The organism is Streptomyces sp. sk2.1, assembly GCF_008120935.1.
GTDB lineage: Bacteria > Actinomycetota > Actinomycetes > Streptomycetales > Streptomycetaceae > Streptomyces.
On the sequence record NZ_RDBO01000077.1, the window covers coordinates 1,017,318 to 1,063,116 of the forward strand.

Consider the following 45,799-nt stretch of genomic DNA (forward strand, 5'->3'; position numbering starts at 1 on the left):
GGCCCCGCCCCTGTTCGGTCCCGCCCTTCGCTCCGGTGAACTTGGGACTGAATGGTGACATCCAGGGGGTCATTTCCACATGTCCGGTGTGATTATCTTTCGCTGAGCGTGCATATGCAGCGCGCGGGGGAGGGAGCCGCAGGGCTCCCGGGGCCATGGCGGGGCCAGGCCGTGTGAGGGGAGACGACCACATTGAACGGGCAGCCGATATCGGGGACATCGGCCGGGGCGAACGGCAGGCGGGGCAGGCGAGGAGCCACCGGACCGCTGGCTCTGGTGCTGGGTGCGATGCTGATGATGGTGACGGCGTGCGGCGGGGGAGACGACGCCGGCAAGGGTGGCAAGGGCGGGGGGAAGGCGGAGGACACCTCGGCCTCGCAGGCCGTGGTGAGCGTCGCGCCCAAGGACGGCGCCGACTCCGTCGCGACCAGCGGGGTGCTGAAGGTCTCGGCCGAGCAGGGGAAGCTGACCACGGTCAAGGTCTCCGACCCCAAGGGCGCCGAGGTCGAGGGCAAGATCGCGGCCGACGGCGCGAGCTGGACGCCCGACCAGCACCTGGCCGCGGCGACCAAGTACAAGGTCCACGCCGTCGCCGAGGACTCCAAGGGCCGTGAGTCGGCGAAGGACACCAGCTTCACCACGCTGGTCCCGCAGAACACCTTCATCGGGCAGTACACCCCGGAGGACGGCTCCACGGTCGGCGTCGGGATGCCCGTCTCGATCCACTTCACCCGGGGCATCACCGACCCCGAGGCCGTCGAGAAGGCCATCAAGGTGACGTCCGAGCCGGCCGTGGACATCGAGGGCCACTGGTTCGGCAACGACCGCCTCGACTTCCGCCCCGAGAACTACTGGGCCTCGGGCACCAAGGTGACCGTGAAGCTCAACCTCGACGGCGTCGAGGGCCGGCCCGGCGTGTACGGCAAGCAGGCCAAGACGATCTCCTTCACCATCGGCCGCAAGCAGGTCAGCACCGTCGACGCGAGCACGCACCGGATGAAGGTCGTCCGCGACGACAGCGAGATCAAGGACATCCCGATCTCCGCGGGCGCCCCGGCCACCACCACGTACAACGGCCAGATGGTCATCAGCGAGAAGCTCAAGGTGACCCGGATGAACGGTGACACCGTCGGCTTCGGCGGCGAGTACGACATCAAGGACGTGCCGCACGCGATGCGCCTGTCCACCTCGGGCACCTTCCTGCACGGCAACTACTGGGGCAGCCCCGGCATCTTCGGCTCGACCAACACCAGCCACGGCTGCGTCGGCCTGCAGGACGTGCGCGGCGCCTGGAGCAAGAAGACCCCGGCCGCCTGGTTCTTCGACAACTCGCTCATCGGCGACGTCGTGATCGTGAAGAACTCGAAGGACAAGACGATCCAGCCGGACAACGGTCTCAACGGCTGGAACATGAGCTGGGCGGAGTGGACCGAGTAGTCCCCCTCCCGTACGCGAGGCCGAGCGGGCCCGGTGCCGTGATCCACGCCACCGGGCCCGCTCGGCCGTTCCCGGTCCGTCTAATCTGCCTCCCATGACAGCGAATCTCGAAGTACTCGACGGCGTCGGCACGATCCGCCTGGACCGTCCGCCCATGAACGCCCTGGACGTGGCCACCCAGGACCGGCTGCGCGAACTCGCAGAGGAGGCGACCCGGCGCGACGACGTGCGCGCCGTGGTCATCTACGGCGGCGAGAAGGTGTTCGCGGCCGGCGCGGACATCAAGGAGATGCAGGCGATGGACCACACGGCGATGGTCGTGCGGTCCAAGGCGCTCCAGGACTCCTTCACCGCCGTGGCCCGCATCCCCAAGCCCGTCGTCGCCGCCGTCACCGGTTACGCCCTGGGCGGCGGCTGCGAGCTGGCCCTCTGCGCCGACTTCCGGATCGCCGCCGACAACGCCAAGCTGGGCCAGCCGGAGATCCTGCTCGGCCTCATCCCCGGCGCGGGCGGCACCCAGCGCCTGGCCCGGCTGATCGGCCCCTCCAGGGCCAAGGACCTGATCTTCACCGGCCGCCACGTCAAGGCCGAGGAAGCGCTGACGATCGGTCTGGTGGACCGCGTGGTGCCCGCCGCCGAGGTGTACGAGCAGGCGTACGCCTGGGCCGCCAAGCTGGCGAAGGGCCCGGCGCTCGCGCTGCGCGCCGCCAAGGAGTCCGTCGACGCCGGGCTGGAGACGGACATCGACACCGGGCTCACGATCGAGCGGAACTGGTTCGCCGGACTGTTCGCCACCGAGGACCGCGAGCGCGGAATGCGCAGCTTCGTGGAAGAGGGCCCGGGCAAGGCCAAGTTCCTCTGACCGAACGCCAGTTGGGTACAGAACGGCGCGGGTTCATCCGTGCGGGCGGATCGGCCGGGTTCCGGGAACACCTCGGGGCCCGGCTTTCCGCGAGGCCCGGCAACCCCGTCCGGACCCGGTATCCGCGCAGGTCAGCATGGGTGCAGCCGGGTGTTTCGTGTCCCTGGCATATGACTTCCGGCCGTTGCGGAACGTTGCAACCGGGGGCACGGATTCCTCCGGAACGGCCCCGGGGCGTCCGCGTTGAGGTCATGATGGTGTCCATGGCGGGCCTGGAGGGTGTGGAACAGCCGCGACCGCACAGCGGTTCGACGGCGGCACGGTGGATGCCGACGATCGAGGACGAACAGGCGTTCAAGGCGCTGGAGTTGTTCGGGAATCCGACGGAGGGCGAGGTCCGGCTCCCCTCGCGCCCGGAGTCCGCGGCCACCGCGCGTCGGCTCACCTCGTGCGTGGTGCTGCGCCAGTGGGCGCTCTCCCCCCAGATCGCCGAGTACGCCGTACTGCTCGTCTCGGAGCTCGTGGGCAACGCCGTGCGGCACACCGGTGCCCGGGTCTTCGGGCTGCGGATGCTGCGCCGTCGCGGCTGGATCAGGGTCGAGGTGCGCGACCCCTCGCGCGGGCTGCCCTGTCTGATGCCGGTGCAGGAGATGGACGTCAGCGGGCGGGGCCTCTTCCTCGTCGACAAGCTCTCCGACCGCTGGGGCGTGGACCTGCTGCCGCGCGGCAAGACCACCTGGTTCGAGATGCGGATCTCCGACCGCTGACCTCCCCCGTCCCGGTACCGGCCGGCTGCGCAGAAGCCCCCGGTCCGCCGTGGTGGGGCGCTTCGGGGGCTTCTGTGTGGGGGCCGTGAAATGGGGGGTGTGTTCACGGCCGCTTGTGACGACCTGGCTCGGGTCGGTGAGGTCGTGTCACCGACTATGGCAGACGGGCGACCTCTCCGCCAAAAGTGCAAAAAGTACATATGCTCACTTAATGGGGCATTTTCCAGCTGAATCACAGGTGTGATGAGTCACTTGCCTGTGAAAGCGTGAATAGCTATGGGATCTGACGAATGATTCATTCGCTGCATCCATATGCCTTTATTGTTATGTTTGTCGCATTTGGTGCCTAGTGTGTCTGTACATGAACGCCTCCGACATCCCGGTGCACCGCCGCGGCGCCCTGCGCGCGGGAGCGGGGACCGTCCTCGCCGGCGCCCTCGCCACCGGATGCTCGGGCCGCGGCGGCGCCGGCACCCCCGCCGGAACCGTCCCCGGCGACACCCCGGCCCGAGCCGTCACCGACGGGACGAGCCCGAAGAACCCGCGCACCGCCGGCCGGACCGCCTCCCCGGGCCCCGCGCCGGGACCGCGCCGCTTCCCCGGCCGGCCGGCGCAGATCGACCACGGCCCCCGCGACCGCGCCCGCGTAGCCCTCACCTTCCACGGCCAGGGCGACCCCGCCATCGCCCGCACCCTGCTCGCCCAGGCCGAACGGGCCCGCGCCAGGATCACCGTCCTCGCCGTCGGCAGCTGGCTCGACGAACACCCCGACATGGCCCGCCGCATCCTCGACGGCGGCCACGAACTCGGCAACCACACCCAGCACCACGCCGACATCTCCTCGATGGGCGAGGCCGAGGCGTACGCGGAGATCGACGGCTGCGCCCGGCGGCTGCGCCGGCTCACCGGCTCCATCGGCACCTGGTTCCGGCCCTCGCGCGCCCGGGACGCCACCCCGCTCGTCCGGCGGCTGGCCGCACGGGCGGGCTACCCGCACGTGCTCTCGTACGACGTGGACTCCCTCGACTTCACCTCTCCCGGCGCCGCGGCCGTGACCCGCAAGGTGGCCGGGGAGATCCGCAACGGATCGGTGGTGAGCCTGCACTTCGGCTACGCGGACACGGTCGCCGCGCTGCCCCTCCTCCTCACCGAAATCGACCGCCGCCGACTGCGCGCGGTGACGACCACGGAGCTGTTGACCTGATGCTTCCCTCCACCAAGCACACCACGGCCCTGCTCGGGGGCGTCCTGCTGGCCGTACTCTCCGGCTGCGGCGCACCGGCCGGAAAGTCGAACGTCCAGGCCGTCGGCAGCGAGGCCGCCGCCCTGCCCACCGCGTCGAGGATCGCCGTCCCGCCCGTACCGCCGGGGCTCCCCGGGATGCCCCCGGTGCTCGACGCCGAGGACGTCTACGCGGCCGACCGGGCGGGCCGGCTCTCGCCCGTCGTCAAGGACTTCCCGTCCCGGGTGTACGTCCCCAACACCAACTCCGACACCGTGTCCGTGATCGACCCGGCGACGTACAAGGTGATCAAGACGATCAAGGTCGGCCGCCAGCCGCAGCACGTCGTCCCGTCCTGGGACCTGAAGACCCTCTGGGTCAACAACGACATCGGCGACAGCCTCACCGCCATCGACCCGGCCACCGGGAAGGTCGGGCCCACGGTGCCCGTCTCCGACCCGTACAACCTCTACTTCACCCCGGACGGCAAGTACGCCGTGGTGATGGCCTCGATGGACCGCGAACTGGTCTTCCGCGACGCCCACACCATGAAGACCGTCAAGACCGTCCCGGTCGACTGCGCGGGCGTCAACCACGCCGACTTCTCCACCGACGGCCGGTACTTCATCGTCTCCTGCGAGTTCTCCGGCGAACTCCTCAAGGTCGACACCGCGGCGATGAAGATCGTCAAACAGCAGAGGCTGCCGCTGAAGGGCGCGATGCCGCAGGACGTGAAGCTGTCGCCCGACGGCGGGACCTTCTACATCGCGGACATGATCGCCGACGGGATCTGGGTGCTGGACGGGAAGAACTTCACCACTCCGAAGCTGCTGCACACCGGCAAGGGCACCCACGGGCTCTACGTCAGCCGCGACTCCAAGGAGATGTACATCTCCAACCGCGGCGAGGGCACCATCTCCGTCTTCGACTTCGCACGGCGCGAGCTGGCGAAGAAGTGGCGTCTGCCCGGCGGCGGCAGCCCCGACATGGGCGGGGTCTCGGCGGACGGCAAGGTCCTCTGGCTGAGCGGACGCTACGACGCGGAGGTGTACGCGATCGACACCGCAACCGGCAAGCAGCTCGCCCGCATCCCGGTCGGCAGCGGCCCGCACGGGCTGGCGGTCTACCCGCAGCCCGGCCGCTACTCCCTCGGCCACACCGGCGTCTTCCGCTGACGGCCGGACCTCGTCGCCGCCACCGCGGCCCGGCCCGCCGCGCCACCCGCCGCACGGCCCCCGGCCCGGCCCGGACCACCGCGTCCGGGCCGGGCCGAGGGGCCGGATACCGGGCCGGACGCGACCGCCGGGCGCCGCGCCCGTTAATCTGACCTCCGTCAGTCAGGCAATCGGTCGGGCAATGACCAGGCATTACGAAGGGGCGGAACTGTGGCGGACATCGAGTCGGCGCGCACGGCATTCCAGCGGTTCGATCTGAACAACGACGGGCTGATCTCGGCCGCCGAGTACAAGAGCGTGATGGCTCAGCTCGGCGACCCCTACGTCACCGAGACGGTGGCCCAGGCCGTCATCAACTCGCACGACGCCAACGGCGACGGGCTGCTCACGTTCGACGAGTTCTGGGCGGCGCAGAACAGGGGCTGACGGCCCGGAGGACCCCCGGCCCACGGGCCCGGAAGGACCACGGGCCGGGGGCCGCCCGCGCCGTCCGTCAGGACCCCTGCCGGTACGGTGCCCAGCCGTGCAGCTCCTCGTCGCGCGGGGCGTGCACCACGGCGGGCGCGCCGGGGCCGAAACCCATCACCGGGCGGGTGGCGTCCCAGCCCGGCCAGCCGGGATCGCCGCAGGCCGCGAACCGCACCCACGCCGCGTGCATCGCGTCGGCCAGCTCCTGCGGGGCGTCCGCCCCGGCCAGGGCGATCGCGTCGGGCCGGTCCAGGGTGTCGAAGACGAAGCCGATCTCCAGCGCGTGGCAGGCGCCGAGCCGCAGCACGGGCGACGGCCAGCCGAACTCGTAGACGTGGGTGCTTCCCGGGGCGTCGGTCCGGGCGTCGGCCAGCCGGTTCAGCGGGACCCGCAGCAGCAGGTCGGTGGCCAGCGCGCCCAGCAGCTCGCCCGGGGCGGCATCGGGCCGGTTCGCACGGTAGGCCCGCTCCGTGGCGCGCGGCACCTTGAACTTCAGCAGGGCCATCCGCAGCCCGATCCGGGACAGCCGCTCCGTGAGACCGCTCGGCACGAACCAGAGCCGGTACTCCTCGCTGTTCGAGCCCATCAGCAGATCGACGTCGTCCGCGGCGCCGTCCAGCAGCGCCTCCATCGGGTCGTGGGGCAGCAGATCGCCGTCCACCACGATCTGGAACGAGTTCCCGCCGGTCAGCGGGGAACCGCCGGCCGTCACCGCGGTCTGGGCGTCGAGCAGCCCGGCCGGGTCCACCCCGGCCAGCGCCGCGGCCGTCGCCGGGACCCCGAGCCGCTTCGCGACCAGCTCCGTCGTGCGGCGGGCGGCGTCCGGCCGCAGCGCGGTCGGCGCACCGCTCTGCAGCACCGCGCGCCGGAACAGGCCCCTCGCCCGCGGGGCGGCCAGCAGGGCGGCGATGCTGACGGCCCCCGCCGACTCGCCGCACACCGTGACGAGGTCCGGATCGCCGCCGAACGCCGCGATGTTGTCCCGCACCCAGGCCAGCGCCGCGAGCTGGTCGAGCAGCCCCCGGTTGGCGGGCGCGTCCGGGAACACCCCGAACCCCTCGACGCCCAGCCGGTAGTTGACCGACACGAGGACCACGCCGTCACGGGCGAACGCGGCCCCGTCGTACAGCGGCACGGCCGACGAGCCGTGCAGCAGCGAGCCGCCGTGGATCCAGACGAGGACGGGCAGCCCGGTGCGGTCCGGGGCCGGGTCCGGGGTCCAGACGTTGAGGTTGAGGCAGTCGTCGCCCGGTACGTCGGGATCGGGCAGCAGCCGGTCCAGCGGCGGGGAGTACGGCCGTTTGGGCGCGGTCGGCCCGAACGCCACCGCCTCCCGCACGCCCTCCCAGGGCTCGGGCGGCTCCGGCGCCCGGAAGCGGCGGGCGCCGACCGGCGCGGCGGCGTACGGGATGCCGCGGAAGACGTGGACGCCCTGCTCCAGCGTCCCGCGCACGGTTCCGTGGACCGTTTCCACCTGCGGCGACGTTCCGGGAGCGGGATCAGGGGCGGGACCGGGAGCGGGAGGGGGTGCGGCGGTCATGGATGGCTTCGGCCCTTCTGCGGTGCGTGGACGGTGCGGTGCGGGGACGGACGGTGTGGTGCGGGCGGGGGAGCGCGGGCGGGTGCCGGTCCGGCGGGTTCCGTCCGGCGGATCAGGAGGAGGAGGCGGCGGCCGTCAGCGCCCTCTTGAGCACCTTCCCGGTCGGACCGAGCGGCAACGCCTCGGCGAACCGGACGATCCGCGGGTACTTGTGCCGCCCGAGCCGCTCCCGGGACCAGGCGATCAGGTCCTGCTCCGTCACCCCGTCCGCGTCCGGGCGCACCACGACGACCGCGCAGACCTCCTCGCCGCGGGTCTCGTCCGGCACACCGATCACGGCGACCTCCAGGACCGCGGGATGGCGCACGAGCACCTCCTCGACCTCGCGCGGGTAGATGTTGAAGCCGCCCCGGATGATCAGGTCCTTCTTCCGGTCGACGATGCTCAGGAAGCCGTCCTCGTCCCGCACCCCCAGGTCCCCGGTGCGGAACCAGCCGTCGACCACCGCGGCGGCCGTCGCCACCGGGTCGTCGAGGTACCCCGCGAAGACGTTGTGGCCGCGCACCACCACCTCGCCGACCTCCCCGTCCGGCAGCAGCACCACGGCGTCCTCCGCCGCCGCGTCCGCGACACCGACCTCCACACCCCGGATCGGATGCCCCACCGTGCCGGGACGCCGACCGGTCCGGGGCTGGTTGAAGGTGGCGACGGGGGAGGTCTCGGTCAGCCCGTAGCCCTCCAGGACCTGGGTCGCGAAGACCTCCTCGAAGCGTTCGAGTACGGCCACGGGGAGCGCGGCGCCGCCCGAGACGGCCGCGCGCAGGACGGGCCGGGGCGCCGCGCCGGCCTGCCCGGCGGCGGCCTCGACGAGTGCGTGGTACATCGTCGGCACGCCCATGAAGACACTCACGCCCTCGGCGGTCAGCAGCTCCAGGGCGCCCGCGCCGGTGAAGCGCGGCATGAGCACGAGCGCGGCCCCCGCCCGCAGCGTCGCGTTCATCGCGCAGGTCTGCCCGTAGCTGTGGAACAGCGGCAGGCAGCCCAGGACCACGTCGTCGGGGGCCAGTTCCAGCAGGTCGTCGGCGACCACCGACGCGTTCGTCACGATGTTGCGGTGGGTGAGCAGGGCCCCCTTCGGCCGCCCGGTGGTGCCGCTCGTGTAGAGGATCACGGCGACGTCCCGCGGCGCCGCGGGCTCCGGTTCGGACAGCGGGGCACCGCCTTCCGGGACGCCGCGCACGGCCCGCACCCCCGCGGCCCGCGCCCCTTCCTCGGCGACCGGCCACAGCGCGCCGCCGCCGATCAGCAGGACGCAGCCGCTGTGCCGCAGCACGTACGCCACCTCCTCGGCCACCAGCAGCCCGTGCACCGGTACGACCGTGGCCCCGGCGGCGAGCGCCCCGTAGTACGCGTACAGGAAGTCCGCCGTGTTGGGCAGCAGCACCGCCACCCGGTCCCCGGGCCGCACCCCGGCCGCCCGCAGCGCGCCCGCGCGCTCCAGCACCCCGGCCCACAGCTCCCGGTAGGTGACGCGGGTGCCGGAATCGACCACGGCGACGCGGTCGGGGTGCCGGTGGACCGATTCGCCGAGTACGGCGGCGACGCTGAGGGACATGAGGAGCTCCAGGTGGCGGGAACGCGGTGGCTGCACGGCTGCTGATGCCAGAATCGGCCGCCGCCCCGCCCGGCACAATGTGCAGGTGCCCACCGTGTGTCCGGTCCACCTGGGCAGTGGCCCCCCGGGGATGCACATGGCAAGGCAACCGCCTAACAGCCATCCGACAGGGACGGCGCTAGCCTTCCCGCATGCTGGACGAGACCGGGGCCCAAAACCCCCGCACCGACGGCCGGGGCGGCGCCGACGACGAGCTGCGCCGCGCCCTGGCCGCCGCGCTGCTGCCGGGGATCGACGACCTGACCCGGCGGGTCGTCGCCGACATCCACGCGCACAGCGGCACGTACGCGTCGGGCACGCCCGTCAGCCGGGACGACCTGTGGGAGATCTGCCGCGACAACCTGCGACGGGCCCTGGAGGACTTCGGCGGACTGCCTCCCGGCCGGGAGGACTTCGAGCACGCGGCGCGCGAGACGGGGCGGCGGCGCGCGGAGCAGGACGTGCCGCTGGACACCGTGCTGCAGGCATACCGGCGCGGGGGCCGGGTGATGTGGCAGGTGATGGCCGAGCACCTGCGGGCGGCGCGCGCCGGGCGGCCGGGGGACGCCGACGGGGCCGGGGGCGTCGTGGCCGCCGCSGCGGCGGCCGGGCGGGACACCGAGCTCGACGTGGCGGGCGCTCTGTGGGAGACCATCGACCGCTACTCCCTGGCGATGGCGGAGGCGTACCGGCTGACCCGGCTGGAGATGCAGGGCCGTCAGGACACCCGCCGCGCCGCCCTCTTCGAGGCCCTGCTCGACGGGCGGGGGGACGACCCGGCGGTCGCCTCGGCGGCCTCCGCCGCGCTCGGGGTGCCGGTCCGGGACCGGTACGTCGTCGTCGCGGCGGCCCAGGACCCGGCGGCGGCGCCCAACCCGGGGGCCGCCCTGGAGAGCCACGGCATCTGGTCCTTCTGGCGGCCGAGATCGGGCCGGTACGAGGGGATCGTGCGGCTGGCCGCGGAGGAGTACGACGTACTGCTCGACCTGCTGCGCGAGCACACCGGTGCCACCGCGGGAGTGTCGCCGGAGTTCGCCCGGCTCGCCCGCGCGGGCCGGGCCCTGCGCCTGGCCGAACAGGCCCTGCGCACCCTCCCCGCCGGGAGCGGCGAGGCGGCGGCGTTCGACGACCGGCTGGCGGAGATCCTCCTCGTCGACCGCCCGGAGATCGCCGGGCGCATCGTCGCCACGTACCTGGGCGCCGTCCTGGACACGGCGGCCGAACGCGACACGCTGCTCGGCACGCTCCGGGTCTGGCTCGACAGCGGCTGCTCGGCGGCGCGGGCCGCCGAGCGGCTCTACTGCCACCGCAACACCGTCCTCAACCGCATCGGCCGGATCGCCGAACTCACCGGCCGTTCCGCGGAGTCGGGGGAGGCCCGGCTGGGCTGGGCGCTGGCCCTCAGGGCGCTGCCGCCGAGGACGTGATCCGAGGACGTGATCCGAGGACGTGATCCGAGGACGTGATCCGGGGGGGGCGTGATCCGGGGCGCCGGTCCGTCGACGGCGCCCCGGGCCACGCCCCCGGGCCGGGCAGGCCCCGGGCAGCCGGTCGGGCGGTCGTCAGGCGGCGAAGAAGCCCGACAGGGAGTCCCGGTCGTCGACCTCCGTCAGATCGGGACGGGTGTAGCGCTCCGCGCGGGCGTGGTAGTCGAAGTCGCCCCGGACCAGGCCCCGGTAGTCCCGCGCGCACCGCTCCAGCGCGATCCGGGTGGGGCCCTCGATGCCGGCCGCCGCGATCTGCTCGGTCAGCTCCCGCTCGGCGCGCCTCACCCGTTCCGCTATTGCCGCGAGCTGCGTCCCGGCCTCGTCGACGGCCTCCTGGAGGGTCAGCCCCCGCTCGCGCCGGATGAGGGCCACCGCGTTGTGCTCGTAGCCGAGCACCGCCTCCTTCTCGAAGGAGCAGATGTCGTTGCACAGCCCCGAGTGGTCGGTCACGGCGTTGCGCAGGGCGATGTAGGCGGGAAGGCTCCGGGCCGATTCCGGGAGGTCGATCCCGGCGGCGATCTCGTGCAGGTCGAGGAAGGGCTGCATGGCCACCGAGTCCCGGCGGTGCTTCACGAACTCGTCCCGGCTCGGCACCTGTCCGGCGGTCCGCTGCACGGCCTCGGCGTAGTAGGTCCACAGCCAGGCGACCGTGTCCCGCCGGAACTGCCGGATCCAGCGCGCCGAACGGTCCCGGTACGTCCTGGTCCTGAGCCCGACGAGGGCGCGCTCCATGGCCCCGTGCGGCGGTCCGCCGTCCAGTACGGAGACCAGCCGGTCGATCGCCGCCCCGCACAGGCGCGGATCGCGTCCGGCGGGCCCGTCGTCGAACTCGTCGTCGACGAGGAAGGCCCAGAAGAGCCACTGGCAGAAGAGGTCGAGGTGCTGCTGCGAGACCTTGGGGAAGATGAGGGAGATCCAGAGCTCGGGCCTGGTCCGGATCATCTTCTTCCGGGCCGCGGGGGAGAGCACGAGACCGTTCGATTCGGCCCATTCCCACACGGCCTCCCTGGTCTCCTCAATACCTGGGTTGCATCCGGTGCTCTGGAACGGCATATGAAACGTCGGCAGCGCGATCTGGCTCATTGGTGCCCCTCGTGGAAACGGTACGGATGAAGGGTGCGGGCTGATATCCGGCCGAATTCGGAGCCTGCGCCGGATAAGTGCCGCGGGGCCGGGTCGCCCGCCCCCGGCGACCGCGGCCGAAGACGCACCGTGCGAGACGCGGCAGTCATCCCTGCTCACTCTCCTCCGCCGGATTCCTGGGCATCGGGGCCGGGCCCGCGGGGCCCGTGGTGGCAATCGCCCTCGGTGCAGGACGGCGGCATCACCATGCGTGACTCCCAGTCAACCCCGTGTGGACGACAGAGGGAAGTCGTTTGTGACCGAAATTGTTTGATCGTCGGAATCCACTGAACGGCTTTGAGCGCTTCCTGTCTTCCCGGGGCGGGTGTCCACCGGTCGGACCGGGGCCTTCATATTTGGCTCAAATAGGTATGTCGAAGGGCCCGCAGAACGGGACAAACCCGTACCGAAGGCCCTTCGTGCGCAGTCCGGTGATCCGCCCGGACCGGCGGTTCGCCCGGCCGGCCTGCCGGGTTCCTCAGGCGCCCTTCAGATGCCGCATCAGGCGCTCGAAGTCCTGCCAGCCCGACAGGTCCGACGGGTCGCCGGGCAGCGGGTAGTACAGCGCGGGGCGGGACTTCGGGCCGAGCTGGACCGGGGGCTCGGACAGCGGGGTGCGCCGGGCGCGGTCACCGGGCATCTCGCGGACCTCCTCCGCGCCGAGCACGAACGCCACCGGGACGCCCGGCCCCTCGAACCGCGGCGGAACGGCCAGGTCGCGGCGGGCCCTGCGGATCTGCACCAGCATCGACTGCAGGTGGTGGCGGGTCGCCAGCACCTCGGCCGCCCGGGGCAGGGCCTCCAACGGCGGCTCCTCGCCGGGCCCGTAGCCGAACGCCAGTGTGACCTCCTCCTCCACCCCGCCCTTCGTGCGGCTGACGCGGATCGTGGCCAGGCCCGGCCGGTCCGGGCCGCCGACCACCACGAACCAGGTCGGCTCGGGCGACCGTTCGAAGGCGACGTCGGTCAGCCGCCGCAGCGACCAGGGCAGGGAGGCGGGCTCCGCGGTGCCCCAGCCGGCCGGGTCCGTGCCGGTCAGCTCCTGCCACACCGCCTCCAGGGCCCCGCCCAGCACCAGCCGGTCGTCCGCCGGGTGGACCGTGCGGAACGTGAGGGCCAGCTGGCGCTCACCGGTGTCCGCGACCTCCCCGTAGGAGGCGGCCACCGGCGTGCGCAGGTCGTCGGGGCCGGCGTCGGGCGACTCGACCGGCGCGAACATGCCGTGCTGCCAGCGCAGTACGGCACCGGACAGGCCGTCGTAGTAGCCGTCCTTCTCGTCCTGCACCACCCACCGCGACGGCCAGCCGCTCAGGCTGTTGCGCACGGCGGGGGAGAGCATGGTGCCCGGCGACGTGACGATCTGGATGCCCAGCTCGGCGTTGGCCGCCGCCCGGAACGCGTCCGCCAGCCAGGCCGTCATGGCGATCACCGGCCGGTCCTGGATGATGACGGCCACCTTGTCGGTGAGGACGTCGACGGCGGGCTGCGCGGCGGCGGGCGTGGGCACCGCGCGCACGCCCTCGCTCTTCACCACCGCCAGGGAGCGCGTGGCCTCCGGAGGCCAGGCGGCGCCCCCTGCCATGGCGGCTACCCGGGCCGCGAAGGTCCCCGCGAGCAGCTCGGCCTCCTGGACGCCGGTGGTGGCACGGGCCTCCGTCCACCAGTACGGGACCGGGGGCGCGGTCGTCCCGAGCAGCCGCTCGGCCTCGCCCGCGACCTGCACCAGCATCGGCGCCTCGACGGAGACGAGCGGCCGGCCCTCCTCGTCGCAGAGCTGCACGACGGCGTCCTCGCCCGTCGTCCCCACCAGCTTGTCGGGGCCGCCCGAGAGCAGACCGGCGAGCACGGTCAACGGGTCGGGCATGCGCGGCGTGAGAGCGATGACGTCCTTGGTCATGTGGTCGGCCGTTCCTTCTTCTTCCGGGGTGCGAAGGCGCGCTGGGGGCGGCGGCCCGTCGGTACGGGGCCGCCACCCGGTGCGTCACTCCGCGGTGTACACGGTCTGGATGAGGCGGTTGGGCTGGCCCCTGCGGATGAACACGCCGCGTCCCGGCGGCTGCTGGGTCGCGTACACGCCGGGGAACAGCTGCCCCTCGCTGCGGTCGCCCGCCATCAGGAGCGCCGAGGCCCCCGACTCGCGCAGCCCCAGCATCAGCGGGTCGTACATGCCGCGCGAGGCACCCGCGACCCGGCGGGTCAGGACGAAGTGCAGCCCGATGTCCACGGCGGACGGGATGTACGGCAGGAACGGGTCGAGCGGTGCCTGGCCCGCGGTGGTCAGCACGTCGTAGTCGTCGACGAGGATCACGATCCGCGGACCGCTGCCCCAGCTGCCGGGCTCCAGGTCCTCGGTGTCCGCCCGGTCGTCCGGCAGCCGCTTCTCCAGCTCGGTGGCGATCCCGGCGGCCAGCCCCGCGCACATCTTGGGGTTGTACGCGTAGCCGCCGCGGAACTCCTCGGGGATCGCGCCGCGCAGCCCGCGCCGCGGGTCCATGACGGCGAAGACCAGCTCCTCCTCGCCGTAGCGCTCGATGAGGCCGCGGGCGACGGTCTTCAGCAGGTTGGTCTTGCCGCACTCGCTGTCGCCCAGGACCAGCAGGTGCTGGTCGTGGTGGAACAGGTCGAGCAGGGCGGGCGCGAGCGCCGTCTGGTCCAGGCCGATCGGCACCCGCTTGGGCTCGGCGACCGGCCCCGGCAGCAGGTGCGGCTCCAGGACGTGCGGCAGGATCCGCACCGGCTGGGCGACCTCGCCGCTCCAGGTGGCCCGGATCGTGCGGGCGGTGTGCTCCAGTACGGAACCCAGGTCCGAGGCGTCCGCCAGACCGTCCGTACGGGGCAGCGCCACCTGCGCGAAGAGCTTGTTGTCGGTGAGGATGCGGCCCGGCTCGTCGGGCGACAGGGTCTGGGCGAGCTTGCGGTCGACGCTCGACTCGCTGGGGTCGTTCAGCCGCAGCTCGACCCGGGTGCCGAAGTTCGACTGGGTGGCGATGCGCACGTCGTTCCAGCGGAGCATGCCCGCGACCACGTGGATGCCGTAGCCGCCACCGCGCTTGAGGATGTCGACGACGGCGTCGTCCAGCTCGTCGAAGTCGTCGCGCAGCGCGCCGAAGCCGTCGATGATCAGCACGATCTCGGCCGAGGCCAGCTGCGGCAGCCGGCCCGCCGTGTGCAGGGAACGCAACTGTTCCACGGAGTCGATGTTGTGCTCGCGGAAGAGCTCCTCGCGGACCGCGAGCATGCCCCGCACCTCCTCGACGGTGCGGCCCGCGCGCTCCCGGTCCGCACGCCCGGCGACCCCGCCGACGTGCGGCAGCCCGGAGATCGCCTGGAGCCCGCCGCCGACCAGGTCGAGGCCGTAGACGCCGACCTCCTGCGGGGTGTGGGTGAGCGAGAGCGAGAGCGCGAGGGTACGCAGCAGCGTGGTCTTGCCGGACTGCGGACCACCGATGATCGCGACGTGACCGCCCGCCACCGTCAGGTCCAGGTACCACTGGCCCTGCCACTGCTTCGTCGGGTCGTCGAGCAGACCGAGCGGCACCTGCAACGGGCCCTTGCGCCGGGCCAGTTGCATCCCGCGCGGACCCACGTCCAGCGGCCCCGCGACCTTGTCCAGGGCGATGGCGGCGGGCAGCGGCGGCAGCCAGATGCGGCGCACCGGACCGGCCGCCTCCCGCAGCTGGTCGACGACGACGCCCATCTCGGTCGGCCCGGTCTCCCGGCGCCGCACCTTCGGCTCCTCGGCCGCGGTCTCCGGCTCGGCCAGCGTGTTGAACGCCTCGTACTCCAGGGCCAGCGGACCGGAGTCCTGCTCCTCGTCCCGCTGCACGGGGCCCCGGTAGGCGCCCGAGACGTAGCTCGCCTTGAAGCGCTCGTAGTGGCTGGTGTCCACCTTGAGGTAACCGAAGCCGGGCAGCGGCGGCAGGTGGAAGGCGTCCGTGGTGTCCAGGACCGTGCGGGACTCGTCGGCGGAGAAGGTGCGCAGCCCGAGCCGGTACGAGAGGTAGGTGTCCAGGCCCTTCAGCTTGCCGCCCTCGATGCGCTGGCTGGACAGCAGCAGGTGCACACCGATGGAGCGGCCGATGCGGCCGATGGAGAGGAACAGGTCGATGAAGTCCGGCTTCGCGGTGAGCAGTTCACCGAACTCGTCGATCACCACGAACAGGTGCGGCAGCGGGTCCAGGTCGGGCCGCCGGTCCGCGCGCAGCGCCGCGTAGTCACCGATGTCGGCGACGTTGCCCGCGTCCTTGAGCACCTGCTGGCGGCGCTTGACCTCACCGGCGAGCGAGGCGTGCACCCGCTCGACGAGGCCCGCCTGGTTCTCCAGGTTGGTGATGACACCGGCCACGTGCGGCAGCTCCGCGAACGGGGCGAAGGTCGCACCGCCCTTGTAGTCGACGAGGACCAGGGCGAGGTCCTCCGGCGGGTGCGTGGCCACCAGGGCCAGGACCAGGGTGCGCAGCAGCTCCGACTTGCCGGAACCGGTGGCGCCGACGCACAGCCCGTGCGGGCCCATGCCCAGTTCGGAGGACTCCTTCAGGTCCAGGAGCACCGGCTGGTGGGAGTCGCTGATGCCGATCGGCACGCGCAGGAAGGCGCGTTCGCCGCGCGGCGCCCACAGGCGCGACAGGTCGAGCCGCGCCACGTCGTCGATGCCGAGCAGGTCGGCGAAGTCGACGGGGCCGGACAGCGGGGCGTCCACCAGCGATTCGGCGGACAGCCGCATCGGCGCCAGCATCCTGGCCAGACCCTCCGCGAACGGGATGCCGACCTCGTCCACGATGCCGTGGGCGCTGATCGGCTCCCGCTCGCGCAGGTCCTCGATGACCACCCCGTCGCCGTCGACGGTGATCCGGACGCTGACGTGCCCCGGCTCCTGGATGCGCTGTTCGAGCAGGTGCAGCACGCTGACGCCCATCTCGCGCAGCCCGACCGCGTCGTCCGGCCGCGGCAGCTCGACCGCGTCCTCGCCGTGCCCGTCGGTCACGACGAGCAGCCGGGACGTCATGGACAGCGCGTCCTTGCCGGACAGACCGCGCCGCACCTCGGCCGCGTACGAGGCGCGGCGGCGCAGCTCCGGACCGATCTGGCGGGCGAGCTGGGGCGGGGACGGGGCGATCCGGCGGGCGGCGACCGGGCCGTCGAACTGCTCGGGGTCGAGCAGGTGCGGCATCCACTTGGCCCACTCCCAGTCCGCCAGCCGGTCACCGGGCACGGCGAGCGCCATCGCGACGTCGTCGGGGGCGTGGGTGGCGGCGGTCTGGACGAGCAGGGCGCGCGCGACGCGCAGGCAGTCCTCGCGCGGACCGATGACGCTGATGTTGCCGACCCGGTCGAGCGGGACGGTGAGCGGGAGTTCGGTGCCGGTGCGGAAGCGGTCCATCAGCGCCGACGCCTCGTTGAGCATGAAGGTGTCGGGCGGCGAGAGCACCGAGGAGCCCTGCTGGGCGACCTTCAGGTCACGCACCGGCATCTCGCCCGTGCCGACGCGCACCCGCAGGAAGTCGCCGTCGAGCCGGCGGCGCTCCCAGAGCCGGGCCGGGTCGCGCACTATGTCGTACAGGGCGTGCGGCGGCGGGTTGAGCACATCGGCCCGCTCCGCCCGCTCGCGCTCCTCGACCGACAACTCCTCGCGCAGGTCCTCCAGATAGGCGAGGTAGGCCTCGCGCTGGGTGCGGCGGGTGCGCTGGGCCTTGCCGCGCTGCGAGAAGACGAGCACCAGGGAGCCGATGACGGTGACGAGGAGGATGATCGCCCCGAGCCCGGCGAACTGGCTGTTGCGCACGACCGTCATCATCACGACGGAGGACATCACCCCGGCCACGGGCAACAACGACATCGCGATGTTGCCCGACTTGCCCTCGGGAAGGTTCGGCGGCGCCTCGATGGTGCGCGCCTCGGAGGCGGCCGGCGGCCGGGTGGTCCTGGCCGGGCGGTGGATCAGTCGGGTACTCATCGTCGTCCGTCACTCGGGGTCGGGCTCGGCATCGGGGGAGCGGTGGTGTTGCCGATCGGTGATCAGTGCTGCTGCTGGGAGAGCCGGAACACGTCCGCGGCGAGCCGGGTGGCGGCCTCCCTGGTCGCGTGCGCCAGGAGTTCGGTGCGGATCTCGCCGCCGGCCGCCAGGTGCCGGTCGTACGGCAGGACCTGGACGCTCGCCCCGGTGGCCTCCAGCTTCTTCGCCGCCTCGTCGAGGTCGAGCCCGGGGTGCGGCACCAGTTCGCTGAGCACGACGACCGTGCCGGCGATCACGTGCCGGGGCAGCGACTGCATCCACTGGAGCACCGCGTACGTGCTGGTGACGCCCTCCAGCGTGGCGGGGGCGGCCAGCACCCGGGCCTGGGCGGCGGACAGCGCGACGCGGGCGACCTCGGCGGGCAGCGTCTCGCAGTCGACGACGGTGACGCCGAAGTAGCGGCGCAGCGACACCATGACCCGCTCGTACGCCCGGCTGTCCAGCATCGCGCCGATCTGGCCCTGGCTGCCGGGCAGCAGCCAGGCGTTGCCGGGGAGCTGGACGAGGTAGCCGGTGATGTCGAGCAGCGACATCTGCGGCTCGATGATGCCCGCGAGGTCCCCGGTGGTCCAGCGCAGCGTCTCGGCGCCGAGCCGCAGCGGCAGCGAACCGAGCGCCGGGTCGGCCTCGACGAGGAGGACCGGGTCCTGGCGGTAGTGCGCGTAGGTGGCGCCGAGCAGCGCGGCGACGGTGGACTTGCCCGCGCCGCCCCGGATGGAGGTGACGGCGATCTGCCGGCCGGTGGTCACGGGCTGCTGGAGCGTCTCGGCGGTGGCGGTGGTCCTGGCCACCTCGCGCGCGGCCGACGAGGACACGCTCACCCGCAGGGCGCGCGCGGCCCGCGCGGTGAACGGCTCCCCGCGCCGGGCCTTGAGCCCGACGGCGGCCAGACTCCGGTCCACGACGGGCCGGGAGTCGGGGGTGTGGTGCGAGCGGGTGCCCGGCTTGTACGCGGCGGCCTGGTCCGGGGCCTGGTTCTGCTGCGGCTGCCCGACGGCGTGCGCGGCCACCGCCTGCTGCTGTTCCTGGTAGCCGGGGTGCTGCTGGGGCTGGGCCTGGGCCTGGGGCGCCTGCTGTTCCTGGCGGCCCGCGTACGGGACGGCCTGCGGCTGCTCCTGGTACCCGGCATACGCGGCCTGCTGCTGTCCCTGATACCCGGCGTGCTGCTGGGAGTGCTGGGGCTGGGCCTGGAGTGCCTGCTGTTCCTGATATCCGGCGTACTGCTGAGGCTGGGGCTGGGGCTGGGGTGCCTGCTGTTCCTGGTACCCGGCGTACTGCTGGGCCTGGGCCTGCTGGGGCTGGCCTTGTGGCGCCTGCTGTTCCTGGTACCCGGCGTACTGCTGGGGCTGCTGGTGCGTGCCGTACGCCTGACCACCCTGGCCGTACGCCTGACCGCCTTGGTCGTACGCCTGGTCCTGCTGACCGTACGCCTGGTCCTGGGCGGGAACGCCGTATGCCTGGTTCTGCGCGGCAGCGCCGTACGCGGACTGTCCCTGGACCTGGCCCTGCGCGGGGGTGCCGTACGCCTGCTGCCCCTGGGCCTGGGCCTGTTCCTGCGCGGGGGTGCCGTACCCCTGGCCGCCGGAGCCCTGCGCGCCCTCCGGGGCGGAGCCGCTCCTCATGGCGCGCAGCACATCGCCCTGCCAGTTGTCTTCGTTCGGCATGTCTGCCCTTCTTTTTCGCCCTGCTGCCCCGCCGGGAGCACCTGCGAGTCGACTCAGAACTTGTTGAGCAGCTGTCCGTACACGCCGAACACACCGACGGCGAGCGGGAACAGCCCCACCACACCGATGGATTCGACCAGATCGGCCATGCGCCGCAGCCGGACCTGCACGTGCTCGGGCGGCTGCACCGCCAGGACGAGCAGCGGCAGCACCGCGGCCACGCACAGCAGGGCGAGCGGTCCGGCGCCCCCGGCGTGCTGCATCCACAGCATGACCAGACGCACGACCAGGACCGCCGCGGCGGCGAAGAGCGCCACGACCTCGGCGACCAGCGGGAAGGCCCGCGCCCGCGAGAGCAGCACGAGGGCCACCAGCGAGGGGAGCGCCACGGTCCACACGGACGGCTTGTCGGCCAGGGTCAGCAGCCAGCCGCCGGCCACGGCGGAGACCGCGGTGACCACGGTCGCGAGGGCGAGACCGCGGTGGGTGGCCGCCAGCGCGTTGCCCACCTGGTGCCGGCTGACGGAGGTGCCGCCGGAGCGGCGGTCGTCGAGCGCGGTGAGCCCGGACGCCGCCAGGGCGAGCCGGGGGAGCAGGCCGAGCAGGACGACGGAGAAGACGGCCATCACCGCGCCGAGCCGGGCCAGGTCGCCCTGGACCGCGGCGACGACCTCCCACACCACGGTGATCACGGCGGTGGCGGCGGCCCCGATGAGCCCGCCCCGGCCGAGCGGCGAGAAGTAGCCGAGGAGCACCAGCGTCAGGGCCAGCGCCCCGGCCACGGCGGCCAGTCGGGCGGTGCCCGCCCAGTCGTAGGCGTCCGCGGCGGTCCAGGCGGTGAGGATGCCGAGACTGCCGGAGGCGAGCAGGAGCGCGGTCGCCAGCCCCCGGTTCCCCCGGCCGATCTTCGCGATGAGCGCACCGGCCGCCAGCAGGACGAACGTGGCGACCGCGAGGACGCTGCTCAGGGCGTCCAGGGCGAACTCACGACGGGCGAGCAGCGCGGCGACCACAGCGAAGGCCACGGAGGCCACGCCCGCACTGGTCCGGCGCGCGGAGGGGCGCCAGCGCCAGGTCTGCAGATCGAGGTCGTCGGCCACCAGGTCGGTGACGTCGTGCACGACCGGGGCGGGGGGTGCGGAGTGGGCCCGGACGAGCCGGAGCACGGCACCGTCCGCGATCCCCACCGAGGACAGCGTGCTGTCGTGCGGCAGCGCGGAACCGTCCGAAGTGATCAACTGCCGTGTCATCGGGCGTGCCGCGGCCCGGTCGTCCAGCAACTGCAGAATGTCCGGCAGCAGCTGCCCGATCGGGGTATCGGACGGCAGGACGATATCGGCCCGGCGTCGCTCACCGACCAGGGTCACCCGGCTGAGCTGCGCTCGGGAAGTCGTTGCTGTGCTCACCACTTGACGGGAACCTATCATCGCGACGTTTGAGGAGTCGGGCAGCTTGGCGTGCCCATGCTACTAGCGCCTTCTCCGTCCCCTTTGCGGGGAACTCTTTCTCTATTTTCCGGAATTAGAGATTCACTGGGGATTCTTCGTCGATTCCCCGGTTTTATCCGGTTGCGCCGTTTTCGTCGGCTGCTGGTACTGCTGTTCCTGGCGCTGCTGCTTCTGCTGCTCGGCCTTCTGTTTCTCCATCATGTTCTGGATGAAGGACCATCCCACGCACCCCGCGCACAGCACGGCGGTGATGGCGATCCCCGCGAACACCTTCCCGAGCCGTTCGTCGGCCGTGCGTCGTGCCCGCTGCGCGCCGAACAGCAGCGCGTCCCGCATCCTGCGCCGGCGGACCGCCACCGACTCCAGGAGCTGGCTGTCGTAATCCCGTGCCATTCGTCTCGTCGTCCGTTGCCTCAGTCGTACGTTGCGTCGGTCATACGTCGCGTCGGTCCCGGTCGCTCGGCCGACGGCGCACCATACGGGAATCCCCCTGATTAACTCCTGAAACATAGAGCATGTGCGATCGGGCAGTACAGCCCGGGTCGGAGCGTGAGCGGGCCCGGTGAACGGGCATTACGTGTTCGTTACGGAATGCCGAAGGAACCGTCGCACGCCGCCTCGTACCAGGCGCACAACGACCCGGCCACGGCGTCGAGCAGGCCGTCGCCCGCGGCCTGCGCGATCGTCCCGTCGCAGAACCGCTCCCCGCGCACCACGGCCGTGGCCGCGCGCACCGCGTCGGCCGGACCCAGCCGGCCGTCGGCGGGCACGACCGGCGGCGGGTTGTCCCGCCACAGATAGGCGGGCGTCACCGCGCCGACGGCGGACAGCGCGCCCACCAGCCGCCGGAGCCGCTCGCCGTACAGCGGGTAGCTCATCCGCCGGGTGCCGTCGGGCTGCTTCCCGCCCTCGGACCACCGCACGTCGCGGTCCTCGTCCGTGAGCGCGGCGTGCGCCTCCCGCAGCTCGCGCCACGCGTCGGCGTTCCCTCGGTCGAGCCGCTCCACCAGACGCCGGTCGTCGGCCCCGGTCACGACACGGGCCAGCTCCTTCAGGGCGTCCAGGGAGGGAGCCGTGGACAGGGAACCCGGCACGACCCGGCCGACGGCCCCCGGCCCCGTACCGCCCGCCAGCTCGGCGAGGGCGGCCGTGGGAGCGAGCCCCCGCGCCCTGGCCTCCCCGAGCCTCCCGGACCACACGACCCCGTCACCGACCCCGGCCGCGTCACCGGCCGGCCGCAGACACCAACCGGCCGCGTCGTCCTCGTCGTTGGCCCACAGATACCCCATGACCCCACCCCGCGCGTCGGCGACGGTGAGATACCGGACCGGCCTGCCGGTCGTGCCGCGGTAACGCGGTGCGTCGGCCTGGTTCGCCATCACTCGTTCCTGTCTCGGGCCGCTCGGCCGTCGGCCTGTCGGGAGTCGGTGGGTTCCTTCACCGCCGACTCGATGAATGCGGCGGCTTCCCGCTCGGAGATCTGTACGCGGCCGATGTCGTCGCGCCCGAGTCCGTGGCGCCCGAGTCCGTGGCGCCCGAGGCACTCCGTCGGCTCCCGGCGAAGACCACGGGTGAGAAGACCTCGTCGTGCGTCTCGGCCTTCCTGTCGACGAGACACCGCCGCAGGACGCCGCGCGGGCTGTTGCGCGGACGTCCCTCACCGGCCTTCGCGCAGTACGTGATCCTGCCGACCGCCCCGGCGTCGAGGGCGTCGAGGCCGCCCGTACCGGTCGACCGCGCGCAACCGCTCCAGGACCGCGCGTGGCGGCTCAGTACTCGCCCCGGACCACATCCCCCGTACGTGTCATGGGTGTCGAGGCGGGACCTCAGCCCCCGCTCACCATTTCCTTGAACTCGGCGAGCGACGGAGCCTCGGCGGACGAGCCGGGCACGACACCGCTGCCCTTGATGTCGCTCGTGTCCCGGATCAGTTCGGCGAGCAGGGCGGTGGGGGTGATTCCGCGGGCCTTCGCGTCGCGCAGCTTCCTGAGCCACGCGGCTCCGGCGTTGATCGCGGCGGCGCCCAGCCCCGGTGGCGTCACCCAGCCCGCGGCGTCGCCCTCGTCATTGGCCCACACGTAGCCGATCACCACGCCGTCGCTGTCGGCGACCCGCACGTACTGCACGGGCCCCCGCGCGACGCGGTTGTAGCGGGGCGGTCCGGCGACCCGCTTGAGCTGCATGTCTTCCTCGAAGCGCGGATTGGGTCGGTTCTCGCTGGTCATGCACTCTTCCTCTGTCACCGCGGCAGGATCTCGCCGTACACCTGGGCCTGTCCCGCCTCGTCCACGAAGACCCGGGTCACTCGGTACTCCGAGCCGCGTCCGAGAAGGATCTCACGCTCGGTCACGCCGTAATGACTGACCTTCTCCAGCCACAGAGCGGGCGTTCCCTTGGGGACCCGCAGGTGAAGGATGGCGTCCTTGCCCGCGAAGCTGGGTACCGGGTGGTTGCCGAGCGATGTGGACAGGTAGCCCTCGTCGCCGTACGTCCCGCCCATCATTTCGAGGGGCGAGTCGAGGTCGAGGTGCCCGATGCCCGTACCGCGCACCACCATGACGTCCTGGGGCACGGGACGGGTCGACATCACCCGGTCCATCTCGCTGATGTCGTGCAGCACCTCCGGCCTGGGCCCGTAATGGGGGTCGTTCCGCAGGTAGCCGTTCATGTCCTTGTACGAAGGGAACGAGTCACCCGTGTAATCCCGGAGTGCCTGCTGCGCGGACGGGTCCAGATTGTCCACGTAGTCGTTCCAGTAGTCCCGGCCGTACTGGACGGCATCGAAGTCGTCCGCGAACGGCACGGTGCCGTCGGTGAGTTCGGCGGCGGCGACCCGGTGCTTCTCGGCAGTGGAGAGCGCGTCGAAATCGGCTTCCGACACATGCGGCTTGTACGTGAAGTCGTCCGGCGAGGCTCCCGTACCCGACCCGTCCGGGTCGTGGTGGCCGCCGGGCGGGGTGCCGTCGTCGGCGCCGTGGGCGATGTCGTCGGCGGTGCCGTGCGGGTCGAAGTGGTTGCCGGGGTTGTTGGGGTCACCCGTGTGCGCCGCGTCGTCGGTGTGGCCGGCCGCGTCGTCCGTGTGCCCGCCGTACGGGTTGTCGTGCCCGCCGTTGTGCGGGGTGCCGGGGCCGTCGTTGTGCGGGGTGTGCGGGGCGTCCGGTGCGTGCGGGTTGGTGCCGGGCAGGTCGTGGCCGGGGCCGTGGAACCCGTTGGGCGGCAGGTTGTGCCCCGGGGTGGTGGGGAAGTGGTCGGTGGGAACGTGGCTGCTGACACCGGGGACGTGGTTGCCGCCCGGGACGTGGCTCCCCGGGCCGTACGACACGTTGTCGAAGCCGCCGCCGGGCGGGTACGACGGCATGTCGGGGATGCCGTTCCCCGCGTGCACGCCCGTCGGCACCGGCTGCTGGATCTGCCAGGACGTCGGCAGGCCCGAGGTGCCGGGGACGGTGTCGTGCGGGATCGGAGTCGTGTCGACCACGCCGTTCGGGGCGATCAGGTTCCCGTTGGGGTCCAGGAGGCGGCCGTCGGGCAACTGCACCGAACCGTCCGGGAGTTTGGGGATTTCGATGTTCTCGATGCCCTTGAGGCCCTTGGTGATGTCGCCGATCTTGGACAGGCCGCTTCCGGCGCCCTTGGCGATGTAGGTCATGGGGTCGATGAACTTGCCGGTCTTGCCGGCGACGGAGAGGACCTTGGCGACGGCTCCGGCCTTGCCGGCTCCGGCCGCCGCGCCGCCGGCGCCGCCGGTGAAGACGGTGGTCAGGACGTTGAAGGTGACCGCTCCGGCGGCGCGGCCGGGGTTCTTGCCCCATTCGTCCCAGGCGACCAGGGCCTTGCCGGTCTCCTTCATCGCGGTGCGTGAGTCGCGGAGCCAGGAGGGGAGTTTGTCGTCGGGCAGGGTCCAGAACAGGGCGCCTGCTCCGGGGACGGCGGAGATGACGAGGCCGGTGGCGAGCTGGGCCAGGCCCTTCCAGGCCTGTCCCATGGCTTCCCAGCCGCCGAAGCCGACCAGGGTGCCCAGGCCCACCCCTACCCGGGGCCGTACCCGCCCCCGGGGCAGCCGTACGGCCCGTACGGCCCGTACGTACCGCCCCGTTCGCTGTGGCAGGAGTTCCGCGAGGGCGACTGGCCCCCGCTGACGGAGCTGCTGCGCCGGCTGCCCGTCCACGGATGCGTGTGGGCCCTGCTCCTCTTCTGCTTCCTGCCCTTCGTCATCGTCCTGCTGGTGTCCTATCCACTGGCCCGCTCGGCCCGTCGGCAGGCACGCCTGAGGTTCCCCCCGCACGCCCACCGCCGCATCGTGGACCCGCAGGTGATCCGGGTGCAGAAGGCCAGGGCCTGGACCGCGCTGGCGATGTCCCTGCTGATCCTCGTCGTCTACGGCACCGCGGCGGACTTCGAGGAGGTGCAGGAGCAGTACGCGTTCCGGCTCGCCGTCACCCCGTGGCTGCTGCTGTTCACCGCGCCCCTGGTGATCACGGCCCTGTTCCGGATGGTGCCCGTGACCGCCCGGGCGGACATGCGGGCCCGGCTGCGCCCCGCCATGCGCCTGGCCCTCCGGTACTTCGGCGCGTTCACGGCCGTGCCGCTGCTCTTCGCGGTCATGGTGCTCTTCGGCCAGAGCATGGAGGACCACTGGTTCACCCCGCTCGTCACGTTCCCCCTGCTCGCCCTGGTGATCTGGGCGTTCTTCTTCGTCCTGTTCGCCTCGGGGACGGTGGTCCGCACCGTGTTCGGCACCTCCGAGGTGCATGCCGCGCTCCCGGCCCTGCTGACGGGCGTGCTGGTGTGGGAACTGGCGGCCGTCAACCTGATCATGGGCGGAATGCCGCCGGGCCCGCCGCTCATCCAGATCTGCGCCCTGATCGGCGGCCCGGCGTCGGTGTCGGCGGTCGCGTGGTGGGAGATCGACCGGCTGCGCACGAGGTACGGGGTGACACTGCGGGGCCGCCCGGTGCCATGACCGGACGGGGCCCGCGCGGCGGGCCGGGGAGGCCACGGGCCGCCGCGCGGTCGGGACCCTTCCCCGTCAGCACTCGATGATGTTCACCGCGAGCCCGCCGCGCGCCGTCTCCTTGTACTTCACGCTCATGTCCGCGCCCGTCTCCTTCATGGTCTTGATGACCTTGTCGAGGGAGACCTTGTGGCTGCCGTCGCCGCGCAGCGCCATCTTCGCCGCCGTGACGGCCTTGACCGCGGCCATGCCGTTGCGCTCGATGCAGGGGATCTGGACGAGGCCGCCGACCGGGTCGCAGGTCAGGCCGAGGTTGTGCTCCATGCCGATCTCGGCGGCGTTCTCGACCTGCTCGGGGGTGCCGCCGAGGACCTCGGCGAGGGCGCCCGCGGCCATGGAGCAGGCGGAGCCGACCTCGCCCTGGCAGCCGACCTCGGCGCCGGAGATGGAGGCGTTCTCCTTGAAGAGCATGCCGATGGCCCCGGCGGCGAGGAGGAAGCGGACGACGCCGTCCTCCTTCTCCGCCTCGGTGGCGCCGCCGGCCGCGAAGTTCATGTAGTAGTGCAGCACGGCCGGGATGATGCCCGCGGCGCCGTTGGTCGGCGCGGTGACGACCCGGCCGCCCGCCGCGTTCTCCTCGTTGACCGCCATCGCGTAGAGGGTGATCCACTCCATCGCGTGGGTCTGCGGGTCGCCCTCGGCGCGCAGCTGGCGGGCGGTGGTCGCGGCGCGGCGGCGGACCTTGAGGCCGCCGGGCAGGATGCCCTCGCGGGCCATGCCGCGCGAGACGCAGGCCTGCATGACGCGCCAGATGTCCAGCAGGCCCGAGCGGATCTCGTCCTCGGTGCGCCAGGCCTTCTCGTTCTCCAGCATCAGCGAGGAGATGGACAGGCCGGTGTCCCGGGAGAGCCGCAGCAGCTCGTCGCCGGTGCGGAAGGGGTGCTTCAGCACGGTGTCGTCGAGGACGATCCGGTCCTCGCCCACCGCGTCCTCGTCGACGACGAAGCCGCCGCCGACCGAGTAGTACGTCTTGTGCAGCAGCGTCTTGCCGTCCTGGTCGAAGGCGGCGACCGTCATGCCGTTGGCGTGGTACGGCAGTGCCTTGCGGCGGTGCAGGACCAGCTGCTCGTCGGCGTCGAAGGCGATCTCGTGCATGCCGAGGAGGTTGATCCGGCCGGTGGCGCGGATGCGCTCCACCCGCTCGTCGGCACTCTCCACGTCGACGGTGCGGGGCGACTCGCCCTCCAGGCCGAGCAGGACGGCCTTGGGCGTGCCGTGGCCGTGCCCGGTCGCCCCGAGCGAACCGTAGAGCTCGGCACGTATCGAGGCGGTGTGGGCGATCAGCCCGTCGTTCTTCAGCCGGCGCGCGAACATGCGGGCGGCGCGCATCGGGCCGACCGTATGGGAGCTGGACGGGCCGATGCCGATCGAGAACAGGTCGAAGACCGAGATGGCCACGGGTGACTCCTCAGGGTTGGTAGACGTCGTTGTCTGCCGGGTGGTGCGGGTACGGGTCGGCCGGTCCGGAGAACGGCGGGGCATGGGATGGGGCACCGCGCTCACCGACCAGTGTGCGCGATGCCCCGTTCCGGTGTGTTACCAGAACTTGTCCGGATTACTTCAGACCGGAGTACAGCGGGAACTTCTCGGCCAGCGCGACGACCCGGGCCTTCAGCGCGTCCGCGTCGTAGGACGGCTTGAGCGCGGCCGCGATGATCTCCGCGACCTCGGTGAAGTCCTCGGCCCCGAAACCGCGGGTGGCCAGGGCGGGCGTGCCGATCCGCAGGCCCGAGGTGACCATCGGCGGGCGCGGGTCGTTCGGGATGGCGTTCCGGTTGACCGTGATGCCGATCTCGTGCAGCCGGTCCTCGGCCTGCTGGCCGTCCAGCTCGGAGTTGCGCAGGTCGACGAGGACCAGGTGCACGTCCGTGCCGCCGGACAGCACGGAGACGCCGACCTCGGTGACGTCCGGCTGCACCAGGCGCTCGGCGAGGATGCGGGCACCCTCCAGGGTGCGCTGCTGGCGCTCCTTGAACTCCTCGGAGGCCGCGACCTTGAAGGAGACCGCCTTGGCCGCGATCACGTGCTCCAGCGGGCCGCCCTGCTGACCCGGGAAGACCGCGGAGTTGATCTTCTTGGCCAGCTCCTGCGTCGACAGGATGACACCGCCGCGCGGACCGCCGAGGGTCTTGTGCGTGGTGGTGGTGACGACGTGGGCGTGCGGCACCGGGTTGGGGTGCAGGCCCGCGGCCACCAGACCGGCGAAGTGCGCCATGTCGACCATCAGGTACGCGCCGACCTCGTCCGCGATCCGGCGGAACGCGGCGAAGTCCAGCTGACGGGGGTACGCGGACCAGCCGGCCACGATCAGCTTCGGCTTGGACTCCTTGGCCAGCCGCTCGACCTCGGCCATGTCCACGACGCCGGTCTCGTCGACGTGGTAGGGGACCACGTTGTAGAGCTTGCCGGAGAAGTTGATCTTCATGCCGTGGGTCAGGTGACCGCCGTGGGCCAGGTTCAGGCCCATGATCGTGTCGCCCGGCTTCAGCAGCGCGAACATCGCGGCGGCGTTGGCCTGCGCGCCGGAGTGCGGCTGGACGTTCGCGGCCTCGGCGCCGAACAGTGCCTTGATCCGGTCGATGGCGATCTGCTCGACGACGTCGACGTGCTCGCAGCCGCCGTAGTAGCGGCGGCCGGGGTAGCCCTCGGCGTACTTGTTGGTGAGGACGGAGCCCTGGGCCTCCATGACCGCGACCGGAGCGAAGTTCTCCGAGGCGATCATCTCGAGGGTGGACTGCTGTCGGTGGAGCTCGGCGTCGACGGCGGCGGCGACGTCCGGGTCCAGCTCGTGGAGGGAGGAGTTGAGAAGCGACATCAGATGGTCCCTTGGGGTCTCTTTAGTTGCCGGAGAACTCGGTGTACTCGTCGGCGGAGAGCAGGTCCCCCGGCTCCTCCGCGACGCGTACCTTGAACAGCCAGCCGCCCTCGAAGGGAGCGGAGTTCACCAGCGACGGGTCGTCCACGACGTCCTGGTTCGCCTCGGTGACCTCGCCGGTCACCGGGGAGTACAGGTCGCTGACCGACTTGGTCGACTCCAGCTCGCCGCAGGTCTCGCCCGCGGTCACCGTGTCACCGACCTCGGGGAGCTGGACGTAGACGACGTCGCCGAGCGCGTTGGCCGCGTGCTCGGTGATGCCGATCGTGGCCACACCGTCCTCGACGGCCGACAGCCACTCGTGCTCCTTGCTGTAACGCAGCTGCTGGGGGTTGCTCATGACCTGAATTCTCCTGTACGCGGGGGAGTGCTGATGAACGGTGGTCTTAAGAAGTGAGACGCGAATACGTCACTTCTGCGGAGGCGCGGGGGTCACTTCTGGCGCTTGTAGAACGGCAGGGCCACGACCTCGTACGGCTCGTGGGTGCCCCGGATGTCCACTCCGACGCCCGCGGTGCCGGGCGTGGCGTGCGCGGCGTCCACGTACGCGATGGCGATCGGCTTGCCGAGGGTGGGCGACGGGGCGCCGGAGGTGACCTCGCCGACGACCTGGCCGTCGGCGACGACGGAGAAGCCGGCGCGGGGGACCCGGCGGCCCTCGGCGATCAGCCCGACCAGCTTGCGCGGCGGGGCGGCCTCGGCGCGCTCGGCGGCGGCCTCCAGGGCCTTGCGGCCCACGAAGTCGCCCTCCTTCTCGAACTTCACGACCCGGCCGAGACCGGCGTCGAACGGGGTCAGCGCCGTGGTCAGCTCGTGCCCGTACAGCGGCATGCCGGCCTCCAGGCGCAGCGTGTCGCGGCAGGAGAGCCCGCACGGGATCAGGCCGCGGGAGGCGCCCGCCTCGGTCAGCGCCTTCCACAGCTGCTCGGCGTGGGCGGGGGCGACGAACAGCTCGAAGCCGTCCTCGCCGGTGTAGCCGGTGCGGGCGATCAGCGCGGGGACACCGGCGACGGTGCCGGGCAGACCGGCGTAGTACTTCAGGTTGTCCAGGTCGGCGTCGGTGACGGAGGCCAGGATGGCGGGCGACTCGGGGCCCTGGACGGCGAGCAGCGCGTAGGCGTCGCGGTCGTCGCGCACCTCGGCGTCGAAGCCCCCGGCCCGCGCGGTCAGCGCGTCCAGCACGATCTGGGCGTTGCCGGCGTTGGCGACGACCATGTACTCGGTCTCCCCGAGCCGGTAGACGATCAGGTCGTCCAGGATGCCGCCGTCCTCGGCGCAGATCATCGTGTAGCGGGCGCGGCCCGTGGCGACGGTGCCGATGTTGCCGACCAGCGCGAAGTTCAGGAAGGCCGCGGCCTCGGGGCCGGTGACGGTGATCTCGCCCATGTGCGACAGGTCGAAGAGGCCGGCCCGGGTGCGGACCGCGTTGTGCTCGTCGCGCTCGCTGCCGTAGCGCAGGGGCATGTCCCAGCCGGCGAAATCGGTCATGGTCGCACCCAGCGAACGGTGCAGGGCATCGAGGGCGGTGAGACGGGGGGCGGTGCTCATGGATGTGACTCCCGGGGCATGACGACGAGGACGATCCCTCCCCATCTGTCATCGGAACCTGAGAGGTTCGCCGGGAGCCCCTGAACGGGGTCGGCTTGCACCTTGGGTGGAGCCGCAGGGCGGCCCGCTTTTCAGATCTGCCTCATCCGCACGGTACGGGGCCTGAGAGATTCAAGGGAGGAACTTGCTCCTTCGGCGCCCGGCACGCGCGGTGACCGGAACTCTCCCGCGCGGATTCAAACGGCCTGTATGTAGTTGGCCGGGTCATCATCGCACGCATCGGGCCGGAGTGGGGCGTCGGTCCCCCCGCGGGATTCGGCGGTGCGGACAGTTGTGTCGCATTACCTTTTCTTTACACTTCAAGGGCATACGTGGGGTGACCCGTACAGGGGGAGGGTGATGACGTTGCGGCGATACGCGACGACCGCGGGCATCGCGCACGGAGCGATGCCCGCACAGCCGGGGGCCCCGGCCAGGGAGGCGCTCGGCCCGCACGCGCCCGTCGTGCGGGACCTGCGGGAGCGGACGGGGGGCGGCCCGCGCGCCCTGGACTTCGCGCCGGGCGACGTGGTGGTGGTCTCCGGGCTGCCGGGCAGCGGCAAGTCGACGCTCATCCGGCGGGTGGTGACGGCGGCGCGCGCGATCGACTCGCAGGACACCCGCGACCGCTGGGCGGGGATGATGCCCCGCTTACTCCCGTACGCCCTCTACCGCCCGCTCGTCCGCGCCGCCCACTACTGGGGGCTGCGGCGGGCGCTGCGCTCGGGGGAGTCCGTCGTCGTCCACGACTGCGGGACCCAGTCGTGGGTGCGCGGCTGGCTGGCCCGGGACGCCCGGCGCCGGGGCCGCGGCCTGCATCTGGTCCTGCTCGACGTCACGCCGCAGACGGCGCGGGAAGGGCAGCGGGAGCGCGGGCGCGGGGTGTCCGGCTACGCGTTCGCCCGGCACCGCAGGGCCGTGGCCCGGCTGCTGCGGGCCACCGAGACCGGCCTGCTGCCGCCCGGCTGCGCCTCGGCGGTGCTGCTGGACCGGGAGGCGGCGGGGAGGCTGGACCGGATCGGGTTCACCGAGCCCGGGAGCTGAGCGGCCGAGGACGGCTGGGGAAACCGGGGCCGCGGAGGGAAACCGGGCGGCCGGGGCCGCGGGCACGCAGAAGGGTGCCGAGGGCCGGTCGGCCGGGTGTTCGAGGGAGCGGGGCGACCGCGGCGGCGGGCGTTAACCTTCTGCCGGAAGGCTCGGGCAAGAAGGGGAAGCAGTGGACATTCCGGCGCAGGTCCAGTCCCATCCGCAGAGCGGATGGCCGGCCAACGAGCTCGAAGAGGTGCTGATGGCCTCGGTGGGCAGCCCGGAGGCGGGCGGACGGCTCGTCGAGGTGCTCGGACGCAACCAGGTCTGGGTGCCCCTGCCCAACGGCGGCGGACCCGACTCCCCGGCCCTCGACCTGCCGACGGTGGAGATCGACGGCGCCCCGTACGTCCCCGTGTTCAGCTCCGAGCAGCAGTTCCTCGCCTGCGTCGGCGCCCACATGTCCTTCACCGTCGCGCCCGCCCGCGACTTCGCCCGCGGACTGCCCCCGCAGCTCGGCATCGCCGTGAACCCGGGCGGCGCGGTCGGGATGCCGCTGCCGCCGCCCGCCGTGGCCGAGCTCTGCCGGGCCGGACGCACCCCGCTGGACGGTCCGGCCAGCGGCGGCCGGGTCCGGCTGTACGAGCCGGACTGGCAGGAGGAACCCGTCGACTTCCTCTCCGCGGCGGCCGGCGAGTTCGAGGAGAGCGGCGTCGTGCTCACCGCGCGCCGGGCCCTGGCCAGCATCGAGGGCGAGGACCCCGTCCTGTTCATCGGCGTCGAGTTCTCCACCTGGGACGGCGCGGGCCGCAACGCCCCGATGGACGCCCTCGGCCGCGCCCTCGGCCGGGTCGAGGTGCCCTGGCCGGTCAATCTCGTCCTGCTCGACGTGGCGCAGGACCCGGTGGGCGACTGGATGCGGGAGAAGATCCGGCCGTTCTACCAGCGGGCGGACCGCCCTTAGGGCGGGTTCCGGGGCCATGGACCGGACCGCGCGGCTCCGGCCCATGGTGTCAAGCCGGTGTCAGGACCGGCGCATAAGCTGGTTTCATGGCTGGTGCCTCGGCATCGGGCCGTGCCCAGATGCCCGGGGCGCGGCGGGCCGACACAGTGGAGTCGAAGAGGGGCGGGACCAGGTGAGTGCGTCAGGCACCGCGGCGGCCGGGCAGGTCGAGCACATGCTGCGCCAAGTGACGCCCGGGCGCTACGACGCGTACGAGGCGCTTCTGCAGGCCCTCGCGAACGACCGGGTCTGGATGCTCCTGTGGCACGGCGCGCCGGGCTCGCCCGACGCCCAGTACGGGAACATGGAGGTCGACGGCCTCGGCTACGCCCCCTGTGTGACCTCCGCCCAGGAGCTCTCGGCCAGCGGCTGGAACCGCGCCCACGAGGTGGTCACCGGCCACGACATCGCCCGCGCCCTCTTCCCGGACCGCTGGGGCATCTGGCTCAACCCGCACGCCCCGGGCGGCGGAGTCGGCATCCCCTGGCTGGACCTGCGCCGCATCGCCACCGGCCTCGACCGGATGCCCGCGGGCCCGCTCCGCCTCACCGAGCCGGCCATCGAGATCCCGCAGTTCTACGCCCAGCTCGCGCAGAACGCCCACCGCACCCCCGCGATCCGTTCGCTGCGCCGCGCCTGGGTGCAGCCCGCGCTCGGTGCCCCGTACCTCGCCATCGGCCTCGACCTCTACGACACCAGCCGCCCCTCGGTCGACGCGGTGCGCGCGATGATGCAGCAGTCGATCGCCGCGGTCCCGGACGGCCTGCCCGTCTCCACCGTCGCGATGTCCGACGAGTACGACCCGGTCGCGATGTGGCTGCGCGCCAACGCCCGGCCGTTCTACGACCGCGAGGCCCACGGGCCCGAGGGGTCGTCGGCCGCCGCCCTGTCCCGTCGTCACCGCTCCGTCCGTGGGCCCGCGCGCCCGGGAGTCGTCGCGCACCGGGCCCGGTGCGACGCGCCGGCCCGGACGTGGGTCCGTGCCCCGCAGGGTGCCGGCCCGCCCTTCGCCGGCGCTTCCCGCGACCCCGGCCCGCGGTTTTCGTGCCGATTCGCGCCCGGCCGACGCTTCCCCCGGTCCGAGGCCGCCGCATCGGTCCCCGTACGTCCGGTATTCCCGCGATGCGCGCATGCGTGGACAACTGTCGGCATCGACGGGTGAGTTCGCCGTTTCCCTGATCATCTCGCCCGTCATGTCCGGGATTTACCCGCTGGTCATGTCTGGGCAGGTCTGGTGGGGAAAGCGGGGTCAATTCCCCCGCGTGCCCCGTTCTGACTCAACTGGCCCGTGTTCGAGGGGCGTTCACATCCGTCCGGATAACGGAACACCCCAGACCGCATCACGGTTAGGCATCCATTCGCCTGACGGTCTGGCTACCTGTAGTGACGGCAATGAAGACTCCCGCAGCAAGGGCGTCTTGCCGCCTCTGCGTACGACTGACTGATCGCGCCGCCACAGCGGCCAGTTCGGCCCGGCCACCGCCGGTTGAGAGGGGTCCTTGCCACGATGACGGCACCACTGCAAGAGCCGACCACGGAAGCGGATCCGGTCGCGGCCGGCGGTCCCGCGGGCGACTCCGGGGCGAAGAAGGTCGAGGGCCGGTCTCTCAAGCAGATCGCCTGGAACCGCCTGAAGCAGGACAAGGTCGCGCTGGCGGGCGGCGTCACCGTGCTCCTCCTGGTCCTCGTGGCGATCTTCGCGCCGCTGATCGTGAGCCTGCTCGGACACCCGCCGAACGAGTTCCACCAGGAGAAGCTCGACCCGCTGACCAACCTGCCGATGGGCAGCCTCGGCGGGGTGAGCGGCGACTTCCTGTTCGGCGTCGAGCCCAACAAGGGGCGCGACGTCTTCAGCCGGATCGTCTACGGTGCCCGGATCTCGCTGCTCGTGGCGTTCCTGGCGGCCCTGGTCGCCGTCGCCCTCGGCACGCTCTTCGGGATCATCGCCGGTTACTTCGGCGGCTGGGTGGACGCGGCGATCAGCCGGGTCATGGACGTGCTGCTGTCCTTCCCGCAGCTCCTCTTCATCATCTCCCTGGTCTCGGTCCTCCCCGACGACCTGCTCGGACTGACCGGCAGCGGCGTGCGCATCGCCGTCCTCGTCGCCGTCATCGGCTTCTTCGGCTGGCCGTACGTGGGACGCATCGTCCGGGGGCAGACGCTCTCGCTGCGCGAACGCGAGTACGTGGAAGCGGCGCGCAGCCTCGGCGGCGGGCGGGTGCACATCCTCTTCCGCGAACTGCTGCCGAACCTGGTGGCGCCGATCACCGTCTACGCGACGCTCATGATCCCCACCAACATCCTCACCGAAGCGGCGCTCAGCTTCCTCGGCGCCGGTGTCCGGCCGCCCACCGCCTCCTGGGGCGGAATGCTGCGGGACGCCCTGGAGACGTACGAGCACGACCCGATGTTCATGGTCTTCCCCGGTGTGACGATCTTCATCACCGTACTGGCCTTCAACCTCTTCGGGGACGGGCTGCGCGACGCCCTGGACCCCAAGGGGACCCGATAACCCACGACTTGCCCCTGCCGCATCGTCAGGTGGCTTTTCCCATGGTTCTCCGGCAAGCAACGGCCTGGGACCGCGATCTCGGAGGTTGCGAGAAAATGTCCACAGTTACCTCGAAACGACGGCTCACCGCTGGTGCGGCCCTCGTGGTCGCGGCGCTGATGACCACCACGGCGTGCGGCGGCGGCGACGACGGCGAGAGCGGCGGCAAGTCGAAGGGCGCCGGCTTCAACGCGGCGTTCAACAAGGTCGCCAACCCGTCCACCAAGAAGGGCGGAACGCTCAAGTTCGTCGGCAAGCAGGACCTCGACTCCGCCGACCCCCAGCGTGCCTACTACGGCATGGCCTGGGACTTCATGCGCTTCTACACCCGCCAGCTGGTCACCTACGACGCCAAGCCGGGCGCGGCCTCGACCAAGCTGGTCGGCGACCTGGCCACCGGCCCCGGTGAGATCAGCGACGGCGGCAAGACCTACACGTACAAGCTGCGTGACGGTCTGACCTGGGAGGACGGCTCCAAGCTGACCTCCAAGGACGTCAAGTACGGCATCGAGCGCATCTGGGCGACGGACACCATCACCGGTGGCCCGCAGTACCTGATGCAGACGCTGGACCCCAAGGGCGAGTACAAGGGCCCGTACAAGGACAAGTCCCCGGACAAGCTCGGCCTCAAGGCGATCGAGACCCCGGACGACAACACCATCGTCTTCAAGCTGCCCAAGCCCAACGGTGACTTCGAGCAGTTCCTCGCCATGCCGTCCGGCTCGCCCGTGAAGGCCGAGAAGGACACCGGCGCGAAGTACACCCAGCGCCCGTTCTCCAACGGCCCGTACAAGTTCGAGACGTACAAGCCGGGCAAGAACATCGTGCTCGTCCGCAACGACAAGTGGCAGAAGTCCTCGGACCCGGTTCGCGCCGCGCTCCCGGACAAGATCACCGTCACGATCTCCGCCAACCTGGAGGAGAACGACAAGAAGCTGATGGAGGGCGACTACGACGTCGACCTCAACGGCACCGGCATGACCCAGTCCGGCCGCGTCACCGCCGTCCAGAAGCACCGGGACAGCGTCGACAACATGCAGACGTCCTTCGTCCGCTACGTGGCGCTCGTCCACACGGCCAAGCCGTTCAACGACGTCCACTGCCGCAAGGCCGTCTTCTACGCCACGGACTTCGCCGGTCTCCAGCAGACCCGCGGTGGCGAGATCGCCGGTGGCGCGATCGCCAACAGCACCCTGCCGGTCTCCATCAAGGGTCACAGCGACTACGACCCGTACGGCGTCCTCGCCCGCAAGGGCAAGCCGGACCTGGCCAAGGCCAAGGACGAGCTGAAGCAGTGCGGCCAGCCGAACGGCTTCACCACCAAGCTCACCGCCCGCAACAACAACCCGGGCGAGGTCGACACCGCCGAGGCGCTCCAGGAGCAGCTCGGCAAGGTCGGCATCAAGGTCGAGGTCGACCCGATCGACGGCGCCGAGGCGTCCAGCATCACCGGCTCGCCGTCCGTCGTGAAGAAGCGCGGCTACGGCATGACGATGAGCGGCTGGGGCCCGGACTTCCCGTCCGGCCAGGGCTTCGGCCAGCCGCTGTGGGACAGCCGCTTCCTCGCGGACACCGGCAACTACAACGAGTCGCAGCTGAACGACCCGAAGATCGACGGGCTGTTCGACAAGGCGATCGCGGAGACCGACCCGGTCAAGGCCGGTGAGATCTACAAGGAGCTCGACAAGCGGATCCTCGACCAGGCCGACTGGATGCCCTTCATCTACGAGAAGAACATCACCTGGCGCGGCAGCCGTCTGACGAACGCCTACATGTCCGACGCCTACAACGGCCGCTACGACTACGTCTCGCTCGGCGTCGTCAAGTAATCGCTGTAGCCAACAGCATTTGCAGTCAACCCGGTTGACTGTTCCACTGCCGCCGAAACCCGCCAGTCCGAAGGGCAGGTGATGGCCGGGGCGGTGGCCGGGAGCCCCCACAAGGGGTTCCCGGCCACCGCCGGGCCGCACACAGTGCTTGCTTATCTCATCCGGCGCCTGTTCGCCGTAGTCATCATGGTGCTCGTCGTACTGCTCGCGACCTTCACCATCTTCTTCATGCTGCCCAAGTGGGCGGGCCAGGACGTAGCAGTCCTCTTCGCCGGCAAGGCCACGGGTGTCGAGCAGCTCCAGGGCATCCGGGTCAAACTGGGTCTCGACGAGCCCCTTCTCGTCCAGTTCTGGGACTTCGTCAAGGGCATTCCGATGGGGCGCGACTACGCGAACGGTGCCGACGTCACCCACTGCGCCGCCCCCTGCTTCGGGTACTCCTTCCGCACGGAGGTCCCGGTCTGGACCACCCTCAAGGACGCCCTGCCCGTCACCGGGGGCCTCGCCGCCGGTGCCTGTGTCCTGTGGCTCCTCGGTGGTGTCGCCACCGGCGTGGTGTCCGCGCTCCGCCGCGGCACCATCTGGGACCGCGCCGCGATGACCACGGCCCTGGCCGGCGTCTCGCTGCCGATCTTCTTCACCGGCATGGTCGCGATGGGCCTGTTCGTGCACAACTTCGGTTGGGTGAAGATCGCCGACAACCTCTCCACGGACGACAGCATCGGCACCTGGTTCCAGACCCTGATCCTGCCGTGGATCGTGCTCGCGTTCCTGAACGCCGCGATGTACGCCCGCCTCACCAGGGCCACCATGCTCGAAGTGCTCGGCGAGGACTACATCCGCACCGCCCGCGCCAAGGGCCTGGGCGAGAGCACCGTCATCACCCGGCACGCGCTGCGTTCCGCGATGACGCCGATCCTCACCGTCTTCGGCCTCGACATCGGCGTGCTCCTCGGTGGCGCCGTCCTCACCGAGTCCACGTTCAACCTGCCGGGGCTCGGGCTCGCGGCGGTCCAGGCCATCAGCAACAAGGACCTGCCGGTGATCCTCGGCGTCACTCTGTTCGCGGCTCTCGCGATCGCCGTCGCCAACCTCCTCGTCGACATTCTGTACGCCGTCATCGACCCGCGAGTGAGGCTGGGATGACCGAACTGCACAAGAGCGGTGCCGCGCTGGGCGAACCCACCCGGACCGGATCGCCCGCTCCCTCCGCCTTCCTCGAAGTACGCGACCTCAGGGTGCACTTCCCGACCGACGACGGACTGGTCAAGTCCGTCGACGGGCTCAGCTTCCAGCTGGAGAAGGGCAAGACCCTCGGCATCGTCGGCGAGTCCGGCTCCGGGAAGTCCGTCACCTCGCTGGGCATCATGGGCCTGCACACCGCGGGCCAGTACGGCAAGCGCAAGGCGCAGGTCTCCGGCGAGATCTGGCTGGACGGCAAGGAACTGCTGACGGCCGACCCCGACGAGGTGCGCAAGCTGCGCGGCCGCGACATGGCCATGATCTTCCAGGACCCGCTGTCCGCGCTGCACCCGTACTACACGATCGGCAAGCAGATCGTGGAGGCGTACCGGGTCCACCACTCCGTGGACAAGAAGACCGCCCGCAAGCGGGCGGTGGAGATGCTCGACCGGGTCGGCATCCCGCAGCCCGACAAGCGCGTCGACAGCTACCCGCACGAGTTCTCCGGCGGTATGCGCCAGCGCGCGATGATCGCCATGTCGCTGGTCAACAACCCCGAGCTGCTGATCGCCGACGAGCCGACGACCGCACTGGACGTGACCGTCCAGGCGCAGATCCTCGACCTGATCCGGGACCTGCAGAAGGAGTTCGGCTCCGCCGTCATCATCATCACCCACGACCTGGGCGTCGTGGCCGAGCTCGCCGACGACATCCTCGTGATGTACGGCGGGCGCTGCGTCGAGCGCGGACCGGCCGAGAAGGTGTTCTACGAGCCCCGGCACCCCTACACCTGGGGCCTGCTGGGCTCGATGCCGCGCCTCGACCGCGACCAGACCGACCGGCTCATCCCGGTCAAGGGTTCCCCGCCGTCGCTCATCAACATCCCGTCGGGCTGCGCCTTCAACCCGCGCTGCCCGTACGCGGACGTGCCCAAGGACGACGTCACCCGCACCGTACGGCCCGAGCTGCAGGAGGTCGGCAGCCGGCACTGGGCGGCCTGCCACATGTCGCAGGAGCAGCGGGAGCGTATCTGGACCGAAGAGATTGCGCCCAAGCTGTGAGCGAGGAAAAGGCCGTGACGAGCGAGGACAAGGGCGTGGACGTTCCGGCGCAGAGGTCTGCCGGCGACGGGACGCCGGCCGGGGACGCCGCCTCCCGCGAGGTGCTGCTCAAGGTGACCGGGCTGCAGAAGCACTTCCCCCTCAAGAAGGGGATGCTGCAGCGCACCACCGGTGCCGTGAAGGCCGTCGACGGGATCGACTTCGAGGTGCACTCGGGCGAGACCCTGGGCGTCGTCGGTGAGTCCGGCTGCGGGAAGTCGACGATGGGCCGACTGATCACCCGGCTGCTCGAACCCACCGCGGGGAAGATCGAGTTCGAGGGGAGGGACATCACGCACCTCGGCGTCAGCGGCATGCGCCCGATGCGCCGGGACATGCAGATGATCTTCCAGGACCCGTACTCCTCGCTGAACCCCCGGCACACGATCGGCACGATCGTGGGCGCCCCCTTCAAGCTCCAGGGCGTCACGCCCGAGGGCGGCGTCAAGAAGGAGGTGCAGCGGCTGCTGGAGGTGGTGGGCCTCAACCCCGAGCACTACAACCGCTACCCGCACGAGTTCTCCGGCGGCCAGCGCCAGCGCATCGGGATCGCCCGCGCGCTCGCGCTCAAGCCGAAGCTGGTCGTGGCGGACGAGCCGGTGTCGGCGCTGGACGTGTCGATCCAGGCGCAGGTGGTGAACCTGCTCGACGACCTCCAGCGCGAGCTGGGCCTCACATACGTGATCATCGCCCATGACCTGTCGGTCGTCCGGCACGTCTCGGACCGGATCGCGGTGATGTACCTCGGCAAGGTCGTGGAGCTGGCCGACCGCGAGTCGCTCTACAGGGCGCCGATGCACCCGTACACCAAGGCGCTGCTCTCGGCGGTCCCGATCCCGGACCCCAAGCGGCGGTCGGCCAAGAGCGAGCGCATCCTGCTCAAGGGCGACGTGCCGTCGCCGATCGCACCGCCCAGCGGCTGCCGGTTCCACACCCGGTGCTGGAAGGCCACGGAGGTCTGCAAGACGCAGGAGCCGCCGCTGGCCGCGCTGAAGACCGGGCACCAGGTGGCCTGCCACCACCCGGAGGACGCGCCCGACCAGGTGCCCGGCGAGGAGATCACGGCCCAGGCGCGCGAGGCGATCGAGATCGTCGAGGTGCGCAAGTCGGAGCCCGCGGCGGAGGAGCCCGAGGCCGCGGCGCAGGAGTCCGAGGCCGCGTCCGAGGCCGAGGCGCAGGAGCCGGAGGCCGCCGAACCCGCGGCGGACGGCGGTGCCGGTTCGTCCGGTACGCCGGAGGACAACCCCAAGGAGTAGCACCGGCACAATTGCCCGGTGCTCAACGAACTGTTCACGCCCTCCGTCCAGCATGCGCTCGACATCGTCGGAATCTTCGTCTTCGCGATCTCCGGCGCTCTGCTCGCCGTACGCAAGAACTTCGATGTCTTCGGCATCGCGGTGCTCGCCGAGGTGACCGCGCTGGGCGGGGGGCTGTTCCGTGACATCGTCATCGGGGCGCTCCCGCCCGCGGCGTTCACGGATCTCGGCTACTTCATCACCCCGCTCCTCGCCGCCGTCCTGGTGTTCTTCCTGCATCCGCACGTCGAACGGATCCAGGTGGGCGTCAACGTCTTCGACGCGGCGGGCCTCGGACTGTTCTGCGTCACGGGCACGGTCAAGGCGTACGACTACGGGCTCGGCCTCACCGCGTCGGCGACCCTCGGGCTGGCCACCGCGGTCGGCGGCGGCGTGCTGCGCGACGTGCTGGCCAACGAGGTGCCCTCGCTGCTGCGCTGGGACCGCGACCTGTACGCGGTGCCCGCGATGGTCGGCGCCATGATGATCGTCCTGTGCATCCGCTTCGGCGCGCTCAACGCGTTCACCAGCGGCACCGCGGTGATCGTCGCCTTCGTGCTGCGGCTGCTGGCGATGCGCTACCACTGGCGGGCCCCGCGCGCCTACAACCGGAAGTCCGCGAGGGCCGAGGAGGGCTCCGCGACCACCTGACGCGGTCCGTGCCGGGCCCGGCCCGTGCCGGGTTCCACGCAGGCCCGTCATTTTCGGGCCACAAAAAAGCTACCGCTCAGTAATACAATCGGTGTACGGTGCGTCGCATGGCACAGGCAGCAGAGCAGGCGGCACCGACCGCGCAGGCGACCATCGGGGACAGCGAGTTCGATCGCGACACCGCCGTCACCCTCCGGGAAGAGGGCGTCTACGACGCCGAACTCTCCGCGGGCTGGACGATCATCCACGCCGTCAACGGCGGCTATCTGCTCGCCATGCTGGGCCGCGCGCTCGGCGAGGCCCTGCCGCACCCGGACCCCTTCTCCGTCTCCGCGCACTACCTCACCGCGTCCGTCCCCGGCCCCGCGGTGATCCGGACCCAGACCGTCCGCACCGGCCGCACCCTCTCCACCGGCCAGGCGTCCCTCTTCCAGTACGCGGAGGACGGTTCCGAGATCGAGCGCATCCGGGTCATCGCCACCTACGGCGACCTGGGCGCCCTGACCGACGAGGTCCGCACGTCGGCGAAGCCGCCGGCCATCCCGCCGCTGGAGCACTGCCTCGGTGCGAACGACGGCCCGGCCCCGATCCCCGGCAGCTCCGCCATCACCGGCCGGATCGACATCAAGCTGGACCCGGCGACGGTCGGCTGGGCCGTGGGCGCACCCTCGGGCAAGGGCGAGATGCGCGGCTGGTTCGGCCTCGCGGACGGCCGCGACGCCGACCCGCTCTCGCTGCTCCTCACCGTGGACGCGCTGCCGCCCACCGCCTTCGAGCTGGGCATCAAGGGCTGGACGCCCACCATCGAGCTGACCACCCACATCCGCTGCCGCCCCGCCCCGGGCCCGCTCCGGGTCTCCATCACCACCCGCAACCTCGCGGGCGGCTTCCTGGAGGAGGACGCGGACGTCTGGGACAGCGCGGACCGGCTGGTGGCCCAGTCCCGCCAGCTGGCCAGGGTGTCGCGTTCCTGAAGTGCCACCGATCCCCGCAGGGGCGCCCCGGCGCCCGCGCCGAAGGAGGTGGGGGCCAGGGTGGCGATGAGGACTCCTGCCGCCAGTACGGCGGCAGAGCGATACCGTCTGTGCATCGGAACCTTTCCAAGAGGCAAGGAAATGGACACGCGGTGCGGCTCAAGACTGGGGCCCCCGTTGATCGCCGCACCAGACCTCTTCGGTGCCGCGCTTGCGACATGTCGCCAAAACGACACGGCACGCTCCACCGCGCGTACCGGCGAGGTCACCGGGGCCGAGCGGCCCCTCCTCGTCACCGGCGACGGCCCCTCCGCCCGGGAGTTCGCCGGCGGGCCGGGCACGGAGCCCGGGACTTCGCCGACCGATCGGGCACGGAGCCCGGCGCCCTCCCCGACCGGACGGGCCCGGGAACGGGGGGCGAGGAGGGCCGCACCCGACCGTGCGCGGGTGCGCCCGCCGTACGCCCCGCCCTGGGCTCGTAGAATCGAGCCCACCATGGCTTACCTCGACCACGCCGCGACCACGCCGATGCTTCCGGAAGCGATCGAGGCGATGACCGCCCAGCTCGCCGTCACCGGTAACGCGTCCTCACTGCACGCCGCCGGGCGCCGGGCCCGCCGTACCGTCGAGGAGTCGAGAGAGACCCTCGCCGACGCCCTCGGCGCACGCCCCAGCGAGGTGGTCTTCACCTCCGGGGGGACCGAGGCGGACAACCTCGCGGTGAAGGGCCTGTACTGGGCCCGCCGCGACGCCGACCCCCGCCGCACGCGCGTCCTGGCCAGCCCGGTCGAGCACCACGCGGTGCTGGACGCCGTCGACTGGCTCGCCGGGCACGAGGGCGCGAACGTCGAGTACCTCCCCGTCGACCCGTACGGGCGCGTCCACCCCGACGTGCTGCGCGAGGCGATCCTCAAGGACCCCGACGACGTCGCGCTGATCACCGTGATGTGGGCCAACAACGAGATCGGCACCATCATGCCGGTGCGCGAACTGGCCGCGACGGCCCGCGAGTTCGACGTGCCGATGCACGCCGACGCGGTGCAGGCGTTCGGGCAGCTGGAAGTCGACTTCGCCCGGTCCGGGCTGGCCGCGATGACGGTCAGCGGTCACAAGATCGGCGGCCCGTCCGGCATCGGCGCGCTGCTGCTGGGCCGCGAGTACACCCCCGTGCCCGTGCTCCACGGCGGCGGCCAGGAGCGGCACGTCCGCTCGGGCACCCTGGACGTGCCGGCCATCGCCTCCTTCGCCCTCGCGGGGCGGCTCGCCGCCGACGGGCGCGAGGAGTTCGCCCGGGAGATCGGCGGACTCCGCGACGACCTGGTCGCCGCGGTGCGGGCGGCCGTGCCCGACGCCGTCCTCGGCGGCGACCCGGACCCCGGCGGCCGACTGCCCGCCAACGCGCACTTCAGCTTCCCCGGCTGCGAGGGCGACTCCCTGCTCCTGCTGCTGGACGCGCAGGGCATCGAGTGCTCCACCGGCTCGGCCTGCACCGCCGGGATCGCCCAGCCCAGCCATGTGCTGCTGGCCGCCGGAACCGACCCGGACCTGGCCCGGGGCACCCTGCGCTTCTCGCTCGGCCACACGTCGACCGGGCAGGACGTGGACGAGGTCGCCCGCGCGATCGGCCCGGCGGTGGAACGGGCCCGCACGGCCGGACTCAGCTGACCGCCGCGGCCACCGGGTGACACGTGCACCGGGCGGCACGGGCGCCGGGCGAAACCGTGTATCGGGCGGCGCAGGCACCGGTCGGCTCAAGCAGCGCCGGGCGCCGGTCCGCATGCGCGTCGGCTGTCCTGGGCGTCGGCCGACACGGGGACCGGCCGACGCGCGCACCATCGGGCTCGGGCGTTGGGCGCCCGGCGGCGTGCGGGACGTGGGCGGGCCGGGCCGTCCGTACCTCCCGGACCGCCGGCCGAGTCTTCCATCCTCCCGGACCGCCGGTCGGGCCGTTGGTCAGGCCGTCCGGGCCGCCCGGACCAGTTTCAGGTAGCGGTCCCAGTCCCAGTGCTTCCCCGGGTCGGTGTGGTCCGTGCCCGGCACCTCCACGTGCCCGACGATGTGCTCCCGGTCCACCGGTATCCCGTACCGGTCGCAGATCGCGGCCGTCAGGCGCGCCGACGCCCCGTACATCGCCGCCGTGAAGTCCTGCGGGCGGTCCACGAAGCCCTCGTGCTCGATGCCGACGCTGCGTTCGTTGAACGATCTGTTCCCCGCGTGGAACGCCACGTCCAGCTCGCGGATCATCTGCGCCACATGGCCGTCCTTGCGGACCACGTAGTGCGCCGCGGCCCCGTGCCCCGGGTCCTGGAAGACCTTCACCGCGCTCCGGTAGCTGCCCTGGGTGACGTGGATGACGACCCGGTCGATCGTGTAGTCGTCGGGGCGGTCGGCCCGCCGCCAGTTCGCCGGGGAGGCCGATATCCACTCGGCGCGCGCGTAGTCCACCTCGCCGGGCTTGCGGGGCTTCTCGATCCCCGGCAGCCGCCACCAGGCGCGCTTCAGCTCGTCCCGTGCCAGCACGGCCGTGCCCACGGCCGTGGCGGCGGCGCCGATCAGCAGCCCGCGCCGGCCGATGCCGCGCTTGGACCCCGCCTTCGCGGAACCCTCGGCGCCCGACGTCCCCTTGCTTCCCATGTGATCCACAACGCTCATCCATGAGCGTCGAGTTCCCCGGGCCCCGTACCCTGGTGGAGCTATGACTCAGACTTCCCAGCGCCCCCTCCGCGTGCTCGCCGCCATGTCGGGCGGTGTCGACTCCGCCGTCGCCGCCGCCCGCGCCGCCGAGGCGGGCCACGACGTGACCGGTGTGCACCTCGCCCTCTCCGCGAACCCGCAGTCCTTCCGCACCGGAGCGCGCGGCTGCTGCACGATCGAGGACTCCCGCGACGCGCGCCGCGCGGCGGACGTCATCGGCATCCCGTTCTACGTCTGGGACCTGGCGGAACGGTTCCGCGAGGACGTCGTGGACGACTTCATCGCCGAGTACGAGGCGGGACGCACCCCCAACCCGTGCCTGCGCTGCAACGAGAAGATCAAGTTCGCGGCGCTGCTCGACAAGGCCCTCGCGCTCGGCTTCGACGCCGTGTGCACCGGCCACTACGCCACCGTCGTGCTGAACGAGGACGGCAGCCGCGAGCTGCACCGCGCCTCCGACATGGCCAAGGACCAGTCGTACGTGCTCGGGGTCCTGGACGAGAAGCAGCTCGCCCACGCGATGTTCCCGCTCGGCGACACCCTCACCACCAAGGACGAGATCCGGGCCGAGGCCGAGCGGCGCGGGCTCGCCGTCGCCAAGAAGCCCGACAGCCACGACATCTGCTTCATCGCCGACGGCGACACCCAGGGCTTCCTCGCGAGCCGGCTCGGCACGGCCGAGGGCGACATCGTCGACGAGTCGGGCACGAAGGTCGGCACCCACGAGGGCGCCTTCGGCTTCACCATCGGCCAGCGCAAGGGCCTGCGCATCGGACACCCCGCCCCCGACGGCAAGCCGCGCTACGTCCTGGACATCTCCCCGGTGAACAACACGGTGACGGTCGGCCCGGTCGAGGCCCTCGACGTCACCGCCCTCACCGCTATCAGGCCCCGCTGGTGCGGCACCGCCCCGTCCGGCCCCGGCACGTACACCGCCCAGCTCCGCGCCCACGGCGGCGAGACCGAGGTCACGGCGGAACTCGTCGACGGCACCCTGCACGTCGCCTTCACCGACCCGGTCCGCGGCGTGGCCCCCGGCCAGGCGGTCGTCCTGTACGACGGCACCCGCGTCGTCGGCTCGGCGACGATCGCCACGACGGCCCGGCGGCAGACGGCGGCGACGTCCGGCTGATCCCGCCGGACGCCGCTCCCGACGCGG

At 71.8% G+C, this 45,799-nt stretch carries 35 protein-coding genes, 1 pseudogene and 1 riboswitch; of the genes and pseudogenes, 20 read left to right on the plus strand and 16 right to left on the minus strand.

From position 1 onward, the window contains the following. Positions 1–192 precede the first annotated feature (192 nt). The 6 genes from EAO76_RS31800 (at position 193) to EAO76_RS31825 (ending at position 5,889) form a co-directional block, all read left to right on the plus strand. Positions 193–1,437 (plus strand): Ig-like domain-containing protein, encoded by a 1,245-nt coding sequence (locus EAO76_RS31800; RefSeq protein WP_148839324.1) that lies wholly within the window; start codon positions 193–195, stop codon positions 1,435–1,437. Positions 1,438–1,531: 94 nt separating this feature from the next. Continuing rightward, positions 1,532–2,299: an enoyl-CoA hydratase/isomerase family protein gene (locus EAO76_RS31805; protein ID WP_148839325.1), complete on the plus strand. Its 768-nt coding sequence runs from the start codon at positions 1,532–1,534 to the stop codon at positions 2,297–2,299. A gap of 251 nt (positions 2,300–2,550) precedes the next feature. Then, positions 2,551–3,066: an ATP-binding protein gene (locus tag EAO76_RS31810; RefSeq protein WP_148839326.1), complete on the plus strand. Its 516-nt coding sequence runs from the start codon at positions 2,551–2,553 to the stop codon at positions 3,064–3,066. A 361-nt stretch (positions 3,067–3,427) separates the two neighbouring features. Next, positions 3,428–4,270 (plus strand): polysaccharide deacetylase family protein, encoded by an 843-nt coding sequence (locus EAO76_RS31815; RefSeq protein ID WP_148839327.1) that lies wholly within the window; start codon positions 3,428–3,430, stop codon positions 4,268–4,270. Beyond that, on the plus strand, positions 4,270–5,463 hold the full coding sequence (locus tag EAO76_RS31820; protein ID WP_148839328.1) for a YncE family protein: 1,194 nt from the start codon (positions 4,270–4,272) through the stop codon (positions 5,461–5,463). Before EAO76_RS31815 ends, EAO76_RS31820 begins: the two co-directional genes overlap by 1 nt. 210 nt (positions 5,464–5,673) lie before the next feature. Then, the gene (locus EAO76_RS31825; protein ID WP_148839329.1) at positions 5,674–5,889 is read left to right on the plus strand and encodes an EF-hand domain-containing protein; all 216 of its coding nucleotides are present in this window, start codon (positions 5,674–5,676) and stop codon (positions 5,887–5,889) included. Between the two features lie 67 nt (positions 5,890–5,956). Here the strand turns inward: EAO76_RS31825 and EAO76_RS31830 are convergent, their stop codons facing one another. Together EAO76_RS31830 and EAO76_RS31835 are read right to left on the minus strand one after the other, a co-directional pair. After that, on the minus strand, positions 5,957–7,471 hold the full coding sequence (locus EAO76_RS31830) for a carboxylesterase/lipase family protein (RefSeq protein ID WP_148839330.1): 1,515 nt from the start codon (positions 7,469–7,471) through the stop codon (positions 5,957–5,959). 112 nt (positions 7,472–7,583) lie between these two features. After that, complete coding sequence (locus EAO76_RS31835) at positions 7,584–9,086, minus strand: long-chain fatty acid--CoA ligase (RefSeq protein ID WP_148839331.1); 1,503 nt, start codon at positions 9,084–9,086, stop codon at positions 7,584–7,586. Positions 9,087–9,277: 191 nt separating this feature from the next. On the opposite strand from EAO76_RS31835, the gene EAO76_RS31840 reads away from it, so the two are divergent. Further along, the gene (locus tag EAO76_RS31840; RefSeq protein ID WP_148839332.1) at positions 9,278–10,552 is read left to right on the plus strand and encodes a CdaR family transcriptional regulator; all 1,275 of its coding nucleotides are present in this window, start codon (positions 9,278–9,280) and stop codon (positions 10,550–10,552) included. A gap of 135 nt (positions 10,553–10,687) precedes the next feature. On the opposite strand, the gene EAO76_RS31845 is transcribed toward EAO76_RS31840, so the two are convergent. The 9 genes from EAO76_RS31845 to EAO76_RS31885 form a co-directional block, all read right to left on the minus strand. Next, entirely contained in the window at positions 10,688–11,665 is a 978-nt protein-coding gene (locus EAO76_RS31845) for a terpene synthase family protein (RefSeq protein WP_148840424.1), read from the minus strand. Positions 11,666–12,212: 547 nt separating this feature from the next. Beyond that, the gene (locus EAO76_RS31850; protein WP_148839333.1) at positions 12,213–13,631 is read right to left on the minus strand and encodes a DUF6177 family protein; all 1,419 of its coding nucleotides are present in this window, start codon (positions 13,629–13,631) and stop codon (positions 12,213–12,215) included. Between the two features lie 84 nt (positions 13,632–13,715). After that, a complete protein-coding gene (eccCa, locus tag EAO76_RS31855; protein WP_148839334.1) occupies positions 13,716–17,687 on the minus strand; it encodes a type VII secretion protein EccCa in 3,972 nt (1,323 codons plus the stop codon). Positions 17,688–17,749: 62 nt separating this feature from the next. After that, the gene (locus tag EAO76_RS46780; RefSeq protein WP_262375851.1) at positions 17,750–19,411 is read right to left on the minus strand and encodes a MinD/ParA family protein; all 1,662 of its coding nucleotides are present in this window, start codon (positions 19,409–19,411) and stop codon (positions 17,750–17,752) included. A 53-nt stretch (positions 19,412–19,464) separates the two neighbouring features. Next, positions 19,465–20,838, minus strand: coding sequence for a type VII secretion integral membrane protein EccD (gene eccD, locus EAO76_RS31865; RefSeq protein ID WP_148839335.1), 1,374 nt, complete (start codon positions 20,836–20,838; stop codon positions 19,465–19,467). A gap of 102 nt (positions 20,839–20,940) precedes the next feature. Then, positions 20,941–21,252 (minus strand): hypothetical protein, encoded by a 312-nt coding sequence (locus EAO76_RS31870; RefSeq protein ID WP_148839336.1) that lies wholly within the window; start codon positions 21,250–21,252, stop codon positions 20,941–20,943. A 191-nt stretch (positions 21,253–21,443) separates the two neighbouring features. Continuing rightward, entirely contained in the window at positions 21,444–22,238 is a 795-nt protein-coding gene (locus tag EAO76_RS31875) for a DUF6508 domain-containing protein (RefSeq protein WP_148839337.1), read from the minus strand. 447 nt (positions 22,239–22,685) lie between these two features. After that, positions 22,686–23,084 carry a hypothetical protein gene (locus EAO76_RS31880; protein WP_148839338.1) on the minus strand — a complete coding sequence of 133 codons (399 nt, stop codon included), beginning with the start codon at positions 23,082–23,084 and terminating at the stop codon, positions 22,686–22,688. 14 nt (positions 23,085–23,098) lie between these two features. After that, positions 23,099–25,027 carry an ADP-ribosyltransferase gene (locus tag EAO76_RS31885; RefSeq protein ID WP_262375852.1) on the minus strand — a complete coding sequence of 643 codons (1,929 nt, stop codon included), beginning with the start codon at positions 25,025–25,027 and terminating at the stop codon, positions 23,099–23,101. Between the two features lie 6 nt (positions 25,028–25,033). Here EAO76_RS31885 and EAO76_RS31890 point away from each other — a divergent pair, with 6 nt between their 5' ends. Then, positions 25,034–25,822, plus strand: coding sequence for a hypothetical protein (locus EAO76_RS31890; RefSeq protein ID WP_262375853.1), 789 nt, complete (start codon positions 25,034–25,036; stop codon positions 25,820–25,822). A 66-nt stretch (positions 25,823–25,888) separates the two neighbouring features. Here EAO76_RS31890 and EAO76_RS31895 read toward each other — a convergent pair whose 3' ends face one another. The 4 genes from EAO76_RS31895 to gcvT all read right to left on the minus strand — a co-directional run bounded on the left by EAO76_RS31895 (position 25,889) and on the right by gcvT (position 30,296). Further along, the gene (locus EAO76_RS31895) at positions 25,889–27,271 is read right to left on the minus strand and encodes an L-serine ammonia-lyase (RefSeq protein WP_148839340.1); all 1,383 of its coding nucleotides are present in this window, start codon (positions 27,269–27,271) and stop codon (positions 25,889–25,891) included. 157 nt (positions 27,272–27,428) lie between these two features. After that, entirely contained in the window at positions 27,429–28,688 is a 1,260-nt protein-coding gene (gene glyA / locus EAO76_RS31900; protein ID WP_148839341.1) for a serine hydroxymethyltransferase, read from the minus strand. Positions 28,689–28,710: 22 nt separating this feature from the next. Beyond that, entirely contained in the window at positions 28,711–29,088 is a 378-nt protein-coding gene (gcvH, locus tag EAO76_RS31905) for a glycine cleavage system protein GcvH (RefSeq protein WP_148839342.1), read from the minus strand. 92 nt (positions 29,089–29,180) lie between these two features. Then, positions 29,181–30,296: a glycine cleavage system aminomethyltransferase GcvT gene (gene gcvT, locus EAO76_RS31910; RefSeq protein ID WP_148839343.1), complete on the minus strand. Its 1,116-nt coding sequence runs from the start codon at positions 30,294–30,296 to the stop codon at positions 29,181–29,183. 141 nt (positions 30,297–30,437) lie between these two features. After that, positions 30,438–30,535, minus strand: a riboswitch (glycine riboswitch). A 160-nt stretch (positions 30,536–30,695) separates the two neighbouring features. On the opposite strand from gcvT, the gene EAO76_RS31915 reads away from it, so the two are divergent. The 11 genes and pseudogenes from EAO76_RS31915 (at position 30,696) to EAO76_RS31965 (ending at position 43,611) form a co-directional block, all read left to right on the plus strand. Continuing rightward, the gene (locus tag EAO76_RS31915; RefSeq protein ID WP_148839344.1) at positions 30,696–31,379 is read left to right on the plus strand and encodes an AAA family ATPase; all 684 of its coding nucleotides are present in this window, start codon (positions 30,696–30,698) and stop codon (positions 31,377–31,379) included. 172 nt (positions 31,380–31,551) lie between these two features. Continuing rightward, complete coding sequence (locus tag EAO76_RS31920; RefSeq protein ID WP_148839345.1) at positions 31,552–32,325, plus strand: enhanced serine sensitivity protein SseB; 774 nt, start codon at positions 31,552–31,554, stop codon at positions 32,323–32,325. 172 nt (positions 32,326–32,497) lie between these two features. After that, a pseudogene (locus EAO76_RS31925) lies at positions 32,498–33,235 on the plus strand (enhanced serine sensitivity protein SseB C-terminal domain-containing protein); the annotation flags it as partial. A gap of 636 nt (positions 33,236–33,871) precedes the next feature. Continuing rightward, positions 33,872–34,876 (plus strand): ABC transporter permease, encoded by a 1,005-nt coding sequence (locus tag EAO76_RS31930; protein ID WP_148839346.1) that lies wholly within the window; start codon positions 33,872–33,874, stop codon positions 34,874–34,876. Positions 34,877–34,971: 95 nt separating this feature from the next. After that, positions 34,972–36,744, plus strand: coding sequence for an ABC transporter substrate-binding protein (locus EAO76_RS31935; protein WP_148839347.1), 1,773 nt, complete (start codon positions 34,972–34,974; stop codon positions 36,742–36,744). Positions 36,745–36,888: 144 nt separating this feature from the next. Next, positions 36,889–37,890, plus strand: a complete 1,002-nt coding sequence (locus EAO76_RS31940) for an ABC transporter permease (RefSeq protein ID WP_148839348.1) — start codon at positions 36,889–36,891, stop codon at positions 37,888–37,890. Continuing rightward, positions 37,887–38,987, plus strand: a complete 1,101-nt coding sequence (locus EAO76_RS31945) for an ABC transporter ATP-binding protein (RefSeq protein ID WP_148839349.1) — start codon at positions 37,887–37,889, stop codon at positions 38,985–38,987. Before EAO76_RS31940 ends, EAO76_RS31945 begins: the two co-directional genes overlap by 4 nt. A 35-nt stretch (positions 38,988–39,022) precedes the next feature. Beyond that, complete coding sequence (locus tag EAO76_RS31950; RefSeq protein ID WP_262376023.1) at positions 39,023–40,282, plus strand: dipeptide ABC transporter ATP-binding protein; 1,260 nt, start codon at positions 39,023–39,025, stop codon at positions 40,280–40,282. A gap of 18 nt (positions 40,283–40,300) precedes the next feature. Beyond that, positions 40,301–40,972 carry a trimeric intracellular cation channel family protein gene (locus EAO76_RS31955; RefSeq protein WP_148839351.1) on the plus strand — a complete coding sequence of 224 codons (672 nt, stop codon included), beginning with the start codon at positions 40,301–40,303 and terminating at the stop codon, positions 40,970–40,972. A 107-nt stretch (positions 40,973–41,079) separates the two neighbouring features. Continuing rightward, positions 41,080–41,946, plus strand: a complete 867-nt coding sequence (locus tag EAO76_RS31960; RefSeq protein WP_148839352.1) for a thioesterase family protein — start codon at positions 41,080–41,082, stop codon at positions 41,944–41,946. 495 nt (positions 41,947–42,441) lie between these two features. After that, on the plus strand, positions 42,442–43,611 hold the full coding sequence (locus EAO76_RS31965) for a cysteine desulfurase family protein (protein ID WP_148839353.1): 1,170 nt from the start codon (positions 42,442–42,444) through the stop codon (positions 43,609–43,611). Positions 43,612–43,899: 288 nt separating this feature from the next. Here EAO76_RS31965 and EAO76_RS31970 read toward each other — a convergent pair whose 3' ends face one another. After that, positions 43,900–44,580: an N-acetylmuramoyl-L-alanine amidase gene (locus tag EAO76_RS31970; protein ID WP_148840427.1), complete on the minus strand. Its 681-nt coding sequence runs from the start codon at positions 44,578–44,580 to the stop codon at positions 43,900–43,902. Positions 44,581–44,641: 61 nt separating this feature from the next. Here EAO76_RS31970 and mnmA point away from each other — a divergent pair, with 61 nt between their 5' ends. Further along, the gene (mnmA, locus tag EAO76_RS31975) at positions 44,642–45,772 is read left to right on the plus strand and encodes a tRNA 2-thiouridine(34) synthase MnmA (protein WP_148839354.1); all 1,131 of its coding nucleotides are present in this window, start codon (positions 44,642–44,644) and stop codon (positions 45,770–45,772) included. Positions 45,773–45,799: the final 27 nt, after the last annotated feature.

Bases quoted from the DNA above. Each gene is read 5' to 3' on its own strand.
- EAO76_RS31805 (WP_148839325.1), top strand. From the start codon at position 1,532: ATGACAGCGAATCTCGAAGTACTCGACGGCGTCGGCACGATCCGCCTG.
- EAO76_RS31810 (WP_148839326.1), top strand. From the start codon at position 2,551: ATGATGGTGTCCATGGCGGGCCTGGAGGGTGTGGAACAGCCGCGACCG.
- EAO76_RS31815 (WP_148839327.1), top strand. From the start codon at position 3,428: ATGAACGCCTCCGACATCCCGGTGCACCGCCGCGGCGCCCTGCGCGCG.
- EAO76_RS31820 (WP_148839328.1), top strand. From the start codon at position 4,270: ATGCTTCCCTCCACCAAGCACACCACGGCCCTGCTCGGGGGCGTCCTG.
- EAO76_RS31830 (WP_148839330.1), bottom strand. From the start codon at position 7,471: ATGACCGCCGCACCCCCTCCCGCTCCCGGTCCCGCCCCTGATCCCGCT.
- EAO76_RS31835 (WP_148839331.1), bottom strand. From the start codon at position 9,086: ATGTCCCTCAGCGTCGCCGCCGTACTCGGCGAATCGGTCCACCGGCAC.
- EAO76_RS31845 (WP_148840424.1), bottom strand. From the start codon at position 11,665: ATGCCGTTCCAGAGCACCGGATGCAACCCAGGTATTGAGGAGACCAGG.
- EAO76_RS31850 (WP_148839333.1), bottom strand. From the start codon at position 13,631: ATGACCAAGGACGTCATCGCTCTCACGCCGCGCATGCCCGACCCGTTG.
- eccCa (WP_148839334.1), bottom strand. From the start codon at position 17,687: ATGAGTACCCGACTGATCCACCGCCCGGCCAGGACCACCCGGCCGCCG.
- EAO76_RS46780 (WP_262375851.1), bottom strand. From the start codon at position 19,411: ATGCCGAACGAAGACAACTGGCAGGGCGATGTGCTGCGCGCCATGAGG.
- eccD (WP_148839335.1), bottom strand. From the start codon at position 20,838: ATGATAGGTTCCCGTCAAGTGGTGAGCACAGCAACGACTTCCCGAGCG.
- EAO76_RS31870 (WP_148839336.1), bottom strand. From the start codon at position 21,252: ATGGCACGGGATTACGACAGCCAGCTCCTGGAGTCGGTGGCGGTCCGC.
- EAO76_RS31875 (WP_148839337.1), bottom strand. From the start codon at position 22,238: ATGGCGAACCAGGCCGACGCACCGCGTTACCGCGGCACGACCGGCAGG.
- EAO76_RS31880 (WP_148839338.1), bottom strand. From the start codon at position 23,084: ATGACCAGCGAGAACCGACCCAATCCGCGCTTCGAGGAAGACATGCAG.
- glyA (WP_148839341.1), bottom strand. From the start codon at position 28,688: ATGTCGCTTCTCAACTCCTCCCTCCACGAGCTGGACCCGGACGTCGCC.
- gcvH (WP_148839342.1), bottom strand. From the start codon at position 29,088: ATGAGCAACCCCCAGCAGCTGCGTTACAGCAAGGAGCACGAGTGGCTG.
- gcvT (WP_148839343.1), bottom strand. From the start codon at position 30,296: ATGAGCACCGCCCCCCGTCTCACCGCCCTCGATGCCCTGCACCGTTCG.
- EAO76_RS31915 (WP_148839344.1), top strand. From the start codon at position 30,696: ATGACGTTGCGGCGATACGCGACGACCGCGGGCATCGCGCACGGAGCG.
- EAO76_RS31930 (WP_148839346.1), top strand. From the start codon at position 33,872: ATGACGGCACCACTGCAAGAGCCGACCACGGAAGCGGATCCGGTCGCG.
- EAO76_RS31935 (WP_148839347.1), top strand. From the start codon at position 34,972: ATGTCCACAGTTACCTCGAAACGACGGCTCACCGCTGGTGCGGCCCTC.
- EAO76_RS31945 (WP_148839349.1), top strand. From the start codon at position 37,887: ATGACCGAACTGCACAAGAGCGGTGCCGCGCTGGGCGAACCCACCCGG.
- EAO76_RS31960 (WP_148839352.1), top strand. From the start codon at position 41,080: ATGGCACAGGCAGCAGAGCAGGCGGCACCGACCGCGCAGGCGACCATC.
- EAO76_RS31965 (WP_148839353.1), top strand. From the start codon at position 42,442: ATGGCTTACCTCGACCACGCCGCGACCACGCCGATGCTTCCGGAAGCG.
- EAO76_RS31970 (WP_148840427.1), bottom strand. From the start codon at position 44,580: ATGGGAAGCAAGGGGACGTCGGGCGCCGAGGGTTCCGCGAAGGCGGGG.
- mnmA (WP_148839354.1), top strand. From the start codon at position 44,642: ATGACTCAGACTTCCCAGCGCCCCCTCCGCGTGCTCGCCGCCATGTCG.